This is a genomic window from Thermodesulfovibrionales bacterium (genome assembly GCA_035686305.1).
GTDB lineage: Bacteria > Nitrospirota > Thermodesulfovibrionia > Thermodesulfovibrionales > UBA9159 > DASRZP01.
Genome location: DASRZP010000075.1, coordinates 1 through 41,786 on the forward strand (window position 1 = coordinate 1; position 41,786 = coordinate 41,786).

Annotated in this window: 36 protein-coding genes and 1 riboswitch; of the genes, 10 read left to right on the top strand and 26 right to left on the bottom strand. The window is 53.7% G+C overall.

Annotated features, from left to right (window positions below):
* Positions 1-366: 366 nt before the first annotated feature.
* From VFG09_08865 to VFG09_08875, 3 genes are all read right to left on the bottom strand, one after another.
* Positions 367-2,514, bottom strand: a complete 2,148-nt coding sequence (locus VFG09_08865) for a hypothetical protein (protein HET6515254.1) — start codon at positions 2,512-2,514, stop codon at positions 367-369.
* A 63-nt stretch (positions 2,515-2,577) separates the two neighbouring features.
* Positions 2,578-3,354 (bottom strand): hypothetical protein, encoded by a 777-nt coding sequence (locus tag VFG09_08870; GenBank protein HET6515255.1) that lies wholly within the window; start codon positions 3,352-3,354, stop codon positions 2,578-2,580.
* A gap of 15 nt (positions 3,355-3,369) precedes the next feature.
* Positions 3,370-4,596, bottom strand: a complete 1,227-nt coding sequence (locus tag VFG09_08875) for a hypothetical protein (GenBank protein HET6515256.1) — start codon at positions 4,594-4,596, stop codon at positions 3,370-3,372.
* Positions 4,597-4,942: 346 nt separating this feature from the next.
* On the opposite strand from VFG09_08875, the gene VFG09_08880 reads away from it, so the two are divergent.
* Positions 4,943-5,563, top strand: a complete 621-nt coding sequence (locus VFG09_08880) for a methyltransferase domain-containing protein (GenBank protein ID HET6515257.1) — start codon at positions 4,943-4,945, stop codon at positions 5,561-5,563.
* 21 nt (positions 5,564-5,584) lie between these two features.
* Here the strand turns inward: VFG09_08880 and VFG09_08885 are convergent, their stop codons facing one another.
* Genes VFG09_08885 through VFG09_08895 form a run of 3 tightly spaced genes read right to left on the bottom strand, consistent with a single transcriptional unit; the run spans position 5,585 to position 8,071 of the window.
* On the bottom strand, positions 5,585-6,178 hold the full coding sequence (locus tag VFG09_08885) for a hypothetical protein (protein ID HET6515258.1): 594 nt from the start codon (positions 6,176-6,178) through the stop codon (positions 5,585-5,587).
* A gap of 24 nt (positions 6,179-6,202) precedes the next feature.
* Positions 6,203-7,594 carry a diguanylate cyclase gene (locus tag VFG09_08890; GenBank protein ID HET6515259.1) on the bottom strand — a complete coding sequence of 464 codons (1,392 nt, stop codon included), beginning with the start codon at positions 7,592-7,594 and terminating at the stop codon, positions 6,203-6,205.
* Between the two features lie 48 nt (positions 7,595-7,642).
* Positions 7,643-8,071 carry a peptidylprolyl isomerase gene (locus tag VFG09_08895; protein ID HET6515260.1) on the bottom strand — a complete coding sequence of 143 codons (429 nt, stop codon included), beginning with the start codon at positions 8,069-8,071 and terminating at the stop codon, positions 7,643-7,645.
* Between the two features lie 120 nt (positions 8,072-8,191).
* Here VFG09_08895 and murQ point away from each other — a divergent pair, with 120 nt between their 5' ends.
* On the top strand, positions 8,192-9,085 hold the full coding sequence (murQ, locus tag VFG09_08900) for an N-acetylmuramic acid 6-phosphate etherase (protein HET6515261.1): 894 nt from the start codon (positions 8,192-8,194) through the stop codon (positions 9,083-9,085).
* On the opposite strand, the gene folP is transcribed toward murQ, so the two are convergent.
* Positions 9,066-9,920: a dihydropteroate synthase gene (folP, locus tag VFG09_08905; GenBank protein ID HET6515262.1), complete on the bottom strand. Its 855-nt coding sequence runs from the start codon at positions 9,918-9,920 to the stop codon at positions 9,066-9,068. The genes murQ and folP overlap by 20 nt on opposite strands.
* 572 nt (positions 9,921-10,492) lie before the next feature.
* On the opposite strand from folP, the gene VFG09_08910 reads away from it, so the two are divergent.
* Entirely contained in the window at positions 10,493-11,920 is a 1,428-nt protein-coding gene (locus VFG09_08910) for an FAD-binding oxidoreductase (protein HET6515263.1), read from the top strand.
* 34 nt (positions 11,921-11,954) lie between these two features.
* Here VFG09_08910 and VFG09_08915 read toward each other — a convergent pair whose 3' ends face one another.
* From VFG09_08915 to VFG09_08970, 12 genes are all read right to left on the bottom strand, one after another.
* Positions 11,955-13,202 carry a M48 family metallopeptidase gene (locus tag VFG09_08915; protein HET6515264.1) on the bottom strand — a complete coding sequence of 416 codons (1,248 nt, stop codon included), beginning with the start codon at positions 13,200-13,202 and terminating at the stop codon, positions 11,955-11,957.
* A gap of 34 nt (positions 13,203-13,236) precedes the next feature.
* The gene (gene ftsH, locus VFG09_08920; protein HET6515265.1) at positions 13,237-15,072 is read right to left on the bottom strand and encodes an ATP-dependent zinc metalloprotease FtsH; all 1,836 of its coding nucleotides are present in this window, start codon (positions 15,070-15,072) and stop codon (positions 13,237-13,239) included.
* A gap of 51 nt (positions 15,073-15,123) precedes the next feature.
* Positions 15,124-15,861: a ribonuclease PH gene (gene rph, locus VFG09_08925; protein HET6515266.1), complete on the bottom strand. Its 738-nt coding sequence runs from the start codon at positions 15,859-15,861 to the stop codon at positions 15,124-15,126.
* Positions 15,861-16,667: a glutamate racemase gene (gene murI, locus VFG09_08930; GenBank protein ID HET6515267.1), complete on the bottom strand. Its 807-nt coding sequence runs from the start codon at positions 16,665-16,667 to the stop codon at positions 15,861-15,863. The genes rph and murI overlap by 1 nt, the downstream gene beginning before the upstream one ends.
* Before the next feature lie 2 nt (positions 16,668-16,669).
* Positions 16,670-17,248: a GerMN domain-containing protein gene (locus VFG09_08935; GenBank protein HET6515268.1), complete on the bottom strand. Its 579-nt coding sequence runs from the start codon at positions 17,246-17,248 to the stop codon at positions 16,670-16,672.
* Positions 17,235-18,248: an N-acetylmuramoyl-L-alanine amidase gene (locus tag VFG09_08940; GenBank protein ID HET6515269.1), complete on the bottom strand. Its 1,014-nt coding sequence runs from the start codon at positions 18,246-18,248 to the stop codon at positions 17,235-17,237. The genes VFG09_08935 and VFG09_08940 overlap by 14 nt, the downstream gene beginning before the upstream one ends.
* A gap of 280 nt (positions 18,249-18,528) precedes the next feature.
* Entirely contained in the window at positions 18,529-20,943 is a 2,415-nt protein-coding gene (locus VFG09_08945) for an FAD-dependent oxidoreductase (protein HET6515270.1), read from the bottom strand.
* A complete protein-coding gene (locus tag VFG09_08950; protein HET6515271.1) occupies positions 20,933-22,594 on the bottom strand; it encodes a glutamate synthase-related protein in 1,662 nt (553 codons plus the stop codon). The genes VFG09_08945 and VFG09_08950 overlap by 11 nt, the downstream gene beginning before the upstream one ends.
* Positions 22,573-23,682, bottom strand: a complete 1,110-nt coding sequence (locus VFG09_08955; GenBank protein HET6515272.1) for a glutamate synthase — start codon at positions 23,680-23,682, stop codon at positions 22,573-22,575. The genes VFG09_08950 and VFG09_08955 overlap by 22 nt, the downstream gene beginning before the upstream one ends.
* Before the next feature lie 189 nt (positions 23,683-23,871).
* On the bottom strand, positions 23,872-24,552 hold the full coding sequence (locus VFG09_08960) for a response regulator transcription factor (GenBank protein ID HET6515273.1): 681 nt from the start codon (positions 24,550-24,552) through the stop codon (positions 23,872-23,874).
* The gene (locus VFG09_08965; GenBank protein ID HET6515274.1) at positions 24,549-26,222 is read right to left on the bottom strand and encodes an ATP-binding protein; all 1,674 of its coding nucleotides are present in this window, start codon (positions 26,220-26,222) and stop codon (positions 24,549-24,551) included. Before VFG09_08965 ends, VFG09_08960 begins: the two co-directional genes overlap by 4 nt.
* The gene (locus VFG09_08970; GenBank protein HET6515275.1) at positions 26,223-27,962 is read right to left on the bottom strand and encodes an adenosylcobalamin-dependent ribonucleoside-diphosphate reductase; all 1,740 of its coding nucleotides are present in this window, start codon (positions 27,960-27,962) and stop codon (positions 26,223-26,225) included.
* A gap of 290 nt (positions 27,963-28,252) precedes the next feature.
* Between VFG09_08970 and htpX the strand changes: the two genes are divergently transcribed.
* From htpX to VFG09_08985, 3 genes are all read left to right on the top strand, one after another.
* Complete coding sequence (gene htpX, locus VFG09_08975; GenBank protein ID HET6515276.1) at positions 28,253-29,110, top strand: zinc metalloprotease HtpX; 858 nt, start codon at positions 28,253-28,255, stop codon at positions 29,108-29,110.
* 125 nt (positions 29,111-29,235) lie between these two features.
* The gene (locus tag VFG09_08980; protein ID HET6515277.1) at positions 29,236-31,965 is read left to right on the top strand and encodes a cation-translocating P-type ATPase; all 2,730 of its coding nucleotides are present in this window, start codon (positions 29,236-29,238) and stop codon (positions 31,963-31,965) included.
* The gene (locus VFG09_08985) at positions 31,947-32,504 is read left to right on the top strand and encodes an HD domain-containing protein (GenBank protein ID HET6515278.1); all 558 of its coding nucleotides are present in this window, start codon (positions 31,947-31,949) and stop codon (positions 32,502-32,504) included. The genes VFG09_08980 and VFG09_08985 overlap by 19 nt, the downstream gene beginning before the upstream one ends.
* Positions 32,505-32,525: 21 nt before the next feature.
* Here VFG09_08985 and thiC read toward each other — a convergent pair whose 3' ends face one another.
* The 6 genes from thiC to VFG09_09015 form a co-directional block, all read right to left on the bottom strand.
* Entirely contained in the window at positions 32,526-33,809 is a 1,284-nt protein-coding gene (gene thiC / locus VFG09_08990; GenBank protein ID HET6515279.1) for a phosphomethylpyrimidine synthase ThiC, read from the bottom strand.
* Positions 33,796-34,431 carry a thiamine phosphate synthase gene (gene thiE, locus VFG09_08995; GenBank protein HET6515280.1) on the bottom strand — a complete coding sequence of 212 codons (636 nt, stop codon included), beginning with the start codon at positions 34,429-34,431 and terminating at the stop codon, positions 33,796-33,798. The genes thiC and thiE overlap by 14 nt, the downstream gene beginning before the upstream one ends.
* Before the next feature lie 14 nt (positions 34,432-34,445).
* Positions 34,446-35,021, bottom strand: coding sequence for a hypothetical protein (locus VFG09_09000; GenBank protein HET6515281.1), 576 nt, complete (start codon positions 35,019-35,021; stop codon positions 34,446-34,448).
* Positions 35,022-35,253: 232 nt separating this feature from the next.
* Entirely contained in the window at positions 35,254-36,024 is a 771-nt protein-coding gene (locus VFG09_09005) for a thiazole synthase (protein ID HET6515282.1), read from the bottom strand.
* Positions 36,025-36,106: 82 nt separating this feature from the next.
* Positions 36,107-36,304: a sulfur carrier protein ThiS gene (thiS, locus tag VFG09_09010; protein HET6515283.1), complete on the bottom strand. Its 198-nt coding sequence runs from the start codon at positions 36,302-36,304 to the stop codon at positions 36,107-36,109.
* Between the two features lie 47 nt (positions 36,305-36,351).
* A riboswitch (TPP riboswitch) is annotated at positions 36,352-36,465 on the bottom strand.
* A gap of 27 nt (positions 36,466-36,492) precedes the next feature.
* Positions 36,493-38,178, bottom strand: coding sequence for a proline--tRNA ligase (locus VFG09_09015; GenBank protein ID HET6515284.1), 1,686 nt, complete (start codon positions 38,176-38,178; stop codon positions 36,493-36,495).
* 180 nt (positions 38,179-38,358) lie between these two features.
* On the opposite strand from VFG09_09015, the gene greA reads away from it, so the two are divergent.
* Genes greA through VFG09_09035 form a run of 4 tightly spaced genes read left to right on the top strand, consistent with a single transcriptional unit; the run spans position 38,359 to position 41,407 of the window.
* Positions 38,359-38,832 carry a transcription elongation factor GreA gene (gene greA / locus VFG09_09020; GenBank protein ID HET6515285.1) on the top strand — a complete coding sequence of 158 codons (474 nt, stop codon included), beginning with the start codon at positions 38,359-38,361 and terminating at the stop codon, positions 38,830-38,832.
* Between the two features lie 55 nt (positions 38,833-38,887).
* Positions 38,888-39,661: a dihydroorotate dehydrogenase electron transfer subunit gene (locus VFG09_09025; GenBank protein ID HET6515286.1), complete on the top strand. Its 774-nt coding sequence runs from the start codon at positions 38,888-38,890 to the stop codon at positions 39,659-39,661.
* Between the two features lie 12 nt (positions 39,662-39,673).
* Entirely contained in the window at positions 39,674-40,582 is a 909-nt protein-coding gene (locus VFG09_09030; GenBank protein HET6515287.1) for a dihydroorotate dehydrogenase, read from the top strand.
* A gap of 21 nt (positions 40,583-40,603) precedes the next feature.
* Positions 40,604-41,407 carry an SAM-dependent chlorinase/fluorinase gene (locus VFG09_09035; GenBank protein ID HET6515288.1) on the top strand — a complete coding sequence of 268 codons (804 nt, stop codon included), beginning with the start codon at positions 40,604-40,606 and terminating at the stop codon, positions 41,405-41,407.
* 96 nt (positions 41,408-41,503) lie between these two features.
* Here VFG09_09035 and VFG09_09040 read toward each other — a convergent pair whose 3' ends face one another.
* Positions 41,504-41,731 carry a hypothetical protein gene (locus VFG09_09040; GenBank protein ID HET6515289.1) on the bottom strand — a complete coding sequence of 76 codons (228 nt, stop codon included), beginning with the start codon at positions 41,729-41,731 and terminating at the stop codon, positions 41,504-41,506.
* Positions 41,732-41,786: the final 55 nt, after the last annotated feature.

Sequence of the window (41,786 nt, forward strand, 5' to 3'; positions counted from 1 at the left end):
GAGTGATCTACCGTCGTTTATTGCTGCTGTTCTGTCCAAAGTGCACATTCTCCAAGGAGGTCATATAAGAGGTAAGTAAGAAAATACGCTCTTGACAGGTTTAATACATATCAGTGTAGTGAGTCCAACGCTTCTTTACATATGTTTGACTGCATTTGGTGTCATTCCCGCGTAGGCGGGAATCCAGGCGCCCTTGTTTTCCAAAGAAAATGGATTCCCGATTACTACTTCGGGAATGACGGGCAAGGAACTTTACGACGTTTCTTATGTAAAGGGACTTCTGAATCATTACACTAGATCTTCGACTCATCAAAAGAGAAGGCCCCGGATCTTCCGGGGCCTTCTCGCTCGACACAGAATGAGCAGTTACTGACCAGGGCCATAGACCGTTGCCGGTCTTGTCCCCGCGGGCCTTGTTGCGCCGGCAAGGGGAGAGCCGTTCAGATCGGCGTAGGAATCGAGGAGCAGCTGGATGCAGTACTTGTAGTTGTGAACAGCTGCCGAGGCGTTCGGTACAAGAAGCTGAGAGGTCGCAGCAGAGGGAAGCCCCTTGACAATGAACTGGAGATTAAAGGTTGCCTTGTAGGCAGGAGGGGTCCAGGCCGTGAAGGCATTTGCAGATGTATGGGGCAGGCCGGCCTTGAAGGCATAGGGGTAATTGAGGTCATCGTACTCGATTCCCTTCGTCTTGAGCAGGGCGACGAGCTTGTTTTCGAGGGACTGGATGGATTGAGCGATGGAAAGCGTCTGTCCATTCGGATCTCCGGTATAGTTGTTGGTATCGAAATTCGCACGATAGGTGTCAACGTCAGGAGAGGCCGTCCCTGATTCCGCAGCTACGGCATTGAAGCTGCCGTGACAGGATGAGGTATTGCAACTCACCACATTCGGGTTCCATGAATGGCCGCCGTTCTTGTTATCAGCGGTAGGATTACTCATATGGCAGGTTATGCAATTTGCGGTCTGATGGGCCTCATTGACGCTGTAAGACTTGCCGGTGTATTCGTAGGCGTTCGCGCCCCACAGCATCGCGCCGGTACCAAGATAATGGGGATTGAAAAAGCTTCCGGTGATGGTCTTGCCAGGAGCGAGTTTTGTCTTGTACAGCGTATAGCCGCTCTCCCTTCCCTGATGGCAGTAAACGCAGATAGTCGCATTCTTCGTCTTGTCGAGGGGAACGGGCTGAGTGTCGAGGAATACATTCCCTGTGATCGTGACGCTGCTTGTAGAATAGTTCGTCATGATTACCGGCTGACGGGTATTCTTGCTCTGCGTCCCGACATTGGTATGGGGATCGTGGCAGGTCACACAGGTTACCGGCTCATCACCAAAGACCACTGGCGCAGAAGACGTACCTTGAACATTATCCTGGTATGCTATCGAAGTGAGGCCGTTATGGCATTTGTAGCAAGGGAAATTGTCATTGCTGCCGACACCGACGGGTACCGCTGCGTTCTGCTTCGTGCTTGCAGTGGCTCCCTTTTGCCCGCCTCCACCGGTATTGCTCCCCAGCGCCATATCATAGGGCCAGAGGCTCTGGTGACCGGCATCTGCAGTCGTGTAGTTTTTCCCCGTATTCGGATTCACATACGCCGTCGGATTGGCTGAGAATTCGGCAAAGGCAGGGGCATTGCGTTCGCCATGGGCCGAACCTCGCCACTGGGTATAGATGTCCTGCTGATGAGTCGGGCCTCCACTGTTCAGATAGTTCCCCCTGGTATGACATGGGGAACAGACCCGTTCGGCGCCCAGTTCGTTATTCGTTCCGACGACCCTTGTGATGTCGACGGTGCCGTCAGCCTGGACTGCCCCGTTTGGCTGAAAGATGAAGCCGGCAAAGGGAGACCCGGTCTTGCTCTGTGCGCCCGTAGAATCTACGACGTAGTTGCGAAAGACAGGGTATCCTACCGGTGCGCTTCTCTGGGGAACAGACACCTTAAACTCCGGCTCATGGGCATTATGGCAGGACGCACAGGAGACTGTCGGGTTCGGCAGGTTGTTCGGATCCGGTTTGGCAAGAGAGCCGTCACTGTTGAAAACGAAACGCTGGCTCGAGTTGTGGCAGACAGAACATTCCTGGATATGCTGGGGTGTGCTGACAGGAGTAGGAATCTGCGAGAAGGTGCTGTCCGGTATCTTGTTCGCATTGGCATGCGCTGTCGCATTGAATCCGGTGAAGCCGTGACAGGCATTGCACTGGTCAGCCTGAGGGTTGGGGAAAGGTATGGGACCGACTCCCCAGTGCAGGCTCGCGGGACCGTGGCAGTTCTCGCACTGAACGTTGCCGTCAGTGGTGTGGGTGGTCGCTGCCCAAGCAGGCGCGATCTGCGTTCCCGTGACATCTACGGTCGTCGCATGACAGGTATTGGTACAGCTTTCCGAGCCGACTTTTGTTGCGGTCTCGAGGGGCGGCTGCGGGCCTGCTTCCTTTGTGCCGCTCCCGCAACCAGCGAGGAAAAACAATGCCACGAGTAACAATGCTGAACAGACTAGGACCCGAGATCTCTTGGTCATTCCTACCTCCTTTTGTAACATTGGCAGCATAGTATCTTTACCTCCTTCAGAAGTTATTATCATTTAAGGCACCGTCAGATGACATTTGAGGCATGTCTGGTTCTCGTTGGCACTCCCGAGCCTCCCTTTGCTCCGGTACCAATTTCTCGGGTGAGGGTTGACCCTGAGGCCGCTCACGGCGCTGTGGCACTTCAGGCATACCTGCCCGTCGGAATGGCAGGACTGACAAGAAGTGAGGTTTTTTCTCGCTTCCCTTGCATGTTCTGCAGACCACCGATTCACAGGCACGAGGCTGTTGGGGTGACATGTCGGACACTGGGCAGTGTTGAAAACAGAATGGTTCGGGCCACCCTGCTTGACATCGATGTCGGAAAAGCCCCTTCTATGAGACAAAACCATCAAATCATTGGGATTGAATTTGTTGTGGCATGCCTGACAGAAGGCCTTTGCATCGTGGCAGCGATAGCAGCCCCTGCCGGGGTCATCAGCAGCTTTTATCGGATGGATTTCTTTCCAGTCGGTGCGGTGGGATTTCGGCATGTAATCGGCTCCAAATGTGGAGACATGGAGATCAGCGTCTATGCCTCCTCCCTGGTGACAGTCGAGACAGAAAGACTGCTGGTGGCAGTCCTTGCAGTTGTTCGGATATTTCTCGGCATACAGCCGGTGCTCCTTCACCCATAACGGGCCATGGTTGGGAGTGACGTTGTTGAGCGTATGGCACTCGTTGCAGGCCTTGATCTCCATCCCTGTTGAGTAATCGGTATGCCTGGTGACCGACCAGGCGAGAGAACTGTACAGGAGAGAGAGAGCTATGAAGATGAATATCTTTTTTGTCACACTTTCCTCCTTTCTCTACAGGTTCCAGTTCAGACTGACCCGTCCCAGCGTTCTGTTGTTAAAGCTCTCATTGACATCGTCCTCGATCCTGGCGACGAGCGAGAGGTTCTTGTTCAGAATCCACTGGCCGCCTGCCCAGTACCGCCGGGCGTAACTGTTTCCATCCTGGTCGGGTCTCATGTAGGCGTCATACTGGACACCCGCGGCGAGGAGGAACTTTTTGTTGATCTTATAATCTGCAGTAACCTCGAAACCCCACGTTTTTCCGCCGTACCCATCCCGGCGGTCGAAAGAGGCATTAACCGTAAGATTCTTCATCGGGAGGATTTTGGTTCCCACGATAAAGTTGTTAGCGGTCTCGCTGCCTTCATACGTCTGGCGGGCATAGGAAGCAAAGGGTGTTAACGGCACGTTGTCGAAACTGTATTCGGCACGCACGAGGTATTCACGGTATTGGTCGACGGCGAAGACACTGTAAATCGACGTGGAATCAAAGGTCGGGAATGACTGATAGAATTCTCCCTTGATCATGAGATTGCTCATGGGGAAGATGTCGACCCCTACCGTTGCCTCATCGAAGACCTTTGAGAGTCTGTCGTATCTCACTTCCGCGTATGGACTGAGATACCGGTAAGAGTATCTGAAGTTCAAACCGAATTCTTCCCGGGCGACGTACCAGTCATCGTATTTCCTCACGTAGCTGATTCCGAGCTGCGTTGCCTTGATACCTTCCAGGTGAACGTCGACCCCGACAAAGTAATTTCCGAGGCGGGACTGCTCCGAGTCGAGGCTGAACACGACGTCTCTGCCGCCGGCCAGGGTGATTCCAACAGGGCCGAGCTTATGGACTGAGAGTGTTGCCCCGTCCATGAGCGATGAGCCCGCAGAGAAGTTCACATACTGTCTCCCGAGCCGCAACGAAGTGTTTTCAATAGGGAGGACGACGTCGAGGTAAAGGTAGTAAAGTCTCCCCTGGAGACCATTCTCCCGGATCGCCCCGCTGTCAAAGGCATCGGTGAGCCTTCCGTATCCCGCGAGTGCGATCTTTGAATTTTCGGGATTGTAGCTCAACCTCAGGTACTGAGCGAGAATAGCCTGGCTCCTGTCCAAGTCATCAACACCCCACAAAAACTGTGTCGATGAAGTCATCTTGAACGGTTCTGCCGACGCTGCCGTGGCGACGATGAAACAGAGGAGCATGCTACAGGCAAACAAAAGGGACCATCGAAGAACTTCCCTCATCTACGACCTCCTTTCGTGGCTTCGTTTGTCTTATCTAATCTAAGCGTCCGCCAATATGCGTCTTGCCTCCTTTATGTCTCCGTAGACTCCGTGCGTCACTTTCAGATGACCACTCAGTCTTGAAATATCTGCTTCAACCAGCCGGGTGGCCATTTTTAGAATTCTTTGGATAATATCTTAGAGAACATCATCTGTCAACACTTTTTTCTGAAATCTATCGCATCTCTCTATTTGCCGTCCCGAATCTGAGGAACTTTATGAGGGTCGGTCAGGCGGGGCGTTGTTACGTGGAGGCGCTCATCGGTGCAGGGGCATTTGTCCCGCAGTTATGGTAATATGCCTGCATATGGATGAGCTTTCGAAGGAGTACGTGATCTCCTTTTTTGAAAAGACCTTGGCCATGCATGGCGACAGGCCTGAGAGCGTGGGATGGAATGCAAGGGGACAGCCACTCCATTACGAGGCGCTTCTTGATATCGGAAACATCGAAGGTGCAAAGATTCTCGACTTCGGATGCGGCAGGGGAGATTTTTACCGGTTTCTTAAGGACAGGAATATCTCGGTAGATTATACGGGTCTTGACATCAACGAGAGAATGATCTCTCTGGCGAGAGAAAAATTCCCTGAATGCAGGTTTGGTGTTCTTGACAGTGAAAAGAACGAGCTCACTGAAGAGTTTGACTACATCTTTCTCTGCGGCGTATTCAATCTCAAGGTCCAGGGACTTGACGAGACGATCAAGGAGACCATCGAAAGACTTTTTCGCCGGACCAGAATAGCCCTGGCCTTCAATGCGCTCTCAGCTCATAATCCGAGAAAGGATTGTGCCCTGCACTATATCTTTCCCGAGGAGATTTTTCAATTTGCCGTGAAAAACCTTTCCCCGACCGTTTCGCTCAGACATGACAGAATGGCCTATGATTTTGTGATCTTTGTTTACAGGGAGATCAACGGCTTTTCCGTCTGAGCATGATTCGTTCAGTTCAGATCACTTGACCTGTTTCCTTTTCTCCTCCATCTGAACGTCAAGGGCCTTCAGTTGATCGACCGTCTCTCTCAGTTCTCTGTTCTCTTTTTCTTTCTTCTTCTCGGCTTCTCGCAGCTCTTTTTCTGACTCTCTTAGTTCTCTATTCTCTTTTTCTCTCTTCTTCTCCGCTTCCTTCAGTTCCTTCTCAGACCTGACGAGGTGATCGATTCTCTGCTTCAGTCCGTCCATTTCATTCTCCAATTTCCTCAGTTCCCGCAGCAGGGCGAGCCAGTTCGCTATCTCATAATCCTTGACCTTTTCGGGTTTCAGAGAGACATAGGTCTCAAGCTCTCTCAGTGCAAGAGAATAATCGGGGGAGGGGTTATTATACGAAGAATAGAGCACGGCAAGCTGAAGGTGTGCCGCGGCGCGTGTCGAAGGATCGCCGTGGCCTTGCGCTATCCCGTCCAGCCGTCGAATCTCTCCCGCGAATTCGCCTGGCTTTATTGTGGCTTTGAGACTCGTACTTTCTCTCGTTACGGGGGCACAATGAGAGAGAGCGAGCACTGCGAATGAGATGGCAAATACCACTGTCCTTTTTCTCTTTTCAGTCACGACGAAGAATACCTTTCACGTCTCTCAATGCTCCTTCCTCCTCTTGTTGACAACGTAAACACTTCCCGGAAGGTCCTTTGCATATTCCTTCAGCTCGGCAGCGAGTTCGCCCACCTGGATGTGGCTTGTGAGCTCGAAATCCCTGTTCGTGACTACAGCGATTGAGATCGTCATAAAGGGAAAGCGCGCCTCCTGTCCCTGCCGGGTCTTTCCGTTGATATATCCCCTCTCCCTGTCTTCAGGGTCATAAAACTCCGGTATCGTTTTGTCAAAGAGGCCGATGATTGCAGTACATATATCCCGGTACCGGTCAGGGGTCGTGATGACGACAAAATCATCTCCGCCGATATGGCCCACAAAGTCATCGCCGGTCCCGCAATCGGCAACTGACTTCTCCACAATCCGTGCGGTCGTTTTCAGGACCTCGCTGCCCCTGGCGTATCCGTAGCGATCGTTGAACGCCTTGAAGTCGTCAATATCCAAATGACAAAATGCCAGGGGATCACCCGCTTCAACCCGCTCGCTGAGCACATTCTCTATCGCGATGTTTCCTGGAAGTCTTGTGAGGGGACTCGCGTCGAGGCACTTCACCTCCATTTGTTTCAGCCTTTTCGCCATATCCCGAAAGGCATGAAAAAGCTCTCCCAATTCGTCCTGGTTCTTTATCTCAGGAACGGAGTCGAATCTTCCTTCCGAGATTTCCTTTGTAGCGTTCTTCAGACTGGACAGAGGGTCCGCAATACTCTTCGTTATCAGAAACGACGCAATTATGCCGGCGAGAATACTGACAACACAGAGTATTGCCGTGACCCTGAAGGCCGTTGCGCCGATCTGTGAGGTGAGGAGGGTTTTTTCACGCTGGGCACTACGGGCCTTAAGAGAAATCTCTTTGATCAGGCTTATGAGCTCTTCCTGGCGATTTCTGATTTCCCTGTCGTACCTCACTCCCTGAGGGGAGGAAGGAGGCGCCAAGGAAAGCATGCTCTCCGTAAAGAGATCGCTGTATTCAGCGTGGAGGGTCGCCAGGCGGTCCAGGGGGACCTCCTGAAGGTCCGGCAGACCGCGTATCCCATTATAGAGATTCTCGAACTCCCTGCTCTTTTCCTTGAAGAGGGCCATGGTCTCCGGGCTCTTGAGGATGCTGTATCGTCGTGCGTAAAGCTCCTGGGAGAGAAGGACATCGATCATCTTTTCCGACGTTTCTATCAGGGATATATCCGTCCTTATGACACTTCGGTTAATATCGTTTAGCCGTTCAAGACTCCAGAGGCTGAAGACGGCGACAGCGAGGAGCAGAACATAGAGCGTGAGGTAACCGAGGAAGAGTTTTCTTGCGATCGTGAGACGGAGAAAGGGGAGAAAGACTCTTGCGAAGGGAGAGCCATCTTCGTCCGATGCGGCGTCAGCATACGGCATCTTCGTAAGTGTTCTCTTTCCTGAGAAAGGTTCGGCCAAGGGAGTCACTCACAGGATCTCGAGAAGTGTCGTATCGAATATCAGGGTCTTTCCGGCGAGGGGATGGTTGTAATCCATGGTAAAGGAGGTTTCTGATATTTTGATCACCGTTCCCATAACAGGAAGGCCGTCAGCACGATACAATTGCAACTGCTTGCCGACCTCGGGGTGAAAACCTTCCGGCACCCTCTTCTTATCGAGTTCGCAAACGCGTTCCTTTCTGTGAGGGCCATAGGCCTGCTCCATCCCTATCCTGATGGACCGTGATTCACCGGTGGTCATGCCGATCACTCCCTTTTCGAGTCCGGCGACTACCTCTCCTTCCCCGACGGTAAACTCGAGAGGCCTGTCGGCTGCCGAGGAATCGAAGATGGTGCCGTCCTCGAGTTTTCCTATGTATTCGATTCTGATCGTGTCTCCTTCTTTCACTGCAGTCATTGATCGCTCCTCCGTTACCTGTACAACTGTTAGTGTTATTGTATCATATCCATTCGGAAGGGATTTTCTTCGTGCCCATGACATGCTATGATAGACCTCATGACGCGGTAATGCTGCGCTATGTCAACGACAGAAGAGAGAAACCCCAAATCAGGGAACATCGATGTCCTCGCTGTAGAGCGGGTGCTTGAGCTGATGAACGAGGAGGACGCTGCCGTCATTCATGCGGTCAGGGCCGCCATCCCTTCTCTTGCGAAGGCCGTGGAAGAGGCTGTATCGGCGATCAGAAGGGGCGGGAGAATATTCTATGTCGGGGCCGGGACGAGCGGAAGGATCGGTCTGATCGATGCAGCGGAAATGCCACCGACCTTCGGCGTGTCTCACGATCTTTTTCGTGCTGTGATCGCGGGAGGAGATGCTTCGATAAGGAAGTCCGTTGAAGGCGCTGAAGATGACGTAGATGCCGGAAGGGATAGTGCATTTTCTGTCACGAGTAAGGACATGGTCATCGGGATATCGGCAAGCGGGAGGGCTCCCTTTGTCCTGGCCTTCCTCGATACGGCAAGAAAACGCGGTGCAAGGACATGGTTGATGACCTGCAACAGGACGGAGATGCCACTCTTCCTTGACGACTCTACGATGGTTATGCCTGACGGAATCGTCGAGGTCGTCACCGGACCTGAGGTGATCGCCGGATCCACACGGCTGAAGGCGGGGACCGCCGCAAAGCTCGTTCTCAATATGTTCTCCAGCGCAACTATGATCAGGATCGGAAAGGTTTACAGGGGATTGATGGTTGACGTTGTCCCCTCGAACAAGAAGCTTGTTCAGAGGGCTGAGGGAATCATCATGGAAATAACAGGCTGCACCAGGGAAGAGGCCGGCCGATACCTCAGGCTGGCCGAGATGAGGCCGAAGGTGGCAATCGTTATGAAAGCGAGGGGGGTGTCAAAGGAAGAAGCCTGGGATCTCCTCAGAAATTCCGGCGATTCCCTCAGGGAGATTCTCGGATAATCCCGCTCTTGATCGCGTCTGCAACCTTTGCCACCCTGGCCATCTCTTTCACGTCGTGAACACGGACGATATGGGCTCCGTTAAGAATCGCGATAGCCACTGCCGCAGCAGTGCCTTCAACGCGGTCGGAGGGTGGGGCGCCTGCCAGTACCTTCCCTATGAAGGCCTTTCGTGAAGGGCCCACGAGAAGAGGTTTCCCGAGGCGTGAAAATTCGCCGAGGTTCCCGAGAATCTCGAGATTGTGTTCGAAGGTCTTGCCGAAACCAATGCCCGGATCAAGAATTATGCTCTCTTCCCGAACCCCAGCTTCCACAGCAAGCCTGATGCCCTCCCTGAGATAATCCATAATCTCCGGTATCAAGGCATCATAGACCGGATTGACCTGCATGTTTTTCGGCGTTCCCCGGATGTGCATGATCACGAGCGGCACGTTATAGTCGGCAACGATCTTCGGCATTTCCGGATCAAAGCGCAGGCCGCTGATGTCATTGACGATTGACGCCCCGGCATCGAGCGCCCTTCTTGCTATAGCCGACTTATAAGTGTCTATGGATATCGGTATCGGTAATTTCTTTGCCAGGGCCTCGATAACAGGGATGGTCCTCCTCAATTCTTCCTCAATCGGCGGCGCTTCAGAGCCAGGCCGTGTAGATTCCCCGCCGATATCGATGATGTCCGCACCGTCTTCGACAAGCCTGAACCCGCGCTCGATCGCGGCGTCTCTGTCGAAAAAAGCGCCGCCATCGGAAAATGAATCGGGCGTCACATTCAGGATGCCCATGATGTGGGTCTTCCTTGAGAGATCAAGCTTGTACTTGGACCATTCGAGTATCATGTGTCTTCGTTATTAGTCAATCTTCCGACCTTCCGTTATGTGTCGGTAGAAAGCAAATTTGGAACATACTAACCCATTAAATAGGGTGGTTTCAAGGGCCGGACTTGTTGGATCAAAAGCAATTTGACACAAGGTTGCATTGCTTCTATAATGCAATCAAATGCAGAAGAAATTCAATAATAGCTGTTCCCGTCGCGCTGGCGCGCTTGATTCGCGCGACTGAACAATCCGTTCGAGCACGGCACAGCACCTACATTGAGTCCTTCGGCCTCCAGCAAGCTCGCGCTAACGTCATAGTCATAGGCGGCTTTATTGAAAGGCGGTATACCTTCACAGGGGAAGATGGCAAACAATACGAAATTGAGATTTCTGACAGTACAGTAAATACAGCAAAATCGATAATCCAAAATATCATAGATTCATACCAATGGATGTGAAAGAAAAGAACTCAATCGGGGTTAACAATTTACTCTAGGCGACGCTGGGGATTGGCTGCTTTGAGCCCCGCGTCCTTGAGCATTGTCGTTAGGCGCCGCACTGATCTCAAACAAACCACCATAAAGGGGAGGTTCATGATGGCAGACATACGAATTATCACGACAAGTCGCTCGGAAAAGGTGATTAAGGAAGTCGCCGTCGAAGCCTTCAGAGCCGGTCTTCGAGGCGAACTCCTCACGCCTGACTCTGCAGGCTATCACGAGGCGCGGAGGATCTGGAACGCCATGATCGACCGCAGGCCAGCGCTGATCGCCCGATGCACGTCGCCTGAAGATGTTGTCCAGGCCGTAAAGTTCGCGCGCAAGCACGACCTCCTTGTCTCGATTCGAGGGGGCGGCCATAACATCGCGGGCAATGCCGTCTGCGACGACGGCCTCATGATCGACCTCTCGCTGATGAAGCGCGTCCAAATTGACCTGAACGCGCGCCGGGCGACCGTCGAGCCCGGCTGCACCCTTGCCGACTTCGACGCGGCCGCGCAGGCGCACGGTCTCGCCACGCCGTTGGGCATCAACTCGACCACGGGCATGGCCGGCCTGACGCTCGGCGGCGGCTTCGGGTGGCTGAGCCGGAAGTACGGCATGACCATCGACAACCTGCTCTCTGCCGATGTCGTCACGGCGGATGGCAATCAAGTGCATGCCAGCGAAACGGAAAACGATGACCTCTTCTGGGGGCTCCGTGGTGGAGGCGGGAACTTCGGTATTGTCACCAGCTTCGAGTTCCAGCTCCATCACGTTGGGCCGGGAGTGCTGAGCGGGTTCATCGTCTTCCCCTTCGACCAGGCAAAGTCAGTGCTCAGGCAGTTCGCCCGTTTCACCGAGACGATGCCGGACGAGCTCAACGTCTGGATGATCACCCGGAAGGCTCCCCCGCTGCCCTTCCTGCAGAAGGACGTCCACGGGAAAGAGATCGTCGTGCTCGCACTGTGCTATGCGGGTGAACCGACTGAGGGCGAAAAGCTGATCGAGCCGCTGCGCGGGTTCGGCACAGCGCACGGCGAACACATCGGTGTTCAGCCGTACACCGCGTGGCAGCAGGCCTTCGATCCGCCCTTGACACCGGGCGCTCGCAACTACTGGAAGTCGCACAACTTCTCGAAGCTCAGCGACGGCGCGATCGACGTCATCATCGAATACGCCGGCACGCTGCCGTCACCGCAGTGCGAGATCTTCGTCGGCACGATCGGAGGCCAGACGGCCCGCATAGCGCCCGAGGCGATGGCCTACTCAAGTCGGGATGCCAATTATGTGATGAACGTGCACGGCCGCTGGGAGTCGGCCGCCGAGGATGAGCGCTGTATCGCCTGGGCGCGCGAGTTCTTCGCCAAGGCACAACCTTTTGCCAGCAGCGGAGCGTACATCAACTTCCTGACCCAGGAAGAGACCAACCGCATCGCCTTCGCCTACGGTGCGGCGTACAATCGGCTGGTGGCGCTCAAGAAGAAATACGACCCGACGAACATCTTCCGGATGAACCAGAACATCAAGCCTTCGGTCTGAGGACAGAAAGGGGCTCTGACACCCCGCCGGGATTTTATTCCTGTGTCACCATGCTGTGTATCTCCCTCACCCGTTGTACCACCGGCGGATGGGAGTAATAGAATGCTGCATACAGGGGATGGGGATGGAGGTTCGAGAGGTTGTCCTTCGAAAGTTTTATGAGCGATGTTGCCATCGCCCCGGGATTCCCCGTTATTACGGCTGCAAACCCGTCGGCCTCCCTTTCATGCTTCCGTGAGAGATAACTCATGAGGGGCGTGAAGGGAAACGCGACGATGCCTCCGATAAAGCCGAGGATGAGGAGGCTCGCAAAGATGGTGTTGTGCCGAAGTGCGAAAAGATCGTTCAGGAAACCGGTCCCGATTATTCGGAAGGAGAGGTACAGGCCGATGAATGAAAGGGCCTCTACCATCACGATGTGCTTCAGGATATGTCTCTTCTTCCAGTGGCCCGCTTCGTGGGCCAGGACCGAAAGGATCTCTTCCCTGTCCAATTTCTCGAGGAGCGTATCAAAGAGGATGATGCGCTTTACCCTGCCGATGCCGGTAAAATAGGCATTGGTGTGGCGGCTCCTCTTCGACGCGTCGATGCGAAAAATCCTGCTGACCATGATCCCGGCCTTTTTCATGAGCTCCTTGATCGGACCTTCCAGGGTCTCGTCATCGAGGGGAGTGAATTTGTTGAAGAGGGGTTCGATAACATAGGGCGAGATATACATGATGAGGAGACTGAAGACGAGGAAAAAGAGCCACACAATAAACCACCAATGTTCCGGGCTCATGGTGATGATAAAGAATGCCGATGCCGTCATGGTGCCGAGAAGTATGGTGGTAAGGCCTATGGATTTCAGAAAATCGCTGACCCACAATCTCCCTGTCATGGTGTTGAAGCCGTACTTGTTCTCTATCCTGAAGTCGCTGTAAAGGTCAAAGGGAATCGAGAGTATGGTCTTTGCATAGGTCAGGAAGAGGAAGAAGAGCGTTCCCGAGACAACGGAGTTCTGATTGAGGGAGACGATCCACGAGTTATAGGTATTGAAGAGCCCCCCGAAGAAGAAGAAGAGGATGACAATACTATCCAAAGCAATCGACTCGATGATGCTGAAACGGCTGTGCTCGACGGTATAATCCCTCGTCTTCTTCAGCACGTCCCTGTCGATGTAATCCGAGAATTCCAGGGGAACAACATCACCGTATTGTTTCAGGTGTCTCAGATTAAGGATCTGGAGCCAGTAACCAAAGGATGCGACGAAGAGGTAGGCGAGAAGAAGAATGATCAGCATAGGCGAAAGGGAAAGATCGACCGGAATAAACCCTTTATACCGCAACCTCTTCGCTGCTGCCGGCCTTCGTCTGCTCCTTCCCGTTCACCTGAGCAATGAGGGCATCAATTTCGGAAGCATCGAGGGTCTCCTTATCGAGCAGGGCTCTTGCAAAGGCTTCGAGGATGTTGTAGTTCGATACGAGGAGTTTCTTCGATTCGTCGTATGCATCGGTAACAATGCCCCTCACCTCTTCATCGATCTCTTCGGCAATCTTCTCGCTGTAATCCTTGTGCTTTGCTATCTCCCTGCCGAGAAAGATCTGTTCGTCCTTCTTGCCGAAGGTGAGGGGCCCCAGTTTCTCGCTCATCCCCCATTCCGTGACCATTCTCCTTGCGAGGTCAGTCGCGCGCTCTATGTCGTTCCCCGCGCCCGTTGTCATATGGTGGAGGGCGATCTCCTCAGCCGCTCTTCCGCCCATGAGAACCTTTATCGTCTTGAGGAGATGGTCCTTGGAGTACGTATACTTGTCATCAATGGGAAGTTGCTGCGTCACTCCCAGCGCCCTGCCGCGCGGTATGATGCTCACCTTGTGGATTGGGTCTGTCCCCGGGGTCAGCCTTGCCACAAGTGCGTGACCGGCCTCGTGATAAGCCGTATTGGTCTTTTCTGCTTCGCTGATGATCATGCTCTTACGCTCGACTCCCATGAGGACCTTGTCCTTTGCGGACTCAAAGTCCAACATCTCGACCTTGCTCTTTGACTGCCTTGCTGCAAGGAGGGCAGCCTCATTTACGAGGTTTGCGAGATCTGCCCCGGAAAAGCCCGGTGTCCCCCTCGCTATAAGATCGAGATTCACCTTCTCGTCAAGGGGGATCTTCTTGGTGTGGACCTTGAGGATTTCCAGCCTTCCCTTTACGTCAGGCGCTGGAACAACCACCTGCCTGTCAAACCTTCCGGGCCTCAAAAGGGCAGGATCGAGGACGTCGGGCCTGTTCGTCGCAGCGATAATGATCACGCCTTCAGTACCTTCGAACCCGTCCATCTCAACGAGGAGCTGGTTAAGGGTCTGTTCCCGTTCATCGTGCCCGCCTCCGAGACCGGCGCCTCTGTGCCGTCCCACAGCGTCGATCTCGTCTATGAACACAATGCAGGGCGCGCTCTTCTTGGCCTGCTCAAAGAGGTCCCTCACCCTCGAAGCACCGACTCCCACGAACATCTCGACAAAATCCGATCCTGAAATACTGAAAAAGGGGACACCCGCTTCGCCTGCAATAGCCTTGGCAAGGAGGGTCTTTCCCGTACCGGGAGAGCCGACGAGCAAAACCCCCTTCGGGATCTTCCCTCCGAGTTTCGAGAACTTCTGCGGGTCTTTGAGAAAGTCGATGATCTCCTGGACCTCTGCCTTTGCCTCCTCCACACCGGCAACGTCGGCAAACGTAAGCTTTACAGCCTTGTTCGATATAAGGCGTGCCTTGCTCTTTCCAAAGGATAGCGCCCTGTTACCGCCGGTCTGCATCTGGCGCATGAAAAAGATCCAGATGAGGGCTATGAAGATGATGGGGCCCCAGGAGATCAGGAAGTTGATGTACCAGGGATTCTGGTCGGGCGGCCTTGCCGAGATCTTGACACCCTTTGCCCTCAGGTCTTTGACAAGGTCAGGATATTCGGCAGAATAGGTCTTGAATTTCTTGCCGTCTTTCAACCGTCCTGTGATGTGGTTTTCCTTTATGACAACCTCTTCTACCTCGCCTTGGTCAACTTTTGCCATGAAATCAGAGAAGATCATCTCGTCTTCCATCTTCTGGGGCGTACTGACGAGGTTAAAGAGGAGTATCATCATCAGGCCTATCAGCAACCAGATAAAGAGACTCCTGTAAACACCGCTCAATGCTCAGCTACCTCCAAACGTATTATTTTGATTTTACCACACTCCCCATCCTTAAGCAAAGCCGATGGCCCCGGTTGAGCTGAGGGCCTCTTTCTGGATGGCGATCAGGTTCCTGATACCGCTCTCTGCAAGATCTATGAGGGCTTCAAGGTCCCTCTTAGAAAAAGGCGAGCCTTCAGCAGTCCCCTGAACCTCAACGAAATTGCCATTCCCTGTCATAACAACATTCATATCCACCTCTGCCGCGGAATCTTCCGAATAGCAGAGGTCAAGGAGGAGTTCACCATGGATGATCCCGACGCTGACGGCCGCGAGGTAGTCCCTGATAGGTGTCTTCAGGATCATCCCCTTGTCAAGGGCATAGTTCAGGGAATCGGCCATGCATATGAAGGCGCCGGTGATCGAAGCTGTCCGTGTTCCTCCATCCGCCTGAATGACGTCGCAGTCGATCCAGACCGTCCGCTCTCCAAGGGCCTCAAGGTCTACAACGGACCTGAGCGCCCTGCCGATGAGCCTTTGGATTTCATGGGTCCTCCCGCCTATCCTGCCCGAGACGGATTCCCTCATCATCCTCGTATGGGTCGACCTAGGGATCATCCCGTATTCCGCTGTGATCCAGCCCTTCTTCTGGTCTTTCAGGAACGGGGGGACCTTTTCCTCGATGGAAGATGCGCAGATGACTTTGGTATCCCCCATCTCGATAAGGACGGAGCCCTCCGCAGTCCTCAGGAAGTTCCGCGTTATCTTAACCTTCCTCAGTTCGTCGTTCTTTCTGCCGTCCTGCCTCATCAGCGACCTCCGATATCGATTTTTGCGATCTTCTCTATCCTTTGACCGAGGAACCTCTCGCCGACGCGCCTGAACCGCTCAGGGGCGTCGGTCAGGTAAAAGAGCCTTGAGGGTTCGGCCGCCGAATCGGCCTCGATGCCGTCCCTGAGCAGTGTCTTTCTGATCTCTCGTACCGTCTCAATGGCAGAGTCTATGAGTACGATGGAGCTTCCCATCACCTTCCCAATAACGTTCTTCAGGAGAGGATAATGGGTGCAGCCGAGGACGAGGGTATCTATGCCCTTATCTTTCACATTCTTCAGATAGCGTTCGGCGACAATCTCCGCTATCTCCCCTTCTGTCAATCCTTCTTCGACAAGGGGTACGAAGAGGGGGCAGGGGAGGCCGAAGACATCGATGGAATCATCAAAGCCCTTGATGATCCGCGTATAAGCGTTACTTCCGATAGTAGCCTCCGTGCCGATAACGCCGACCTTTCTGTTTCTCGTAGTCTTTGCCGCTGCCCGCGATCCCGGTTCGATAACGCCGATCACGGGCATAGATACCCGCTTTCGTATCTCCTCAAGGCTGACTGCCGAGACCGTATTACAGGCCACCACGAGAAGTTTAATGCCCTCCGAGACGAGAAAACCGGTGTTTTCGAAAGAATAACGCGTCACTGTTTCTGCCGACCGAATGCCGTAGGGCACACGGGCCGTATCCCCGAGGTAGAGGGTGCTCTCCTTCGGGAGTACCCTGAAGAGCTCCTTGAGAACGGTCAGTCCGCCTATTCCTGAATCGAAGACACCGATGGGCTTATTGTTCATCGCTACTTGGCCTCGGCCAGGGTATTCTTCAGGGGATAGAGGCTGAAGATGTGACCACCGATACTCTCTATCTCCTTGCCTTCGACAATGATCTTCACATCGTCTATGCCCTTGACATTCGATATGACAGTTTCGTAAAGCCCCTTGAGGAGAAGGAATTCTGCCGGAGCGTCGCCCTGAAAGTTTCTCCTGAAATCATCAGAGAGGTTAACATAGAGAATGCCGTCGCTGCCGCGGTACGATCCAAGGACCTTTGCACCGGAAGGGATAATGCGCTTTTCGGTGTTCGGAAAACTCGTCGGACCCTTGAGGAACTCTTCGATCGTCTCTTCTGCAATCGTCAGGTCCGTCCCCCTCCGGACCCGTCTTTCTTCCATAGCAAGCCTTCCCCCTGACGGATAGTAGATCCTCACAGATATCAAATCATCAATCTGCTGCTGTGCTGCCGGCTGAGGCTCCTGAGGTTCCGGCTTCTGAAGGGGAAATTTCTTTGACACGAAGAGATATCCTCCTGCTATGCCGATGCCGAAGAGGAGCAGAAACACGAAGACCCAGAGAAGTTTTATTCTATCGATTCGCATAGGCAGAGAGTCCCCTCACAAGGGCTTCAACGAGCTTGGTCCTCAAGGGTTTATCATAGGCGAGGTTCACCGGGAGTTCAATAAGGACGGCGGGCGCGTTCATGGAGCTCAGGAGCGGCAGATTCATCTCCCGATAGATGATGTCGTTCTTGAATTCTGCACCGAGCGTCTTCCCCAGACCCTCGGAAAGGGCCTTGCTCTTTTCGATGAACCTCTTCTGTCTCGATATCAGACTGTACAGTTCTGTCGGTTGGGCCTCAGTAGTCGACGGTTCAGTGAAACAGGTGAAGATGACAAAGGCGGACGAAAGCGAGAGGTGTATGCTGATGAAGGCGTCAAGGGGTTTCTGATTTGCTGCGAAGGCCCTGTCGGTGATCGACAGGAACTGGTCGGACTTCCTCGTCAGCGTCGCATGCCTGTTCTTTCTCGTGAGGACAGCCTCCAAATCGCGCGCAATAGAAAGCGTTATGTCCTTTTCCCTGAGATCTCCTGAGATGATGCCCAGGTCGTATCCGCCGTGACCGGGGTCGAGGACTACGTGGAACCCGGGAGACATATCGGGAAGCCCGCTTTCTTTGGTCGCCGGCCGGCGGCCTTCGTCTCCGGACACCGGTATGACATCAAGTGAGAGTCGCGGGGGTGAGGACAGCTGCAAGACCTTTATCTTGAAAGGGGTACTCTGGTTTATGAGATAGACGTTTCCCTTCAACAATGTCTCAACGTCCGGAATGTTCTTCGTCGTGAGTCTGACAGGCACAGGAAACCGTACCTTTATCTGGTCCCGTGCGGGTGTAACGACTATGGCCCTGATGAAAAGATCATCTGCTGCTTCAAAGACAAAGCGGCTGAACCCCTCATTCCTGCTGAATCTGATCGATACGTCAACAGGAGAGGGAAGGGGACTTCCGCCTCCCTTTACCTGCGCAAGGGCTGTCTCAAGGCCCGTTCCGAGGAAGAGTGCCAGGAGGAGGGCCCCGAATCCTTTCATCAGCCTTTTCATTGCAGTATAATTTCTCATATCTCAGTGAAGTTTTGCAACAGACCGTTGTCTTCCTTGATCAGCGAAAACCCCTGCTGAAGCGGTTAAGAGTCGACATAATCGGGCAATTGCTGCTTCCCACCATCGGTTGCCGGACGACGGCGAGCGACATCTCTGAAGTGCGGAGGGCCGAGGGAAAAAGCGATCTTTTCACGCCAATTATTGCGCAGCCTTGCGAGCACCTGCAGACGGTGAGAGAAGATGAGAGGATGAGCAGCGGTGGAAAGAGAGAAAGCTCTCTCTAGATGACCTCGACCATCTCCCATACTCCGCAGGGACAGACGCCCGCACAGAATCCGCATCCGATGCATTTCTCGTCATCAACGACATACTCATAGGAGCCGTCTTTGTATTCGACCCTGCTGATTGCACCCCAGTAACAGGTCGCCTCGCAGATGTGGCAATCACGGCAGGTTGCGCACGACATGCATCGGTTGGCCGAGGCCTCTGGGGAGACATCATCGCCGATGCACATGTCGTAATATTCGGTCTTGACCTTCTCATAGGCTATCACCTGCTTGATCTCGGGCTGGCGGGGCGCATGCATCAATTCGTAATGGATGATGTCTGCAGTGATCCTCCCATGACCAATGGCATGGGTAACGAGACCGAGGCCCGTAACGTCGCCGATGGCATAGACTTTGACGTCAGATGTCTGGAATTTGTCGTTGACCGGTATCCATCCGCGTTCCGTGTGGATTCCCGGGGGGAGGAAGTCGAGTTGGGGAACATCGCCGATGGACATGACGACGAAGTCTGCGTCGAGGGATGTGCCATCCTTGAAGAAGATTCTCCTCTCAGTCTTATCATAACGATCAGTAACCTTCGGCCAGATTATTTCAGTGCCCTTTGCCTTGGCGATCTCCATCTCAGCACCGAAGGCAGCGGGCTTCTGAATATCAACGGCCACGACCGATTCTGCACCGTTGTTGTACGCCTCTGAGGCGACATCCATTCCGACATTTCCCGCACCGATGACGACGACCTTCTTGCCGGCAAGGTCTGGCTTATTGCCCAGGTTAACGTCCCTCAGAAAATCATAGGCGGACACGATCTCCTCAGAACCGGGGAAGGATACCTTTCTCGGCTGGTGGGCGCCGCATGCCAGGATGACGACTTCATGACTCTTGTATATCGCATCGAATTCCTGTCGCGTCACCGTCGTGTTCAGATAGAGGTTGACGCCGAGTTCCTTAAAGCGCTGAACCTCTTTTTCGAGGATCTGATGGGGGAGCCGTTCCCTCGGGATGCAGAGTTCTATCTTGCCACCAAGCTTGCCCGTAGATTCGTAGATGTCAACGGCATGCCCCTTCAGGGCCAGTTGCCATGCAGCGCTCATGCCTGCCGGTCCGCCGCCGATAACGGCTATGGTATGTCCCGTTGCAGGCTCTTTCTTCGGTGCAGGAAGGTCAAGGGCAAGCTTCCCCATCATGTCTATTTCGAGGGGCTTGTCGAGATGCGCCCTTGTGCAGCTCTGCATGCAGAGGTTCGGACAGATCTCCCCGCAGACCGTCGCGGGTAGGGGGCTGTACTTCAGCACCAGTTCCAGGGCGTCATTCAGCCTACCCTGCCTGATGAGCGATGCCCTCTTGTGCGACGGGATCTGTGTCGGACAGGCATACGCGCAGGGCGGCGCAAATTTCTCATTTGACCAAAGGGGCTTGTTCCTCCTGTCTTTGCCCGTCGTGATATACGGCAGCAAGGTGAGGTCATGGTTCAGATATGCTGCGAATATGCCGCCCTGGCCTACCTCTTTGTCCCACAGGTTCTTCCTGAAATCGGAGGTAGACATCCTGAACCATTTTTTCCCCCTCTTTTCCTGAGGCGTATACGCCATGAGCTTCTTCCAGTCTTCGGCAGAGCGCGTCAGCTCAGGATAATACGATGACCTGTCAACGGCATCAAGGAAGGGCATCATGTTTGTCTTGAGCCATTCCCAGTCCTGCTGAGTGAGGTCAAGGAGTTTAACATCCCTTTCGCTGTATCCCTGGATCGGGCCCCTGAAGTAGATGGTCCCTCCCACCATGCCGACGCAGGGACGGTAGCCAAGAATGTTTTCCGGGTTTCTCGGGTTTACGCCGCAGACCACCGCGATTCCCCCTGCCTTAAATTCTGCGAAGGAGTCCCCAACATCCCTGAAGTACCAGGACTGAGGGGGGTCGAAGCGCGGGTTCTGCTTTGTCATGGTATCGCAACGGGCGCCTCCGCTTCCCTGGACATAGAGGATACCCTGCGCTGCCGCATTAAAGGCGCCGTTCGTCACATCCCCCAGGACGGTTATCTTCGCCCCGCAGTCAAGCCATCCGATATCATCGGATGAACTCCCCCGCACCAGTATTTCAGTCCCCGGCATTCCCATACCGCCGGTCCTCTGTCCGACAGGGCCGTCGATCGTTATCGTCACCCACTCACCCCTCGGCCAGATGCGACCGCCGATACCATGCTGGCCATCGGCAAGGATATGGAGTTCCCGCGCACCATCACGTACGGCATTCTGTATCTGCTCTTCAAGAATCCTCGAAGGGACGCGGTTGCCCTTTACATTCCCCGGTATGGTGGCCACACTCTTGCTGACCTCTTGTCCGCCGGCCCTTGCCTTCCGGCCCTTGCCTCCGGGTGACGGTTTCTTGACCTCTAAACCCTTCTTAGCACGCATAGCTGATCTCTAACCTCTCTGCCATCGCCTTGTCTTCGATGCTCAACCCGTCGGACATGCCGATCGGGAGTTCCGTGCTCCTGCCCATGGGCGCGAATATCTTTCTCAGTTCCACATCGGCGGCCTTAAATGTCTCTACCACGCGCTCGGCCACCTTGTCGGTGTCGAGTCTCCTGTAAAGCTTCGGGTCCTGCGTGGTTATCCCCCTCGGACACTTGCCGGTGTTGCAGAGGTTACAGCGGTTGTATTCGTCACCAAAGCAGTCTGCCGCAGCCTGCATGATGTATTTGCCGATCGAGACTGCCGAAGCCCCGAGCATGATGAGGGCCGCGGCATTAGCGGCAAGATTCCCTTTCTTCCCGACGCCGCCGGCCGCTATAAGGGGAAGCTCGTTCTGTTTGCCCTGTTTCACAAGGTCGAGATAACAGTCTCTTATATTTGACGCAATCGGATGGCCCATTTTATCTAGGGACACATTATACGCTGCGCCCGTCCCACCGTCCTCACCGTCAATAGAAAGGGCAGCGGCATAGGGGTTTCTCGCCAGATTGTTCAGCACGGCCCGGGCAGTCTTCGTGCCTGATATCTTGGGATAGACGGGCACCCTGAAGCCCCAGGCCATGGACATGGACTGGATCATCTTAGCGACAGCTTCTTCAATGGAGTACTTCGTCTGGTGAGTGGGAGGCGAGGCAAGGTCGACAAACTGCGGTACACCACGAATGCTCGCTATGAGCTTGAGTACCTTCTGGGCCATGAGCAATCCGCCGTCACCGGGCTTCGCTCCCTGACCGTACTTGATCTCTATGGCAGCCGGGTCTTCCACCATGTGGGGCAGGGCATGGATGATCTCGTCCCATCCGAAATAGCCGGAGGCGATCTGGATGATAAAGTATTTCAGATACCTTGACTTCAGGAGTCTTGGCGGCATTCCGCCTTCGCCCGAGCACATAACAACGGGCAGTCCCTCAACCTCGTTGAGATAGGCCACGCCCATGGCAAGTCCTTCCCACATGGGAGGAGAGAGGGCGCCGACAGACATGCTGCCGATCATGATAGGGAATATCTCGCGCACGGGAGGGATAAAGGTTCCGCTCTCCCTGTCAACAACCAAGGTGCCATCAGTGATCCTCAACGGTAATTCCTCCGGGGACAAGATTCTTCCGAGGAGGGACCTGACCCGGAATTCATGCCTTCCGGCATCGAGCGCAGGATCGGTAAGCATCGAGATCCTCGTGAATTTGAGTTTGTCCAGGGTCGATGTTGCCGGATCGTTTCTCCTGCCGCCCCTCTTATAGGGTTCCCCGCCTTTATTCTTGTAATGATAGAACTTGTTCTGGAAATTGTACTCGGGCTCGATTGCCTCATTCGGGCACACGAGGGTGCAGGTCCCGCAGCCTGTGCAGTACCGTTCCATATCAAGCACCTGCTCAACAATCTGGGTAACCTTTCTTACGGCCACGGGCTTCGGAATGGGACCTTCTGACTGGACCGTCCTCAGGACCTTGACCGTTGGCTCGATGGCTTTGACAGGGCAGACGGCAGTGCATCTTCCGCACCTTTTGCACCGGTCATCTCTCCAGCGGATGATATAGGGAAACTCCCTCAGGGAGAGTTGATGGTTATGGTCTAACCGTGAAGCTGGTTCCATACTGTTACCTCCTGCGCCTGAGGCGAGATCATGACCATATCATATTTCATGGGGAAGATGTCCTTGGCCCTGTCCCGTTTCGGGACGGCCTTGTCAATACCGCATTCCTCAGACATTAACGCGTATTTGCCTTTAACCCCACCGACTGCACCGGGCCTCAGTTTTTTCGAGTCCTGCACCATAAAGCAGGTGCCGTCAGGAGTAAAACCGATGACCATGTTCGGACCGTCGATACAGAGCGGTCTCAATGATTGCTTCATGAGTCTCAGCGATTCCCTGTCTTCCCTTTGCTCTATCTCCGATGTCTTGAGAGGGGTAATGACGTCCTTATAGTACCTGAGGGGAAGACCCAGTTGCCTGGCAGAGTAATGGAGGATGTGCGTGAAGACCTCGCTGTCGCTGTTGTATCCCGCGTAGCCCGGAACGCCTCTGCCCATGAGGAACTCCCGGATAGGCACAAAGGCAGTATTCTCGCCGTTGGTCATGGAGCAATACCCCTGAATAAAGAACGGATGGCAGGCGTAAAGATAGATGGCATAGTTTGTATTCTGTCTTCCCTGAGCAAGGATGATCTTCGCTTTCAACCCGTCCCTGTCAAGGCCGAAGAACTCCCCCACCTCGAGCGGGTCTCCAACCTCCTTCAGGGTAATCACATCGGGATAGAAGGAAAAAGCGAAGATCGACCCATCAGGCTCGCCTGCCCTCCTCAGGGCGAGGCGTGTGTTCACCAGGAGGTCTTCCTTCTCACTCATCGGCCTGCTCCGGTACTCAGCCGGATAGTCGTAGGCCCGTGCGAAGTAGCAGTCGCGGCGCGTGATTCCCTTGACCGGCTTTATTCTCGGGGTCCATTCGTGCTTGAGCTTAAACCCTTGCTTCTTCATGAAGTCATCAAGGGCCTTCTTCCCGCTGTTTGAACAGATACCGGACAGCACCGGATACTTCTTCAGGCCCTCGAATTCTCCGCCGAGATCCTTAAGGGTGAGGCCGAGACCTGAACCATCGTGACCTTCCTTCATGGTTTCGAGGGCAAGGATATTCTCCATGGGTGAAAAAAAGTTCCGTGATGTTATCGCAGCAAGTCTGCACATTATCTGTCACCTCATCATGGAATGAAAACCCTTTTTACAGTCAAAAAAAGCGTCTGGAGCCGGGGCATCGGCGTCAGACGCTGGAGAACGTCAACAACTCCAATCGATTTATAATAAGAATTGAGCCTGGAGTTTGTCAACTTTCGGCCTGAGCTCACTCAGCCCTTCGAATGCCTGCCGCCCCTGCGATCACTCCCTGAACCTGTACCCGGCGCCGGAGACGGTGAAGATATATTCCGGTTTGGAGGGGTTCATTTCTATTTTCTGCCTGAGGTGCTGAATGTGGACGTCTATTACCCTGCTCCAAGAATAGATCTGTGAATCCTTCCATATCTGCCTGCGGATAACATCCCTGCTCAGGAGTTCTCCCTTCCTTGAGATGAGGAAACAGAGAAGCTCGTACTCCTTCTGGGTCAGAGTTATCTCCTTCCCGCCGACCGAGACGGTCCTCTTCTTGAAGTCGACGGCAAGATCGCCTATGACGACCCTCTCGGCCGAGAGGGGCTGGGACCTTCTCAGGCAGGCCTTGACCCGCGCAATGAGCTCGAGGGTTTCGAAGGGTTTAACCATGTAGTCATCGGCTCCGCTCTCGAGGCCTATGACCTTATCGGATACCTTGTCCCTTGCCGTGAGCATGAGTATCGGCATGGAAGGATAGCGGGTCCCCAGGTTCCTGCAGAGCTCGATACCATTGCCGTCGGGCAGCATGACGTCAAGGATGATCAGGTCAGGAGTTTGATGAGAGAGGATCTTCTCAGCCTCCGACCATCTCTCCGCAGTAAGCGCAAGAAAGCCATGGAGTTCAAGATTTGCCTTCAGTACCTTGAGGATATCGGCATCGTCATCGACAAGGAGTATCGTGTGCTTCATTCCTGACCCCCATTGAAAAGCGGTAGCATGAAGAAGAAGGAGCTTCCCTCCAGGCCGTCGCTCACGACGCCTATCGTGCCGTGGTGGGCCTCTATGATGCCTTTCGATATAGCAAGTCCGAGTCCCGTTCCCGTCTTGTCACTCTTCGTATAGAAACGGTCGAAGATCCTCTCCTGTTCTTCCAGGGGAATCCCTGGGCCCCTGTCGGTAACGGTTACGACAACCCTTCCCCCCTTGTCCACTGCCCGAACTAAGACATCCGATCCGTCAGGGCTGTATTTAAGCGAGTTGGACAGAAGATTGATGAGCACCTGACGGAGCCTGTCTCCGTCTGCGATTGCGGGAAGATTGTCCGGCGTCTCCACTCGGACGGAGATATTCCGTGTGACGGCAGAGGACGTGAAGCCTGCTACCACCTCACGGATGAGGAGCGACATATCCACTTCAGTGAAATGCAGCTCGGCTTTACCCTGCTCGATGCGTTCGAGGTCAAGGAGATCATTCACCATCCTGATGAGCCTTTCTGCATTCTTCTTTATGATATCAAAGAAGGTCAGGAGGTCAGCAAGTCTTGAAGGGCTTGCGGCGTCGCTGGTTCCGTCCGCTGCCAGGGCTATGGACTGAAGGCGCACCGATATGTAATCCATTGCTCCTTTGATCGAGGTCAGGGGCGTCCTCAGCTCATGGGACGCCTTTGCAACAAAATCTGATTTCTTCCTGTTCATCTCCGTAAGCTGTTCATTGGCAACAGTCAATTTTCTGTTCGTCTCTTCGAGGTCTCTGACGGCATTTGCGATTCTCTCCTCAAGGGTAGTATGGTATTTTGTAAGCGATTGGGCCATGTCTGAGAAAGAATTGCCCAGGTCCTCGAGCTCGTCGCCGGTCCTGATGGCGTTTTCGGGCGAATGGACCCCTTCGGCAAAGGCCTTGATTGAAGCCTTGAGGCGGTGAACAGGGGAGATGACCATCCTCATCATCATGAGGTAGAGCGAAGAGAGGAGGAAGGCTGTTGTGATGAAACCGACCAGGAACATCGTCACCCGATTCTTCTTCAGCTGGGTAAAGGTATCTTCCATGGGGATGGTTATGCTTATGGCGCCTCTCACATCTCCCACGATGTAACCCTGCCTGTCATGGCAATGCAGACAGGCCGGTTCCACGTAAAGAGGGGCGGCGTATCTGAAGTATCGGGCGTTCCCTATGGTTTCGATTTTTGAGCGCTCTGTCGCGGCCTTTTCTTCGAAATCGGTGAGGGACCGTCGTTCGAAGGCATCGGGGGCATTCTCGGGATTCGTCAGCTTCAGGCTCGTAAGGTGAAACCAGTAGAGCCCTTTTTCTCTTGCATACTGGGAGAGGTCTTTTGTTACCGTAGCAGGGGTTTTCTTTATGAACTTCCTCCCTGTTGCGTCGGCCATTTCATCTCCCGTTCCGTCAGACTTGACCCAGGGGAGTTTTTCTACGAAGACGCCTCCGTGATCAGCGATCCATTGCCTTGTCAGGACGATCTGTTTGAAGATGACCGTTGCCTCATTCGCCACCTGTTTGCGGATGAGCTCTTCCTGAAGCTGGACGAGAACAGAGAAGAGTATGCCGAGCGTCGTTGCCAGGACAGCACCTGTCCAGATGAGGAATTTCAGGGTAAGGTTGATTCGTATATTTTTCTTGAACATCTAGTCGGATTCGGTGAATCTGACAAGGGTGCCCCGTTTTGTCGTTCCGTATCTGAAGACCGTTATCCCCTTGAGTCCTTTTTCGTACGCGAGCAGGAAGGCCCCCTTCACGGCTTCCTTTTTCGAGCGGCGGGGAAGGTTTATCGTCTTTGATACGGCATTATCGGTGTATTCCTGAAATGCAGCCTGCATCTCGATATGGTCCTCAGGCGGTATATCGTGGGCCGTCTTAAAGATACGTCTTATGTCTGGCGGAACCTCCGGTATCGCTTTCGCACTCCCCCGTGCAAGGATCATGTCCTCAAGTTCTTTACTGTAGAAACCTCGCTCTTTTGCCAGGCTGAAAAAGTACCTGTTCATTTCAGAGAGTTCGGTATCGAGGACCAGCCTTTTATACGCAAGGGCAAAGAGGGGCTCAATGCCGCTCGAACAATTTGCTATGAGCGAAAGGGTCCCTGTCGGCGCGATAGTCGTGGTCGTAGCATTTCTCGGATGGGACATGTGAGGCGCATCGTAAATAGAATTCTTGAAATTGGGAAAGAGTCCCTTTTCTTCACCGAGCTTGACAGAGGCTGAACGTGACGTATCCCTGACGAATCTCATAAGCTCCCTTGCAAAAGAGAAGGCCTTCTTGCTGTTGTAGGGGATGCCGAGGAGTACCAGCATGTCGGCCCAGCCCATGACCCCGAGGCCGATCTTCCGGTTCCCCTTGTGCATTCTCTCGATATCAGGCAAGGGATACCGGTTCACATCGATTGCATCGTCGAGAAAGCGGACGGCTGTCCCTATGTCCTGCGAAAGAGAGGCGAAATCGACAAAGTCCCTGACGTCCTTCGCAGGCGCGCCCGAAAGGGGAGCAGGTTCCCTCACGTATTTCGAGAGGTTCAGGGATCCCAGTACGCAGGCTTCATAAGAGAGGAGTGGCTGCTCACCGCAGGGGTTCGTACTTTCCATATTGCCGAGTTGGGGCGTGGGATTGGCGGCATTGATCCTGTCGATAAAAACGAGACCGGGGTCTCCTGTCTCCCAGGCACTCGCCACGATCTCCTCAAAAACGGCCCGGGCCTTCAGTTTACCGACGGCTGTCTTTGTCCGGGGATTGATCAAATCATATTCTCCGTCCGTCTTTACGGCGTTCATGAAGGCATCCGTGACTGTTACGGAGATATTGAAATTCGTCAGCTCCTTTTCGTCCCTCTTGATCCTGATGAAGTCGAGGATATCCGGATGGTTCACACGGAGGATCCCCATATTCGCGCCCCGCCTGGCTCCCCCCTGCTTGATCACCTCTGTTGCAGTGTTGTATATCTTCATGAAAGAGACGGGACCGCTCGCGATGCCGCCCGTGGAGCGCACGACGTCGGTCTTTGGCCTGAGGCGTGAAAAGGAAAACCCCGTTCCTCCACCGCTTTGGAGTATGAGCGCCGCGTTTTTCAGGGTATCGAAGATGCTCTGCATGGAATCATCGACAGGCAGGACGAAGCAGGCAGCCAGCTGACCGAAATCCTTTCCCGCATTCATTAATGTGGGAGAGTTCGGAAGAAACTTAAGATCACGCATGAGCTCGTAAAATCGCTCTTCCCACTGAGAGGGGTCCGCGCCATACCGTTTTTCCGCAGAGGCTAAGGTGGAGGCCACTCTCCTGAAAAGTCCTTCTGGAGTCTCGATCGCCGTTCCCTGTTCGTCCCTCCGGAGGTAGCGAGCCTTCAGGACCCTGAGCGCATTCTCTGTGAGCTCCATGCTTCCATTATACAGGATTTTGTTGGGAAGAGATGAGCCGTTATGGTATCGGAGTATTGCGGGACTGCATGTTCGACAGCACGACATCGCGGCTTGACATAACCCGTGAGCTTTAGGTAGGCTAAAAAGTAGAGGGGATTAGCTGAGTCGGTGGACATCGTCAGCACGCCGATCCGCCACGGGTGGATAGGCCGGTACCATCGGTTAGGGAACTAACGAGCGAGACCTTTACCACGATTCATGCCGTTGTGGTAAGGGTCTTTTTATTTGAGAGGATAAGGAGGCTAAGAATGAACGGAATGAACGGACTGAAAACGATGGTTCTCATGGTTACGCTCACACTCATGTTAGTCTTTATCGGAGGACTACTGGGCGGGAAGACGGGTATGACCTTTGCCCTTGTCATGGCCTTTGGCATGAACTTTGTTTCATACTGGTTCAGCGACAAGATCGTCCTCAGGATGTACGGCGCGAGGGAGGTGGGCGAGGCAGAGGCGCCTGAACTTTATGGGATCGTCAGGAGACTGGTCCAGAGGGCAGGGCTTCCGATGCCGAAGGTCTACGTCATGGATGAGGATCAGCCGAATGCCTTTGCGACCGGGAGAAATCCTGAGCACGGAGCGGTTGCGGTCACAACAGGGATTATGCGTATCCTGTCAAGGGAAGAGCTAGAAGGGGTCATCGCTCATGAACTCTCCCATATCAAACACAGGGACATTCTCGTGGGTACCGTTGCGGCGACCATTGCGGGTGCCATAAGTTACCTTGCCCAGATGGCGCAGTGGGCGATGATCTTCGGGGGGAGAAGGGACGACGAGGGCGAGGGAGAAAACCCCATCGCTGCCCTTGTCATGATGATTGTCGGTCCTATTGCAGCCATGATGGTACAGATGGCGATATCACGGTCAAGGGAGTATGGGGCTGATGAAGGAGGAGCAAGGATCGGGGGCAATCCGTTATCACTGGCGAACGCTCTCAAAAAGCTTTCCATGGCCTCACAGCGTATTCCGATGGAGGCGAATCCCGCGACATCTCACCTGTTTATCGTGAATCCTTTAAGGGGTGGAGGTCTTCTGAAGCTCTTCAGTACCCATCCTCCGATAGAGGAAAGAATCGCGAGGCTGGAGCAGATGGCCTTCAGGAGATAGGCCCGCAGTTACTCAGCTTTTCGCTGCTCGTCCGTCGGCAAGGACTGATTCCGGGTTTGCGGGTGCTTGTCTGAGGAAGGGCCGAGTCATCATTGTCCCCGGAAGCGGCCGAGTCAGGAGAGATCATGAACTGGCATCAAAGGGACGTAACGGAGGTTCTGCAAGAGCTGGAGTCGTCAAGCCGCGGTCTTTCTTCAGGGGAGGCTGAAAAACGCCTCGCAAGGTACGGTCTGAACGAACTGAAGGAGAAGAGAAGGAAATCACCCTTCGTAATGTTCCTTGACCAGTTCAAGGACTTCATGATTTTTGTCCTCGCTGTTGCTGCCGTTGTCTCAGGGTTTATCGGTGAACTGTCAGACAGCATAGCCATAATCGTCATCCTTCTTCTCAATGCCGTTATCGGATTTGCTCAGGAATACCGTGCTGAGAAGGCCATGGCTGCACTCAAGAAGATGGCCGCGCTATCGGCAACGGTCATACGAAATGGAACGCTCGAACAGGTGTCTGCGGCCCTCCTCGTTCCCGGCGATGTAGTGGTCCTTGAAGCCGGCAAGGTCATACCCTCTGATATGAGACTGATGGAGGCTGCTCAGCTGAAGACAGAAGAGGCTGCCCTTACAGGCGAGTCCGTGCCCGTTGAGAAGCAGGTAGGTCTTTTCCATGATGAGCACCTTCCGATAGGCGACAGGAGGAACATGGCCTATAAAGGAACCGTCGTGACCTACGGCCGGGGAACGGGCGTTGTTGTCGCGACAGGGATGAACACGGAACTGGGGAAGATTGCCGCTATGCTCCAGGAGGAAGAGGAGGTAAAGACGCCTCTCCAGAAGAGACTCGCTTCTTTTGGCCGGAAACTTGCCATCGCAGTCCTTGCGGTATGCGCCTCTATTTTCGGGCTCGGCATTGTGAGAGGTGAACCGCTCTTCTTGATGCTTCTTACCGCTATTTCCCTCGCCGTCGCAGCGATACCCGAAGCCCTTCCTGCTGTAATTACTATCTCTCTTGCTCTTGGAGCAAGGAAGCTCGTCAGGCAGAATGTCCTCATACGAAAGCTCCCGGCAGTCGAAACCCTCGGCTCCGTTACCTACATCTGCTCCGACAAAACGGGCACTCTCACGCAGAACACCATGACCGTTCAGGAGATCTATGCCGATGGGAAATTGCTCAAGAGCGAGGAGGGCGGTACAGCGTTCCCTCTCATCCGGCGGGACTCAAGGAGAGGGGAGAAGGAGGCCATTGATTATGGGTGGACGGCGGGCGACTATCTTCTGGCTGCCCTGGCTGTCAGCAATGACGCAGAGACTGATGCATCAGGCATGGTAATCGGCGACCCTACAGAGGTCGCTCTTTACATCTTTGCGGAGAGGGAGGGCTTCCCTAAGAAGGCTGTTGAAGAGGGTTTTCCGCGAGTGGCTGAAATTCCCTTTGATGCCGAGAGAAAATGCATGACGACCTTTCACAAGATGCGTCAGCCTTCCATCGCCCTTCCGAAAAACGGGGGAGGAGAGAGGGTGGCGGGTGAATACATCTCTTTCACCAAAGGTGCTGTCGATGCCTTGCTCGATAAAGCCGGGACCGTCATGAAATCAGGCGGAATCGAAGCCGCCGATAAGAGCGGGATACTCATGATGAATGAGGAGATGGCTGCCGACGGACTGAGGGTATTGGGGATAGCGATGAAAAGCTGGAAAGAGATGCCCGGTGACCTCTCTCCTGACAACGCGGAATCAGGCCTGACCTTCCTGGGGCTTGTGGGCATGATAGACCCGCCGAGGGAAGAAGCACGGGAGGCTGTGGAATTATGTAAGAGTGCGGGAATACAACCTGTGATGATAACCGGTGATCACCCGCTTACGGCAAAGACGATAGCCTTAAGGCTTGGGATGCTCGGGGATGATCCCATGGCGATCATGACGGGGAGAAAACTTGAGACCTTGACCGCCGAGGAATTGAGAGGCCGGGTCGAGCACGTTAGGGTATACGCACGGGTTGCGCCTGACCAGAAGCTTAAGATTGTGAAGGCGCTTCAGGAAAAAGGTCAGTTTGTTGCCATGACAGGAGACGGTGTTAATGACGCGCCCGCACTGAAGAGGGCCGACATCGGCATTGCCATGGGCATTACAGGGACCGATGTCTCAAAAGAAGCGTCTCACATGATCCTCCTAGATGACAATTTCGCCACCATTGTCAAGGCAGCGGAGGAAGGAAGAAAGATTTATGACAATATCAGAAAATTCATAAAGTATCTTCTTACAACAAATTCAGGAGAGATATGGACGCTCTTCCTTGCCCCCCTGATCGGACTGCCGATGCCTCTTCTCCCGATCCATATACTCTGGATAAATCTTGTGACGGACAGCCTCCCCGCCCTCGCCCTCTCTCTCGAACCTGCGGAGGGGAATGTTATGAAGAGACCCCCGAGACATCCACAGGAGAGCATCTTTGCCCACGGACTCGGTGTCCATGCAATCTGGGTCGGCCTTCTTATGGCTGCGGTCGTTCTCTTTGTTCAGGCCTGGTCGATCAGGACCGGCCATGGGCACTGGCAGACAATGGTCTTCACGGTCCTCTGTCTGACACAACTCGGCCATGTCATGGCTATCAGGTCTGAAAGGGAGTCTCTCTTCAGAATAGGGCTCTTCTCCAACGAGTATCTCCTGGGAGCGGTGGCGCTCACCTTTCTCCTTCAGATGGCAACGGTCTATCTGCCCTTCCTTACGCCGGTGTTCAGGACCGAACCATTGACCCTTGAAGAACTTTTCTTCACCCTGGCATTATCTTCAGTCATATTCTTTGCAGTTGAAGCGGAAAAACTGGTAAAGAGGATGAAAGGGACGTGGACCCCCTCGATATAATCCGCTCATACTGCGACGACGATTCAAAGGCTTACTACTTTCTTATCCACCATAGCAGGCTCGTCATGAGGAAAGCCCTGGAAGTGGCTCAGAGGGTACGGCATCTCAAGCCTGATCTGAAGTTCATAGAGGAGGCCGCAATGCTCCATGACATCGGTATCGTCTTTACGAATGCCCCCCAAATTGGGTGTTTTGGCTACAGGCACTATCTCTGTCACGGTTATCTGGGCCGCGAATTGCTCGAGAGAGAGGGTTTTCCGCGACATGCCCTGGTTTGCGAAAGGCACGTGGGCGTCGGCATCTCTGCGGCAGAGGTGAGGAGCAACAGACTGCCCCTGCCTGAGAGAGATATGATGCCCCTTACCCTCGAGGAGAAGATTGTCTCCTTCGCCGATAAGTTCTTCTCAAAGAGTGAATATGATCTGATGCACGAGAAACCCCTCGAAACGGTACGTCAGATCGTGGCAAGCTATGGGGAGGGCAAGCTCGAGGTCTTTGATTCCTGGACAGAGATCTTCTTGGAGGGCCGTCACCACTAAAGAAAAGCATCCTTGCCGGGCCTACACGTTGTGCAACGCCTTCTCGACGGTTCGTATTGCGCAGAACTCTCCACACATGCTGCAGACTTCGTCCTCAGAAGGTGGTACTTCCGCGCGCCACTGTCGGACCTTGTCAGGGTTGAGACTGCAGGCTATCTGGCCGTTCCAGTCAAGCCTTTTTCTGCATTCAGCCATCTTCCTATCCCTCTCGATTGCGCCGGGGACACCCTTTGCAATGTCAGCTGCATGGGCTGCAATCTTTAACGCTATGACGCCTTCGACCACGTCTTCTCGCTTCGGAAGCCGGATATGCTCAGCAGGCGTGACATAACAGAGAAAGTCGGCACCCGCAGCGCCTGCTATTGCGCCTCCAATGGATGCCGCGATGTGGTCGTAGCCCATCGCGATGTCCGTCACGAGCGGGCCAAGAACATAGAAGGGTGCCCCCTTGCAGATCTCCTTCTGGATCCTGATGTTCAGCTCCACCTGGTTCAGAGGCACGTGTCCGGGGCCTTCTATGATGGTCTGGACGCCCTCCTTCAGAGCGGCGTCGTGCTGTTCCCCGATCGTCAGGAGTTCCTCGATCTGGCACCGGTCGGTTGCGTCGGCGAGGCACCCCGGTCTCAGACCGTCTCCGAGGCTCAGCGTAAGGTCATGCTTCTTTGCAATTTCGAGCAGTCTGTCGAAGTGTTCGTAAAGGGGATTTTCCCTGTCATTGAAGATCATCCACTCAAGGAGGAAGGAGCCTCCCCTGCTCACGATGTCCAAAACCCTTCCTTCTGCCTTAAGCCGCTCGACAGCCTTTCTCGTGAGACCTGAGTGGACGGTCACAAAGTCAACTCCCTCTTCTGCCTGTCTCTCGATGACCTGGAAGAGTTCGTCGGCCGTCATCTTAGCTATGCTGCCATATCGTTCCGCTGCCATCACAACGGCCTCGTAAATCGGGACTGTTCCGACGGCAATCGGCGATTCTTCGAGGAGAACTCTTCTGATCTCACGAATGGGACCGCCTGTGGAGAGGTCCATGACGGCATCTGCGCCGTGCTTCACGAGGGCTCTCAGTTTGTCCATCTCTTCGTCTACTGAGACCTTGTCCTTCGAGGTGCCGATATTTGCATTCACCTTCACCCTGAGCCCTCTCCCGACGCCGATCGGTTGTATTGCGCGGAGCATATTGACCGGTATGACCGTTCTGCCGTCTGCTATGTCGGATATCAGTTCTTCTAAAGGAATCTCTTCCGAGACGGCCACTCTCCTGAATTCCTCTGTGACCAACCCTTTTCTTGCCGCTTCAATTCTTGTCATGGAGACACCTTAAAAACCTTTCTGTAGTCTGTTTTATCATCGGCGAGCCCAGGACAGCCGATATGACTGCAACGCCGTCAGCACGAGAGGAGCGTACTTCTCTGATCCTTTCGGCTGTGACACCGCCTATTGCGAGGACAGGAAGGGATACTCCCGAGCAGACCCTTCTGAGAGCCTCGATGCCGACCGGCTCTCCATACTGTATCTTGGAGGGCGTAGGATAGACGGGACCGAAGGTGACAAAGTCTGCTCCCTCTTTCTCCGCATCCATGGCCTCTTCAAGGGAATGGGTCGAGACCCCCACGAGAAGTTCTCTCGAGACTTTTTTTGCGGCTGATGCAGGCATGCTGCCTTGACCGAGGTGAACACCGTCAGCCCATACCGCTACCGCCACATCAACCCTGTCATTGATGAACAGTCTCGCTGAGTATCTGTCGGTTAGCTCTCTCACATGGTATGCCATGGACAGCAATTCACGTATTGGCAAATCTTTTTCCCTCAATTGAATCGCCTTCACTCCTCCTTCCAGCGCCTCTTCGATGGCCGAGAACAAGAGAGAACTGTCGGCAAAGATCCTCCTGTCCGTTATCAGATAGAGCTCAATGTCTGCGAACTTCTTCATACATTCCTGCACCTCTATACGATGCTGTCGAGCCAGATCCACAGGATGTTCTCCACAATGAACGTCGTGATCGCCAGGAACCACATCGTCCGTTCTATCGTTCTCGGCTTAGCCTTGATGATGTTCAGTAAGCCGAAGATACCCAAAAACCATATCGCCGAGATCCACTTGAGGTTGAAGGGCGAGACCCAGAGGACGAGAAGCGAGATAAAAACGCCAAGAATGAGGAAGGGTATCCAGAGGAACCATTTCCCGGACTCTCTCTTTCTCATGGTTCTTGCCCGTAACGCCCCGAAGAGATAGATCTGCCACCATGCTCCCATAAAAAGGAAGAGGATTCCATAGCGGTCAAGCCTCGCAAGGGCGATGTTCTGCGAAGAGAAGGTCTTTGACTCTACTCCCCATATCGTGAATGCAAAGACGGCAGGAACAAGTGCCATAAAAATGAATCCGAAAAAGTCCAGTGCGTATGATCCGAGAGCCATTCCTTCCTTTTCTCTCTTCTCCTCTTTGGCACACCTGAAAAATTCGATCCCGAGCATTACGGGGACGACCAAATAGATGAGCTCCTGATACCGGTATGCATCCATCTGTCTCTCCTCCCGATGAGAAACAAACAGCGAGTAAGTATGTCTTTTTCCCGTTCCCTGCCGGTATTGATTCCCGAAATCAACGTCCTATGTATTTTTTTTCGAAATTCTGTCCTTTTTTGCCGTCATGCCCGAAGTTCTTAGTCGGGCATCCATCCTTAAACTGGATTCCCGCCTCCGCGGGAATGACGCACGAGGACATTATTATGCAGTTCTCAATCACGGCTGCCCTCTACAGCATTCCTTCTATCGGACTGCTCGCGGTTGCGTATAATTTTTTTGGGATCCTGCCGGCCCTGCAGGCGAGTCTCCCTGCGAGGACCGCATGCTTCATCGCAGATGCCATGACAACAGGGTCCTTTGCGCCGGCAATCCCGGTATTAATCAGCACGGCATCGCATCCGAGTTCCATTGCTATCGCTGCGTCCGATGCTGTTCCCACGCCTGCGTCGACAACAACAGGGACCTTTACTGTTTCGAGAATGATCCTGATATTGTAAGGATTTCTGATACCGAGCCCTGAACCGATGGGTGCGCCCAGGGGCATGACGGCCGCCGCTCCTGCGTCTTCCAGCCTCTTCGCCATGACGGGATCGTCATTCGTATAGGGCAGCACGACAAAACCCTCCTTTGCAAGGACCTCTGTCGCTTTCAGCAATCCGATGGTATCAGGGAAAAGGGTCCTCTCGTCTCCGATCACCTCTAACTTTATCAGATCAGAGATCCCGGCCTCCCGCGCCAACCTTGAATACCGAAGGGCATCTTCCACGGTGTAGCATCCGGCAGTGTTGGGGAGTATCTTGTATTTCTTCGGGTCTATATAGTCGAGGAGGTTTTCGCTCTTTCTGTCGATGATGTTTACTCGCCTAACGGCGACCGTCACAACGTCACTTCCCGACGCCTCTATGACCTTCCTTGTCTCTTCAAAGTCCTTATACTTCCCGGTGCCGACCCAGAGTCGTGACCGGAATGCTATCCCCCTGATCATCAAAGTATCTTCCATGGATTCTCCTAACTTCTCAGAAGTTCATGCCTGCACTCTGCGGTTTCGCGAACGAACTTCTTGCGATAAGGAATAACGCATATTATCCCCCGCCCACAAAGTTGACGATCTCTATCCTGTCCTCTTCGTTTAGGGGGAACGTCGCATATTCCGACTTCCTGACTACCGAGAGATTGACTTCCACGGCAACGCGCTCAGCCTGAACTCGCAACTCATCGAGGAGTCCCTTCAGGGTCTGTGCCGAAGTCTCCAGGGTCTCGCCGTTTACAATGAGCTTCATAAAAAAACCGTATCCCGGGGATGAGAGATACGGTCAACCTTGATCGTCACGTTATGGGTTCCCATTCCCTACGCCAGCATTATCCGGATCAGGTTAGCAGGGTCTCTCCCGCAGTCATTGCGGAAGACTCTCAGGCTCTGAAGCCTCCCCCAGGGTAATTTGAGTATAAAAGATGCTTAGGGATAATGTCAAACGGGACAGACCACCCGTTTTACTCCTTCGATGACCTCATCAACACGCATCGTCACCGCTTCTTTCGTCCTTCTGTCCTTGATCTCGACAAGCTCTTCTTTGAGGTTCTTCTCCCCGAGGATGATCTGCGTCGGGATTCCGATGAGGTCGGCGTCCTTGAATTTAACGCCGGCACGCTCACTGCGGTCGTCCATGAGAACATCAATGCACTCTTCTTCGAGCGCACGATAGAGCCTCTCAGCAACTTCGAGGGTCTTATCGTCGTTCATATTGAGGGGCAGGAGTTCCACATCGAAGGGGGCGAGGCTCCTGGGCCAGATGATGCCGTCCTTGTCGTTGTTCTGTTCGACGGCAGCTGCTGCTATCCGGGCAGGCCCTATCCCGTAACTTCCCATGATAATCGGTCTTTCCTGACCATTTTCGTCAAGGAAGAAGGCCTTTAAGGGGATCGAATATTTCGTTCCGAGCTTAAAGATATTGCCGATCTCTATGACCTGCTCAATCTTCAGAGCGCTGCCGCAGGTTACACAGGAGTCTCCTGCCCTTGCACGATGGATATCATGCCACGATGCCGAGAAATCCCTCTCAGCCCTGATCCCTTTGACATGATAATGTTGCCTGTTGGCGCCGCTGACATAGAGGCCTTCTCTCAGGCAAGTGTCAGCGACGGTCCTGATCTTATGTCCCATGGGACCGATAAAGCCCGCCTCCACCCCAAGGAATTCTTTTACCTCTGTTTTCTGCGCAGGCCTGTGATTTCCGATGATCGTTGCGAGTTTTTTCTCATGAAGTTCCTGGTCCCCTCTTACGAGTGCGAGCACGGGGCCGCTTTCGCTGATGATGAGGATGCTCTTTATAAAATAGGCCTGGGGCAGTTTGAGAAACGCAGAGACTTCCTGAACCGTCCTCTTTTCAGGGGTATGGACCTCCTCAAAATCCCACTCCTTTTCTTCAATCCTCGGAGGGACCGACAGGGCGAGCTCAACATTCGCAGCATATCCGCATCTCCCGCAGAGGGCGACCTCATCCTCTCCAGCCTGACTCGGAGCCATGAACTCATGGGCCGTGGCCCCGCCCATCATGCCCGGGTCTGATTCGACCTGATAGAACGTTAACCCGCAACGGTTGAAAATCCTATGGTATGCCTCTGCGTGGAGCCGGTAACATGCATCGAGTCCGTCTGTTGAGGCATCAAAGCTGTAACTGTCTTTCATGATGAACTCTCTCGTGCGCAGGATACCGCTTTTCGGTCGTGCCTCATCTCTCAGTTTCGTCTGGATCTGATACCATATCTGGGGAAGATCGCGGTAGGAGCGGATCTCTTTCGACGCGAGCCATGTCATGATCTCTTCATGGGTCATGCCGAGGCACATATCGCGGCCTGAGCGGTCTCTCAGCCTGAACATCTCGTCTCCGATGGTGTCCCACCGCCCTGTCTGCTGCCAGATCTCTGCCGGGTGGAGCACAGGCATCAAGATCTCCTGGCCGCCGATCGACTCCATCTCTTCCTTGAGAATAGTGTTGATCTTATTGAGGACTCTCCAGCCCAGGGGAAGGAAGATGTAGAGGCCTGCGGCAAGCTGCCTCACGTAGCCGGCCCTGAGCATCAGTTTATGACTTATCGCCTCGGCATCGGCAGGTGTCTCTCTCAATGTCGGGACAAACATCTTGGAAAAGCGCATGGCATATCCTCCTCGAACAATTACCCCATCCTTATACGGAGAGCGAGGCTTTCTTGCCCTTCATTTCAGTTAGAGTAATGAATGCGAATCCTTTAGTCAAGAGAAATTCCGGAATGTTTTGAAAAAATGCGCAGGACATGTTAGAGTATCACATTGACGAGGACGAGGGAGAGAGAAGTCGTGCAGAGAGTTCCCGTAACCCCCGAGGGATACAGAAAGATCCAGGAAGAGCTTGACAGGTTTCTGAAGGTTGAGAGGCCGAAGAACATCCAGGCTATAGCGGAAGCCCGTTCCCATGGAGACCTTTCTGAGAATGCGGAATACCACGCCGCGAAGGAGAGACAGTCCTTTATTGAAGGAAGGATACAGGAACTTCAGGCAAAGCTGGCCCTCGCTGAAATTATCGATCCGTCGAAGATAAACCAGTCGAGCGTCGCCTTTGGTGCAACGGTGAAGGTCCTTGATGTGGAAGCAGACGAGGAATATATCTTTGTCCTCGTTGGGACCGAAGAGGCAGACGTCAAGCAAGGCAAGATTTCAATAAGCTCGCCTGTAGGCAGGGCCCTCCTCGGCAAAGAGGTCGGCGATTCGGCCGTGATTAAGGCCCCTGCAAGGACCATCGAATACGAGATCTTAGAGATACGTTTTGAGTAGGGTGACATCTCCTGAAACCTCCGCCATCCAGGTCTAGCACTTCAGGCTTATGCAATTGACAGGAAGATCCTTTAAGGCACGGATAACAGAGAACAGGCCGCTGCATAAGGACTATAATCTCCTTACTCTCCTGCCGCTGTCACCAATGAAGGAACCCTCGCCGGGACAATTCTACATGCTCGGTATGGAAGGCGAGTATGATCCTCTCCTGAAGAGGCCCTTCAGCCTGCTGAGGAAAAAGGGGGACGGCTTTCAGATCCTCTATCGGATCAAGGGCAGGGGCACAGCCATCCTGAGGAATATGGGAACGGGTTCGACTCTTGATGTGCTTGGTCCCCTCGGGAATTCTTACCCTCCTCCCGAAGAAGGACACACACCCCTCATTATAGCCGGCGGCATCGGCATGGCATCACTGTTTTTGCTTGCCCAGGAGCTCACAGGAAGGTCTTATATCTTTTATGGGGCGCGGAACGCCGAAGAGCTCTTTTTCACCGAAGACCTTGAAAGCTTTGCCAAAGGGCTCTCTCTCAGCACCGATGACGGCTCCCGTGGAGAGAAGGGTACTGTCGTCGATGTCCTCAGGAGATTCATGAAAGATCGAACACCATCAGGCTCTCAATTCGTGCTGTACGCATGCGGACCGAGGATCATGCTTGAGGCCCTATCAAGGATTCCGAGAGATAAGGGCGCTGCGGCCTATGTAACCATGGAGGAGAACATGGCCTGTGGTATTGGCGCCTGTCTTGGATGTGCCGTGAAGACCGTGGGCGGCCACAAGAGGGTCTGTAAAGAGGGTCCCGTCTTCCCGATGGATGAGATTGTTTGGTGAGGGATACGTAGGATGGATCTCACCGTGGATATCGGCAGATTGAGACTGAAGAACCCAGTCATGACCGCGTCCGGAACCTTTGGTTATGGTCTTGAGTACTCTGAATTCATGGACCTCGGCAGGCTGGGGGCGATTGTCGTCAAAGGGCTCTCACTGTCGCCGAAAGAGGGAAACCCGCCTCCCCGACTCGTTGAGACCGCGGCCGGAATGCTCAATTCCATCGGTCTCCAGAATATCGGCATCGAAAGATTCGCAGAAGAGAAGCTTCCCTTTTTGAGAAAATTTTCAACGCCCGTCATCGTAAACTTTTTTGGCGATTCCATCCGGGAGTATGGAGAGGCTGCGAGAAGGCTGAGCGCTGTCGAAGGCATTGACGGACTCGAGATGAACATATCATGCCCGAACAAACAGGCAGGCTGGTGCATATTCGGGACGGACCCGAAGGTGACCTCTGAAGTGGTCCAGGAAGTGCGGAAGAATACGAACCTCCCCCTCGTCGTAAAACTCTCACCCAACGTAACGGATATTGGATTGATGGCGAAAGCGGCTGAGGAGTCAGGGGCAGACGCCGTTTCGCTGATCAATACCCTCACGGGGATGGCTGTTGATATAAAGACGAGAAAGCCGAAGCTGGCAAATGTTGTGGGCGGACTCTCGGGACCTGCTGTGAAGCCTGTGGCCCTGAGAATGGTATGGGAAGTATCGAAGACGGTCAGGGTACCAATCATAGCGATGGGTGGTATCATGAGCGCCGAGGACGCCATCGAGTTTTTGGTCGTGGGCGCCACGGCAGTCGCCGTCGGAACCGCGAACTTTGTGAATCCGAGGGCGCCTCTTGATATTATAGAAGGCATAGAGACCTTTATGCGTGAGGAGGGGATAGAAAATGTTAAGGAGCTGTCGGGCTCATTGGAGCTCTAGGGAGGTTGCCGGGAAGAGCGTGTGAAACAATTTCCGATTATTACACTGACAACGGATTTCGGATACAGAGACCCCCTGACCGGGATCATGAAGGGGATTATCCTTGGGTTAAACCCTGGAGTGAGGATTGTTGACATTACCCACGGCATACAGAAATATGACGTTCGTGAGGCGGCGCTCATTATCGGGATGGGTTTCAGAGATTTTCCCCTGGGGAGTATTCATGTCGTCATTACCGACCCGGGTGTCGGATCGTCGAGGAGACCCATCCTTGTGGCAGCCGAAGACCATTACTTCGTCGGACCCGACAACGGTCTTTTTTCGGTCATATACCACGAGACTGAACGGTTGAGGGTTTTTCACATAACGGCAGAGCACTACCTGAGGCGTGAGAGGAGTACCACGTTCCACGGCAGGGATATCTTTGCCCCTGTGGCTGCCTGGCTCTCGAGGGGCATTGATCCGGCGAACTTCGGCGAGGAGATAACGGACTATGTGAAGCTCCGCTTTCCCAGCCCTTCGATGCCGACGGGGTCGACGCTTGAAGGCGAGGTCATCTATATAGACACCTTCGGCAATGCCATGACAAACATCAGGCGAAAGGACATCGATGCCCTCCGTTCTCTTAAACCGGCCGGAAAGATGAGGATTGTGTCGAAGGGGAAGGAGATAGCCTTCAAGGAGTATTATAGTCAGGCAGAGGACAAAGAACTCTACGCCCTGATCAACAGCATGGATTATCTGGAATTGTTCGTCTTTCGTGGTGATTCGTCAAGAGACTTTGGTATGAGGATCGGAGACACGATCGGGATCATGCTCATGTAACAAGGGTTGTTTTGACCTTTGACCTTCTTGCGAGGATTATACTATACTAAAGAAGTTTAGAAAAACGGAAACAGTATGGAGGTCCATCATGCCGATTTATGAATATGTCTGTGATAGATGCAGGGAGACCTTTTCCCTCTTGCAGAGGGTGGGTTCAGAAAAGGGAAGCTGTTGCCCGAAGTGTGGTTCAAAGAACGTTACGAAGAAGGTCTCGGCTTTCAGTTGCTCATGCTCGGGCAGTGATTTTTCTCCCTCCGTACCGTCTTCCCGTTTCTCGGGAGGAGGTTGAGGCGTTTCATCCTGCTGAGCCGTGGGCTCAGTCACCCCTCTTTTGATTTATTGACGAGAACGATCGGGCATTCGTCGTAGTCTCTGTTAG

What these genes read in the sequence shown, in the direction of transcription:
- VFG09_08865 (HET6515254.1), bottom strand. Translation starts at nt 2,514, where the DNA reads ATGACCAAGAGATCTCGGGTCCTAGTCTGTTCAGCATTGTTACTCGTG.
- VFG09_08875 (HET6515256.1), bottom strand. Translation starts at nt 4,596, where the DNA reads ATGAGGGAAGTTCTTCGATGGTCCCTTTTGTTTGCCTGTAGCATGCTC.
- VFG09_08880 (HET6515257.1), top strand. Translation starts at nt 4,943, where the DNA reads ATGGATGAGCTTTCGAAGGAGTACGTGATCTCCTTTTTTGAAAAGACC.
- VFG09_08890 (HET6515259.1), bottom strand. Translation starts at nt 7,594, where the DNA reads ATGCCGTATGCTGACGCCGCATCGGACGAAGATGGCTCTCCCTTCGCA.
- VFG09_08895 (HET6515260.1), bottom strand. Translation starts at nt 8,071, where the DNA reads ATGACTGCAGTGAAAGAAGGAGACACGATCAGAATCGAATACATAGGA.
- murQ (HET6515261.1), top strand. Translation starts at nt 8,192, where the DNA reads ATGTCAACGACAGAAGAGAGAAACCCCAAATCAGGGAACATCGATGTC.
- folP (HET6515262.1), bottom strand. Translation starts at nt 9,920, where the DNA reads ATGATACTCGAATGGTCCAAGTACAAGCTTGATCTCTCAAGGAAGACC.
- VFG09_08910 (HET6515263.1), top strand. Translation starts at nt 10,493, where the DNA reads ATGATGGCAGACATACGAATTATCACGACAAGTCGCTCGGAAAAGGTG.
- VFG09_08915 (HET6515264.1), bottom strand. Translation starts at nt 13,202, where the DNA reads ATGCTGATCATTCTTCTTCTCGCCTACCTCTTCGTCGCATCCTTTGGT.
- rph (HET6515266.1), bottom strand. Translation starts at nt 15,861, where the DNA reads ATGAGGCAGGACGGCAGAAAGAACGACGAACTGAGGAAGGTTAAGATA.
- murI (HET6515267.1), bottom strand. Translation starts at nt 16,667, where the DNA reads ATGAACAATAAGCCCATCGGTGTCTTCGATTCAGGAATAGGCGGACTG.
- VFG09_08935 (HET6515268.1), bottom strand. Translation starts at nt 17,248, where the DNA reads ATGCGAATCGATAGAATAAAACTTCTCTGGGTCTTCGTGTTTCTGCTC.
- VFG09_08940 (HET6515269.1), bottom strand. Translation starts at nt 18,248, where the DNA reads ATGAAAAGGCTGATGAAAGGATTCGGGGCCCTCCTCCTGGCACTCTTC.
- VFG09_08945 (HET6515270.1), bottom strand. Translation starts at nt 20,943, where the DNA reads ATGCGTGCTAAGAAGGGTTTAGAGGTCAAGAAACCGTCACCCGGAGGC.
- VFG09_08950 (HET6515271.1), bottom strand. Translation starts at nt 22,594, where the DNA reads ATGGAACCAGCTTCACGGTTAGACCATAACCATCAACTCTCCCTGAGG.
- VFG09_08955 (HET6515272.1), bottom strand. Translation starts at nt 23,682, where the DNA reads ATGTGCAGACTTGCTGCGATAACATCACGGAACTTTTTTTCACCCATG.
- VFG09_08960 (HET6515273.1), bottom strand. Translation starts at nt 24,552, where the DNA reads ATGAAGCACACGATACTCCTTGTCGATGACGATGCCGATATCCTCAAG.
- VFG09_08965 (HET6515274.1), bottom strand. Translation starts at nt 26,222, where the DNA reads ATGTTCAAGAAAAATATACGAATCAACCTTACCCTGAAATTCCTCATC.
- VFG09_08970 (HET6515275.1), bottom strand. Translation starts at nt 27,962, where the DNA reads ATGGAGCTCACAGAGAATGCGCTCAGGGTCCTGAAGGCTCGCTACCTC.
- htpX (HET6515276.1), top strand. Translation starts at nt 28,253, where the DNA reads ATGAACGGAATGAACGGACTGAAAACGATGGTTCTCATGGTTACGCTC.
- VFG09_08980 (HET6515277.1), top strand. Translation starts at nt 29,236, where the DNA reads ATGAACTGGCATCAAAGGGACGTAACGGAGGTTCTGCAAGAGCTGGAG.
- thiC (HET6515279.1), bottom strand. Translation starts at nt 33,809, where the DNA reads ATGACAAGAATTGAAGCGGCAAGAAAAGGGTTGGTCACAGAGGAATTC.
- thiE (HET6515280.1), bottom strand. Translation starts at nt 34,431, where the DNA reads ATGAAGAAGTTCGCAGACATTGAGCTCTATCTGATAACGGACAGGAGG.
- VFG09_09000 (HET6515281.1), bottom strand. Translation starts at nt 35,021, where the DNA reads ATGGATGCATACCGGTATCAGGAGCTCATCTATTTGGTCGTCCCCGTA.
- VFG09_09005 (HET6515282.1), bottom strand. Translation starts at nt 36,024, where the DNA reads ATGGAAGATACTTTGATGATCAGGGGGATAGCATTCCGGTCACGACTC.
- thiS (HET6515283.1), bottom strand. Translation starts at nt 36,304, where the DNA reads ATGAAGCTCATTGTAAACGGCGAGACCCTGGAGACTTCGGCACAGACC.
- VFG09_09015 (HET6515284.1), bottom strand. Translation starts at nt 38,178, where the DNA reads ATGCGCTTTTCCAAGATGTTTGTCCCGACATTGAGAGAGACACCTGCC.
- VFG09_09030 (HET6515287.1), top strand. Translation starts at nt 39,674, where the DNA reads ATGGATCTCACCGTGGATATCGGCAGATTGAGACTGAAGAACCCAGTC.